This is a genomic window from Stackebrandtia sp., assembly GCF_035643755.1.
Classification (GTDB): domain Bacteria; phylum Actinomycetota; class Actinomycetes; order Mycobacteriales; family Micromonosporaceae; genus Stackebrandtia.
In genome coordinates, this window is record NZ_DASQPW010000198.1 from 1 (window position 1) to 45955 (window position 45955).

The window sequence follows — 45955 nt, forward strand, 5'->3', positions numbered from 1 at the left end:
AAGTCTTGCCCCGCATTGGTTCCTTCCCCGTGACAACAGAACCAATCCACTACCGCCAACGACGCGAACCACTGCCCAAGACACGGCCACGACCAGCAAGAACACCCACAAACCGCACTTTGTTGGCGCTGTGGATGATGCGCAGGCTCTTTGGATCATTCATGTCCGATTTGCGGCAATAATTCCAGCTACCGCACCACCCCGTTGCGGTCCAACAGTCAAAGGATTTGCACGTGCCGGTTATAAAGGTGACAAACGCGCGGATGGTGTGTTGCCTCTCGGCGACTGCTTGCGGAGCGTCATCTAGGCAGATGCTGGGTGACACGGGTGATGTGAAGAGGTAGGGGATTACAGTGGCGCAAGGTTTTAACGAGATCTTCGCTGCCAAGGAGCGGAAGGTCACGAGCCCTGATGGGAAGATCGTGGTCACTCTGGCTGGCGGAGCAATTACTGATGTCGATATCGCGACAGGGGCGTCCTCGCGATATCGGGAATCCGATCTTGAATCTCAGATCGTTTTGTTGATCAAGCTGGTCATCGTTGCTCGCAAAAGGTCGCGGCGCGAGGCCCTCGTGGAAAGCCTGGGTCATGACCCGATTCCTGTCAAAGGGAAAGACTCGAAGTCTTTCGCTTGGAGGAAGAACACATGAAAAACATCGGTCTTGGGTGCTGGTGACCGCAGGATTGGTTCTGATAGCTGGCGGCGCGACCGGATGCTCGGGCGGCGATGCGTCCAAATCCGCCGTCGCGGCGATCGTGCCGTCCGTCGGCTTGGGCTGGAGATCACCGGCGACGGTGCCGTCATTGGCGATGGCGATCGCCGTGACTTTTCCCGAACCGTGGGGCGCCTTCAGAATCTGGAAGTTCCCGTCGGCGTATTTCCACGACGTGTCGCCGTTACTCATGACCTGTCCCGAGTCATTGACGTCGACGTGCGCTACCCGTCGCGCGACCGGGTTGGTGACCGCGGAGAAATGGCCGTGAGGCAGCACCCCGAAGGCGCTGGGAAAGTGCGGCAGCGTGCCAACGATGTAGGAGCCGTCGGGGCTCACCGCGGTGACCTTCAAGGGAGCATCTATCGGGCCCCACCGATCTCGATCCTGATCGCATTCCCATACGACGCGCGGGTGGAACGCGAGGCTCACACCCAGCGTGACGCGTGTGGACGGCGGCACTCTCGCCAGCACCAGCAGGGCAGGGGCGGGTGTGAGGCCGTTGTAAGGATTGGGAGGCCATTTGCCAAGGGCGATAAGGAATCCCCGCCAGGTCATCACTAGATCGGGGAGCGTTCGTCAAGCTTGTCGTCACGGACGTGGAAACGCGCGCCGACGCGGTGCCCACCTTGCTGGTTGCTCTGTCTGGATTGAGCCACGGTCCCGTCATCTTGGGTGCCAGCCAGTGACTCGGCCTCAGCGGTCCACTTAGGTATTGGTTCATGTAGGTGGGTTCCCGCGAGGCCGCAACCATGATCGATTGATCTGGTCGCTGAATCTGCTACCCCAAAAGGTCGTTGACCGAACCCGCGAAACGGACGCACCTGGACCTGCTCACGTGAGCCATGGCGTCGCGCGATCTCGTCTTGTCCGGACGTTGAAGGACGGCGAGGCGACAGCAGCAGGCCCCACGCGATCTTGGAATCCGGGGACAAAGACGCCACGACGTAATCCGGAAAACCCGTTGGGACTGGTCCCCAAGGGCCGGCGCTTCAATGCCCATCCGACCTGACAGTCACACCGGAGAGAACCGTTCCACTATCGAAAGAGAAGCCATGAACAAGATGTTCACCGCTGTGCTCATTGGCCTCGCGGCCGCCGGTCTGGCAGCGACTGGCTCGGTCGCTCTGGCGGACACAGTGACGACCGAATCGCACGGCGATCCGCAGCCTCGGCAGACGCTCGGCGTGGGCGGTGTGGAGACTCCGCCGGACGCGAACCTCGTTAAGGATCAAGATTCCCTGTACACGATCGATTCCGGCGGCACGGCGGACGACCCCGAGGTCTATGACTGCCAGGGCAACACCGTTGTCGGCGGCATAGAGGTCAAGGTCGACAACGTGGTGGTGCAGAACTGTCGGGTCGACGCCCAGCAGCAGTACGGCATCTTCTCGGACAACAGCAACAACGTCACGATCCAGAACAACGACATCAAGGGCGTGATGAACGACGGCGACGGTGACGGCGACCTGAACGCCATCACGTTCTTCGGCAACGGAACCAAGATCCTTTACAACACCGCCATCGACTTCGTGGACGGCGACCCGGGCGACAGCCACACCGACTTCATCCAGACGTGGGTGTCGGACTCGCACCCCATCGCCAGCGACGACGTGGAGGTGCGCAACAACAAGGCCACCGGCCCGAAGAACCCGGACCATGACAACAGCATCCCGAGCATCCACCAGTTCGTGATGGCCGAGGATTACGGCTGCGGCGGCAACTCCGGCGGCGACACCGATGGCATGAAGAACTGGATCGTGGCGGACAACGAGGTCGGCGACAGTTGGAACCAGGCCATCAAGGTGGACGGGCCGGACAACGTGGCGATCACCCGCAACGACTTCGTGGGCTCCTCGGACAAGGTCATGGAGGTCACCGACGAATCGTCCGACGCGAAGTTCTACAGCGACAACAAGGTCGGCTCGGACTACGGGGAGGTCGGTATGGACATCACCCCGGGCGATGGGCCCGCCTGATGGATCACCGTTCGGCCGAGGGCCACCTTGTTCGAGGTGGCCCTCGGCCGGACGGCTGCCGCGTTTCGGCGGGGTGGAGCGTCAGGGGGCGACGGTGCTCAGACGACGTCGAATTCGTTGCCTTCGGGGTCGTGCATGGCAGCGGCGTAGTGCCCCATGTCGGGTTCATCGCTTATCCGCAGCACGGTCGCGCCAGCCTTGACCAGCCGCCCCACCTCGGCCTTGACCCGTGGTGCGCGGACGTCCAGCGGGACGTCGCGGCCCCCGCCGACCTTCAGGTCGAAGTGCCACCGGTTCTTGGCAACCTTCGGCTCCGGAACCTGCTGGAACCACACCCTCGGCCCACGTCCCTCCGGATCGATGATCGATTCCGGAATGTCCCCGGCACCGGCCGGCAGCTCTGCCTCGGGCACCCCCAGCGCCGCCCAGTAAGCACGCCACGTGGGGTGCCCGCCCGGTGGAGGCTCAGGCACGTAGCCCAGGGCCTCGGCCCAGAAAGCCACCATCGCCTGCGGGTCGGAGCAGTCGATCGTCACTGGACTGTCATCTCCATGCCCGCAGCATCCCAAACAGGTCCGACACGCGACCCACCGATCAAGAGTGCCGGCGCGGGTTGGCGGGGCTGGGGGCCGCCCGGGACGGGAGGTCGTCGGTCTGCTTCGGTAGCCGGATCTCGTTGGCGGGCAGGCGTTGCGGGGGCGTGAGCCGGGCATGCAGGAACCAGGCGAGGGCGGCGGCGGCAACGCAGATGGCGGCCGAGATCCACAGCACCGTGGTGTAGCCGTCCGCCGTTGGTTGGTCGTTGTCGGTGACGTGGGCGGCCAGGATGGTGGCGGTGAGGGCGCTGCCCGTGGAGTAGCCGGTGAAGCGGACCACCTGGTAGAAGCCCATGGCGCTGCCCGTCTCGCCTGCGGGGACGGCTTGGGCGATCAAGCCGGGGATCGCGGCGAAGGTGGTGCCCAGTCCCACTCCCAGCAGACCCGTCATGACGAAGGCCTGCCACAGGGCGTCGTGGAAGGCGGCGAAGAATCCGCAGCCCAGGGCGGCCACGAGGCACCCCAGCGTCAGCACCATTCGGACTCCTACGCGTGGCACCAGGGTCGGCAGGGCGCGGGAGCTGCTCAGCATGAAAAAGGACAGTGGAATGAGGACGAGGCCGGCGACGACGGCCGATGCGGAGAATCCGAATCCGCCCGAGCGCGGGGATTGGACGAACTCCGTCACCCCCGACAGCACCATGTACATCGCGGCGCCGAGCACCATGGCGCACACGTCGCCGGAGAGCACGGATGGGTGGCGCAGCAGACGCAGCTGGACCAGCGGGTTGCCGGCGTGCAGTTGCTGGACGGTCCAGGCCGCGAAGAGCACTGCCCCGGCGGCCAACAGGCCGATGATCGCGGGCGTTCCCCAACCCCACTGGGTTCCCTCCGCCACCGCCACCAGTGTGGTGACCAGCGCGAGCGCGAGCAGCACGGTGCCGACCCAGTCGAGCCGGTGGGGGCCGCCGCGCCCTGCGCTCGACGGTACGACCGCGGCGACGCAGATCAGCGCGAAGCCGGACACGATCGCGCCGAACCAGTACGCGCCAGCCAATCCCCATGCCTCGGCGATCAGCCCGCTGATCGGGTAGCCGGCGCCGAGGCCGGCCGCCGACGACACCGACAACAGCGCGATCATCGGCGGCACCGAGGCCCGGGGCAGTTCGTCGCGAGCGATGGCCATCGCCAATGGCGCCAGCCCGAGCCCGACGCCTTGTAGTCCGCGGCCGACGATCAACATCTCCACGTCGCCCGCCAGCGCGGCCGCGACACCGCCCGCCGTGACCACGGCCAAGCCGCCGAGCATCGTCGCCCGCCGCCGCGGGCCGTCGCCGAGCCGTCCCAGGACCGGGGAACTCGCCGCGCCGACGAGCAGCGCCACCGTCAGCGACCACTGTGCCGTGCTCAGCGGCTCGTGAAAATCGCGAGCGACGGTGGGGATCAGCGGAGCACCGAACGAGCTGATGATGCTGGAGACCAGTGTGGCCAGCACCAGCACCGGTCCGATCAGCGCGCTGCGACGGCTCTCGGTCATTGTCGCGCTCCGTCGGGTCGGCCGATGTCCATGACAGCTCCTCGCGTAAGTGCGTGTGGATTGCACGCATCTCGAACGCTACCCGCATTGCGTGCGTTTCGCACGTATCATTGGTGGATGGCGAACGCGGGACTGGCACGCGAACTGGAGCAGGCCCTGGGGCAGCTACTGCTGCGGCGCAACAGGAGCGCGCTCTACGACGCGATCCTCGACTCGGCGCCGCCGGGCGTCGATCGTCAGACCTACTCGGTGCTGAGCGGGTTGGCTCGGCTCGGTCCGCGATCGGCGGCGCGGCTGGCCGACGAGGTCGGTATCGACCGATCAGGCGCGAGCCGCTATGCCGACCGGCTCGAAGCCGCGGGCCTGCTCGAGCGCGGTTCCGACCCCAGCGACGGCCGGGCCACCCTGCTCGCGTTGACGCCCAAGGGCCGCGCCGCGGTCGCCGAGCTCCGCAACGCGCTGACCCGGCACCTCGCGGGCCGGATCGCGGACTGGCCCGATGGGCAGGCGCGGGCGCTGATCGACGGTATTCGCCTGCTCGTCGACCCGCCCCGGGATTGAATCCGCCCGCACCTGGACCCGGTTATCTCGCCCAACGGCTCAGGGACGGCGCGGTGCCGACGAGGATGACCGATCGCCAAGATCGGGATGCGTCAACAGCCGCTCGTCCCGCCCGCTTGCCTCCACATGAGACCGATGGGTCGGGCCAAACCTGCGGCCGGGCGGCTCACCGCTCAAGAAGCGGGCGCCCATCTCGTTCTCGCCGCACCCAACGGGCACCCGTCCGAAGCATGTCGGCGACGGCTATCGCGAGGCCGTCGAGGCGCGTTTGACCAATGTGGGCTGGTAGACGACCTGGCGCGGGGCGAAGCCGGGGTCGCCGTCGGCCTCGGACAGCAGGAGGTCGATGGCGGTCTCGCCGATCAGCCGGGCGGGCTGGCGTATCGAGGTGAGGGGGACGATCGCGGCTTGGACGAAGTCGATGTCGTCGTAGCCCACGAGCATCACGTCTTCGGGGACGCGCAGGTTGCCCGCGAGAATGAGCTCCTGTAGGACGCCGAGGGCGAGCAGGTCGTTGGCGGTGAACACCGCGTCGGGGCGGGCGGACGCGTTGCGGCCGAGGAGGTCCAGGACGGCGTGGCGGCCGGCCGGAACGGACAGCTCCGGGGTGTCGATGACCTCGAAGCGGACTCCATTGTGCTCGGATACGGCCTTTCTGGCGCCCGTGAGGCGGTCGCTCACCTGCCGGATGCTCATCGGACCGCCGACGAAGGCGATGTGGCGGCGGCCCTGCTCGATCAGATGGCGCACGGCGAGTTCGCCGCCCGCGACGTCGTTGACCGACACGCTGGAGACGCTGGTGTCGGGCAGCGCGCGGTCGACGAGGACCACCGGGATGCCGCGGGAGCGCAGGCGCTCCACCGAGGGCCGGGCGTCGACGACCGGGGACAGCAGGACGCCGCGAACCCGCTGTTCCTCGAACAGCGCCACCTGGGTCCGTTCGCGGTCGGTGTTTTCCCGGCTGTCGGTGACCAGGACGGTGATCCCGGCGGTGACCGCCTTGTCCTCGGCGCCGCGGATCAGGTCGCCGAAGAACGGGTTGCCGACGTCCAGCACGACCAGGCCGATGCTGCGGCTCTGCCCGGCGCGCAGTTGCCGCGCGGCTCCATTGCGGACGTAGCCGAGCCGATCGATGGCCCACTGGACGCGCTCGATCGTGGCCCCCGAGACCCGGTCGGGTCTGTTGAGGACGTTGGACACCGTGCCGGGCGAAACGCCCGCCAGGGCGGCGACGTCCTTCACGCTGACTACGCCCACGTCCGGAGCACCTTCCTGCGGGAGGACCCGCGTCGACGGGCAATTGTATCGATTTACTTATGCTGGCCAATGAGCCTCCGCTCCCCGATAGGAAAGTTTTCCGAAGGCATTGACTCGCGAATCGGTCTACCGTAACCTACCCCACAGATTGAATTAAATCGATTTAACGATCTTGTGGAGTCCGCCCATGGCGACCCAGCCCCCGCACGAGCCCTTCCGACCATCCCCCGGCGACCCGCCGCTGTTGGAGCTGCGCAGCGTCGCCAAGTCCTTCGGCTCCGTCGCCGCCCTGAGGTCGATGGACCTGACCGTCGATCGTGGATCGATACACGGGTTGATCGGGGAGAACGGCGCCGGCAAATCGACCCTGGTCAAGATCGTCGCCGGGGTGCACTCCCGGGACCGCGGCACGTTGACGGTCGACGGAGACTCGGTCGACTTCGGCTCCGCCGCGCGAGCCAAGGACGCCGGAATCGCCGTCATCTACCAGGAACCGACGCTCTTCGGCGACCTGAGCGTCATGGAGAACATCTTCATGGGACGGCAACCGGTGACGCGCCTGCGACGCCTTGACCGCGCCGCGATGCGGCGCGACGCGCGGGCCCTGTTCCGGCGGCTCGGGGTCGCGATGGACCCGGACCGGCCCACCCTCGGCCTGTCCATCGCCGACCAGCAGATCCTGGAGATAGCCAAGGCGATCTCCATGGAAGCCAAGCTGCTCGTCATGGACGAACCCACCGCGGCACTCAGCGGGATCGAAGTGGACAGACTGTTCGCCATCGCGCGGGCGCTGCGGGACGAGGGGCGGGGCCTGGTGTTCATCTCGCACCGCTTCGACGAGATCTTCGACCTGTGCGACCGGGTGACGGTGATGCGGGACGGGTCCTATGTGTCCACCCATCGCACCGACGAGGTGACGTCGGCCGAGCTCGTCGCCGAGATGGTGGGGCGCGAGGTGGAGACGATGTTCCCCAGGTCCGAACGCGAGGGCCGCGGGGAGGTCGTCCTGCGGGTGGAGGGCCTGAGCAGGCGGGGCACCTTCGCCGACGTGTCGCTGACCATCCACTCCGGAGAGATCGTCGGGTTGGCGGGGCTGGTGGGGGCGGGGCGCAGCGAGGTCGCCCGCGCGGTGTTCGGCGTCGACGACTACGACACCGGACGGGTCGGCGTCTCCGGTTCGCCGCTGCGGAAGGGAAATCCGCGATCCGCCATCCGCGCCGGGGTCGCCTTCGTGCCCGAGGACCGCCGAGAGCAGGGACTCCTGGTGGACCTGTCGCTGGCCCGCAACATCGCCCTGGTGTTGCGGCGCAAGCTTTCGGCGTGGGGCCTGATTCGCCGGGTCGGCGAGGATTCCCTGGCCGCCGGCTGGGCGCGCACCCTCCAGATCAAGGCGCGGGACCTGGACGTCGAGGCCGGGACGTTGTCGGGCGGCAACCAGCAAAAGGCGGTCATCGCCAAATGGATGGCCACCGAACCGCGGCTCCTGATCATCGACGAACCCACCCGCGGCATCGACGTCGGCACCAAGATCGAGGTCCACCGCCTGCTGGACAAGCTGGCGGGCGAGGGCCTGGCCATATTGATGATCTCCAGCGAACTTCCCGAGGTGTTGGGCATGAGCGACCGGGTCTACGTGATGTGCGAGGGCCGCGTCACCGGCGAGTTCGCCCGCCACGAGGCCACCAGCGAGGCCGTCATGACCGCCGCGACCACACTGGAGGCGGCTCGATGAGCGTCGCCCCCACATTCGCCAAACGCGACTGGCCGCTGATGCTGGTGCGGCGCAGGGAATTCGGTGTCGTCGCGGCGGTCGTCGTCCTGGTCACCGTCACGACCGTGATCAACCCCGGTTTCGCCATCGGCTCCGACGGCTTCCGCAACCTGCTGTTGACGCCGTCGCTGCTGGTGATCCTGGCCGTGGCGCAGGCGATCGTGATCATCACCAAGAACGTCGATCTGTCGGTCAGCGCGGTGCTCGGGTTGACCGCGTACGCCACCGGCCTGCTGTTCACCGACGTTCCCGGCGCCCCGCTGCCGTTGGTGGTCGTCGCGGGCATCGGCCTGGGCGCGGTATTGGGCGCCGTCAACGGTTTCCTGGTGAGCGTGGCCCGCGTGCCGTCGTTGGTGATCACCCTGGGAACCCTCTACATCTACCGCGGGATCGACGTCGCCTGGGCCGGGTCCGACCGGATCAACGCCACGGACCTCCCGTCCCAGTTCACCGCGCTCGGCACCGCCTCCCTTCTGGGCATACCGGTGATGTCCATCGTGGCCGTCGCCGTCGTGGCGATCGCGGCCTACGTGATGAGCCAAACCCGTGCGGGGCGCCAGATGTACGCGATCGGCTCCAACGGCTACGCCGCGCAGCTGTACGGGCTCGCGGTGCGGCGCACGGTATTCATCGGCTTCGTGGCCTCGGGGACGCTGGCCGGGCTGGCCGGTGTGCTGTTCGCCGCCCGGTACGCCACGGTCAGCTCCAACGCCGGCTTCGGCATGGAGCTACAGGCCGTGGCCGCCGCGGTCCTCGGGGGAGTGGCCATTGTGGGCGGAATCGGCACGGTGCTCGGCGCCGCCCTGGGCGCGGTGCTGCTGACGACCATCAGTCGGGCCCTGCCGACGCTGGGAATCGGCGACTTCTGGCAGCAGGCGGTGTTGGGCGCGTTGATCATCGGCGCGATCGTGCTCGATCGGGCCATCGCCGCCAGACAGGCCCGACGTCTGCGTTCCGCGCATGCCCGGGCGGCGGCGGTCGCGCGAAAGGAGCCGGTGTCGTGACAACCACAATGGATGCCAGCCGCCGGACCCCCGCCGCGCGCCCCGTCGCCGCCCGGGCCAGGTCCCTTCTGCTGGGACGCGACGCCGCGGTGATCGTCCTGCTGGTCGCGGTGTGGCTCATCGGGTCGGTGAGCGTGGACAACTTCGCCAAACCCAACACCGTCTACTTTCTGCTCCTGGACGTGCTGCCGATCGTGCTGATCGCGCTGCCGATGACCATGGTCGTGATCGCCGCCGAGATCGATCTGTCGGTGGCCAGCATGCTCGGTCTGTCCAGTGTGATCGTCGGCGTGCTGTTCCAGCACGGCTGGCCGGTGTGGGCCGCCGCCGTCGTCGCCCTGGGGATCGGGGCCGTGGGTGGCGCGCTCAACGGCTTCCTGGTGGCCACCGTCGGGCTGCCGTCCCTGGCGGTCACGGTGGCGACCCTGGCCCTGTTCCGCGGCATCGCCGTCGGCCTCTTGGGCACCAAGGCCGTCACCGGATTCCCCGAGAGCTACAAGGACCTGGCCAGCGACCGGCTGTTCGGCCCCGGCACCGCGATACCGGCGGTGCTGCTCGTGTTCGTGGTCCTGGCGATCGGCTTCGGCGTGCTGCTGCACTTCACCGCCTTCGGCCGCGCCACCTACGCCGTCGGCATGAGCGCCGAGACGTCCCGGTTCTCCGGCGTCAACGTGCGGGCGGTGAAGTTCTGGCTGTTCGTGGCCACCGGCGCGGTCTCGGCCCTGGCCGGAATCTACTGGACGCTTCGCTACGGGTCGGCGCGCGGAGACAACGCCGTGGGCCTCGAGCTGACGGTCGTGGCCGCGGTGCTGGTCGGCGGGGTGTCCATTTTCGGCGGACGCGGCGCCATCCCCGGCGTGATCGCCGGCGCACTGCTGATCGGCGCGCTACGCGCCGTGCTGCGGCTGGCCGACGTGTCCGCCGACGCCATCAACATCGCCACCGGCGTGGTCCTGATCGCCTCGGTGGTGTTTCCCCGAATCCTCTCGGGCGTTCGCGGCCGTCGTCGGCGAAGCCGGCGCCGCGGCCTCGAACCCGAGCCGTCCCTCGAATGACCGTCTCCTCCCCGAAAGGCACGACCATGGCACTTCTCAACGCGCGCGGATGGCGGCTTGCCGCCGTCGCCGGTTTGGCGCTGGCCCTGGCGACCGGCACCGCCGCATGCTCCAACGGATCCAAGGGCGACTACGACATCGCCTTCCTGCCCAAGAACCTCGGCAACCCGTACTTCGAGGCCTCCGACAACGCGGCCAAGAAGGCCGTCAAGGACTTCGGCGGCTCCTTCAAGGAGGTCGGGCCCTCCGAGGCCACCGCCGACGGACAGGTCACCTACATCAACACCCTGACCCAGCAGAGCGTCGGCGCGATCGTGTTGTCCGCCAACGACACCAACGCGCTGTGCGACGCGCTGCACGACGCCCGCGACGCGGGGATCAAGGTGGTCACGTTCGACTCCGATGTGGACGCCAAGTGTCGCGACGTCTACGTCTCGGCGTCCTCGCCCAAGCTCATCGCCCGCAACCAGATCGACCTCATCGCCGAGGCGACCGGCGGCAAGGGCGACATCGCGATCCTGTCGGCCACCGCCAACGCGACCAACCAGAACGCGTGGATCGCCGACATGAAGCCGTACCTGAAGTCGAAATACCCCGACATGCACCTGGTGGACGTGGTGTACGGCAACGACGACGACCAGACCTCGTACGACAAGACCGAGGCGCTGCTGTCCAAACACCCGCACCTGGACGGGATCGTCTCGCCCACCACCGTCGGCGTCGCGGCGGCCGCCCGGTATCTGTCCACATCGCAGTTCAAAGGCAAGGTCGCGTTGACGGGCCTGGGAACCCCCAACGACATGCGCAAGTACGTCAAGGACGGAACCGTCACGTCGTTCGCGCTGTGGAACCCCAAGGATCTCGGCGTCCTGGCGTCGTACGCGGCGAAGGCGTTGCTGGACAAGGACATCACCGGCAAGAACGGCGACGACTTCAAGGCAAAGGGTCTGAGCACCAAGGCCACGAAGTTCACCGTGGGTCCCAAGGGCGTGATCACCCTGGGGAAGCCGTTCGTCTTCGACAAGAAGAACATCGACGATTTTGACTTCTAGATAGGAATCCCCATGGCACAGTTCGCCGACATCGCCGCGTCGCTGGAACGCCAGCGCATCGAGTTGCCGTCGTGGGCGTTCGGGAACTCCGGGACCCGGTTCAAGGTGTTCGGATCGCCCGGCACGCCCCGCGATCCGTTCGAGAAGGTCCGTGACGCCGCCAAGGTCCACGAGCTCACCGGTCTAGCGCCCACGATGGCCATTCACATCCCCTGGGACCGGGTGGACGACTACGCCGAGCTGGGCCGCGTCGCCGCCGATCACGGCATCGCTTTGGGCACGGTCAACTCCAACACGTTCCAGGACGACGAGTACAAGTTGGGCAGCCTCACCCACACCGACCCGGCCGTGCGGCGGCGCGCCATCGATCACCACTTCGAGTGCGTCGACATCCTCGAACAGGTCGGTTCCCGTGATTTGAAGGTGTGGCTGGCCGACGGCACCAACTATCCCGGCCAGGGCGACATTCGGCGCCGTCAGGACCTGTTGGCGGAGTCGCTGTCGGAGATCTACCAGCGCCTCGGCCCCGACAAGCGGCTGATCCTGGAGTACAAGTTCTTCGAGCCGGCCTTCTACCACACCGACGTCCCCGACTGGGGCACCGCCTACGCGCACGTCGCCGCGTTGGGGGAGAAGGCGAAGGTGTGCCTGGACACCGGCCACCACGCGCCGGGCACCAACATCGAGTTCATCGTCGCCCAGCTGCTTCGCCTGGACAAGCTCGGCTCGTTCGACTTCAACTCGCGCTTCTACGCCGACGACGACCTGATGGTGGGCGCCGCCGACCCGTTCCAGCTGTTCCGGATCCTGGTGGAGGTGAGGTGCGGCGGCGGGCTCGACGATGAGGACGTGGCGTTCATGCTCGACCAGTGCCACAACATCGAGCCGAAGATCCCCGGCCAGATCCGCAGCGTCCTCAATGTCCAGGAGATGACCGCGCGGGCGCTGCTGCTGGACCTCGAGGCGCTTCGAGCGGCACAAGACGCCGGGGATGTCCTGGGCGCCAACGCGGTCTACATGGACGCCTTCTACACGGACGTCCGCGCCGACCTGGCCGCGTGGCGCCGGGAGCGCGGCCTGCCCGCCGACCCGATGGCGGCCTTCGCCGCCTCGGGCTACCTCGAAACGGTGGCGGCCGAAAGGGTCGGCGGGCAGGCCGCCGGCTGGGGCGCGTGAACCGCCGCAACCATCCACAACCGACAAACGGAGGACAGGCATGACGCACACCGCCGTCACCGAGTTGCTTCAGCGCAGCAACCGGTTGGGCAGCGACCCCGCCAACACCAATTACGCCGGCGGGAACACCTCCGCCAAGGGCCGCCAGGTGGACCCGGTGACGGGCGAGGACGTCGAACTGTTGTGGGTCAAGGGGTCCGGAGGCGACCTGGGCACCCTCTCGGAGCCGGGGCTCGCCGTGCTGCGGTTGGACCGGCTGCGGCAACTGACCAATGTGTTCCCCGGCGCCGACCGGGAGGACGAGATGGTCGGCGCGTTCGACTACTGCCTGCACGGCAAGGGCGGCGCCGCCCCGTCCATCGACACGGCGATGCACGCGCTGGTGGACGCGCCACACGTCGATCACCTGCATCCCGACGCCGGCATCGCGATCGCCACGGCGGCCGACGGACCCGAGCTGACCGAGAGGATCTTCGGGGACCGGGTCGTGTGGGTGCCGTGGCGCAGGCCGGGTTTCCAACTGGGACTGGACATCGCCGACATCCGGCGGCGCCACCCGCGGGCGATCGGGACCATCCTCGGCGGCCACGGGATCACCGCCTGGGGAGACACCAGCACGGAGTGCGAACGAAATTCACTGTGGATCATCCACACCGCCGCCGAGTTCATCGCGGCACACGGCAAACCGGAACCGTTCGGCCCCGCCGTGGCGGGCCACGAGCCGCTGGAGGCCGGGCCGCGCCGCGCCAGGGCGGCGGCCCTGGCGCCGCTGATCCGCAAGCTGGTCTCCACCGACGCGCGCCGGGTCGGGCACTTCACCGACAGCGACGTGGTGCTGGACTTCCTCTCCCGCGCCGAACATCCGCGCCTGGCGCAGCTGGGAACCAGCTGCCCGGACCACTTCCTGCGCACCAAGGTGCGCCCCCTGGTACTGGACTTGCCCGGCATCGCCGACCTGTCCGACATGAAGCGGCGACTGTCCGAACTGCACGAGCGATACCGAACGGACTACGCGGACTACTACCGGCGATACGCCGAGCCCGACTCCCCGGCGATGCGCGGCGCCGACCCGCTGATCGTCCTGGTGCCGGGCATCGGGATGTTCAGCTACGGCAAGGACGCGCAGACCGCCCGGGTGGCGGGGGAGTTCTATGTCAACGCCATCAACGTGATGCGCGGCGCCGAGGCGCTGTCGCGCTACGAACCCATCGACGAGCGCGAGAAGTTCCGCATCGAGTACTGGGCGCTGGAGGAGGCCAAGCTGCGCCGCCTCCCCCGGCCGCGCTCCCACGCCGGGCGCATCGCCCTGGTCACCGGCGCGGCCTCCGGCATCGGCAAGGCCGTGGCCGCGCGGCTGGCCGCCGAGGGCGCCTGCGTCGTCGTCGCCGACCTGGACGCGGACGCCGCCGCCGCGGCCGCGTCCGCTTGGGGCTCAAGCGACGTGGCGATCGGGGTGCGGACGGACGTCACGGACGCCCACCAGGTGCGAGCCGCCGTGGAGCGCGCCGTGCTGCACTTCGGCGGGCTGGACCTGATCGTCAACAACGCGGGGCTGTCGATATCGAAGCCGCTGCTGGAGACCAGCGAGCACGACTGGGATCTTCAGCACGAGGTGATGGCCAAGGGATCGTTCCTGGTGTCGCGCGAGGCGGCGACCATCCTCATCGAACAGGACCTCGGCGGCGACATCGTCTACGTGGCTTCCAAGAACTCCGTGTTCGCCGGCCCCAACAACATCGCCTACTCCGCCGCCAAGGCCGACCAGGCCCACCAGGTGCGGCTGCTCGCCGCCGAGCTCGGGCCGCACGGGATCCGCGTCAACGGCGTCAATCCCGACGGCGTCGTGCGGGGCTCGGGTATCTTCGCCGGTGGCTGGGGGGCGCAGCGCGCGGCCGTGTACGGGGTCCCCGAGTCCGAGCTGGGCGCCTTCTACGCCAAGCGAACCCTGCTGCGCCGCGAGGTGCTGCCCGAACACGTCGCCGCCGCCGTCGCGGTGCTAACCGGCCCGGAACTCGGCCACACCACGGGCACCCACGTGCCGGTGGACGCCGGGATGGCCCCGGCGTTCCTTCGGTAAGGAGACCAGATGCCGGACGCGTTCGCCGCCGTCGACCTGGGCGCCACCAGCGGGAGGGTGATGATCGGCCACGTCACCCCCGAGGCGGTGCGTCTCGATACCGTCTCGCGGTTCCCCAACGGCCCTATCGACACAGTGGACGGTATCCATTGGAACGTCCTGGAGCTGTACCGCCGGGTCGTGGAGGGGCTGAACCTCGCCGCCGAACGGGAGGAGCCGCGCAGCGTCGCGGTGGACTCCTGGGGCGCCGACTACGGGCTTCTGCGCGGCGGACGTCTGCTCGGTTCGCCGTTCCACTACCGGGACGGGCGCAATCCGCCCGCGGCCGAGCGCGCTCACCGGACCGTCCCGTTCGAGAGGATGTACCGCGCGTCGGGGCTGCAGTTCCTGCCGTTCAACACGGTGTATCAGCTCGTGGCGGAGGAAGACGGCGGACTGCTGGACGTGGCCGACCGGCTGTTGATGATCCCCGACCTGATCGGCTACCTGCTCAGCGGCGAGGTCGTGTCCGAGAGCACCAACGCCTCCACCACCGGCCTCATCGACATCGCCACGGGCGAGTGGAACCGCGGCCTGGCCCGCGAACTGTCCATTCCCGACGACATCTTCGCGCCCTTGACGCCGCCGGGCACCCGGGTCGGCGGACTGCGGGCCTCGGTGGGCCTGTCGCGGGCCGTCGAGCTGGTCACCGTCGGCTCGCACGACACCGCCTCGGCGGTGGTGGCCGTCCCCGCCGAAGGCGACGAGATCGCCTACATCTCCAGTGGCACATGGTCCCTCGTGGGACTGGAACTTCCCGGCCCGGTGGTCACCGAGGCCAGCCGCGCGGCGAACTTCACCAACGAATCCGGGGTGGACGGACGGACCCGCTTCCTGCGCAACGTCTCCGGGCTGTGGCTGCTGGACGAGACGATCCGCACCTGGCGGCGCTCCGGACAGGACGTCGATCACGCCGCGCTGCTGGGCGCCGCCGCGGACGTCGACCCGTCCGCCGCGGTCCTGTTCGACGCCGAGGATCCCCGATTCATCCCGCCCGGCGACCTGCCGGCCCGCATCGCCGACTGGTGCGCCGAACACGACGTGCGACCCCCGGCGGGGCGCGCCGAACTGGTCCGCAGCATCCTGGAGTCGCTGGCCGAGGCGTACGCGCGCGCCATCCGCCAGGCCGAGGACCTCACCGGCCGCCACGTCGAAACCGTCCACATCGTCGGCGGCGGCGCGAACAACCGCCTCATGTGCCAGCTGACCGCCGACCGCACCGGCCTGCCGGTGCTCGCCGGCCCGGTGGAGGCCACCGCCCTGGGCAACGTGCTGGTGCAGGCGCGCGCGCTCGGGGCGATCTCCGGTTCCCTGGAGGCGCTGCGTGCCATCGTTTCCCGATCTTTCACACCTATCGGCTACCTGCCGCGCGGCGGTGGCGGATGATCGTCGACGACGACCAAACGATCAACGACGAAGGAGACGCGTGATGCGACGCCGGATGCCCAGGCCGAAGGACATCATGCCCCTGGTGGGGTTTCGCAAGCCCAGGTTCAGCGCCACCAGGCGTCGGCTCGAGTCGGCGGTGACGATCGACGACCTGCGCGACGCCGCCCGCCGCCGCACCCCCAAGGCGGCGTTCGACTACACCGACGGTGCCGCCGAGGCCGAGATCAGTCTGGCGCGCGCCCGGCAGGCGTTCGAGGACATCGAGTTTCACCCCGCGATCCTGCGCGACGTCGCGGAGGTCGACACCGGCTGGGACGTCCTGGGGCGACCGGCGGCACTGCCGTTCGGCATCGCGCCCACCGGGTTCACGCGCTTGATGCAGACCGAGGGCGAGATCGCCGGTGCCCAGGCCGCCGAGGCGGCGGGAATACCGTTCAGCCTGTCCACGCTGGGAACGACATCCATTGAGGACGTGAAGGCCGCCAGCCCGAACGGCCGCAACTGGTTCCAGCTGTACATGTGGAAGGACCGCGACCGCTCGGCGAACCTGATCGACCGCGCGGCCGCGGCGGGAATCGACACGTTGCTGGTCACCGTGGACGCGCCCGTGGCGGGGGCTCGCCTGCGGGACAAGCGAAACGGTTTCTCGATTCCTCCACAGTTGACTCTCAAGACGATGCTCAACATGGCGCGCCAGCCCGCCTGGTGGTTCAACCTGCTGACCACCGAACCGCTGGCGTTCGCGTCGCTGAGCAGGTGGCCCGGGACCGTCGCCGAGTTGTTGGACACGATGTTCGACCCCACCGTCGACTACGAGGACCTGGCGTGGATCAAGCAGCAATGGCCGGGAAAGCTTGTCGCCAAGGGGGTGCAGAGCCTCGGTGACGCCAAGCGGCTCGCCGACGCCGGCGTCGACGGCGTCGTCCTGTCCAACCACGGTGGACGCCAGCTCGATCGCGCTCCCGTCCCGTTCCACCTGCTGCCCGAGGTGGTGCGCGAGGTGGGCGGCGACCTCGAGGTACATGTGGACACCGGGATCATGTCCGGCGCCGACATCGTCGCGGCCGTCGCGCTGGGCGCCCGCTTCACCCTGATCGGCCGTGCGTACCTCTACGGCCTGATGGCGGGCGGGCGCCGCGGTGTCGACCGCACCATCGCCATCCTCGGCGACCAGATCACCCGCACCATGCGCCTCCTCGGCGTCACCTGCCTGGAAGAACTCGAACCCACCCACGTCACCCAACTGCGCCGAGGTCGGGCTTAAACGCCGATCGGGACGGTCGCGAGGAGTCTGGACAGGTGTCCATGTATAATAGACATCTGTCTAAGAAGCTCGATGAAAGCGAAGACGCCGATGCACACACTCGCGAACATCCTGGTCGGCCTGGTGGCCCTGCTGCACATGTACTTCCTGGTCCTGGAGATGTTCCTGTGGGAGAGCGGGTCCGGCCGCAAGCTGTCGGGGTTCGACGCGGCCCTGGCGCGGGCCACCGTGCCGCTGGCCGCGAACCAGGGCCTGTACAACGGTTTCCTGGCGGCCGGACTCGTCTGGGGCCTGATCGCGGCGAATCCGATCGGCTACTCCGTCCAGGTGTTCTTCCTGATCTGCGTGATCGTCGCCGGGCTGTACGGCACCTTCACCGCCAACCGGCGCATCCTCGTCGCCCAGGCGCTGCCGGGCGCGCTGGCGCTGGCCGCCGTCATACTGGCCGGATGACCGCCGCGCCAGCCGATCCCCGCGCCGCCCGGACCCGGGCGAAGCTGCGCCGGGCCCTGTTGGACGAGTGCGATCAACGGCCGCTGGCGCAGGCCAGCGTCGCGGCCCTGGTGAGGCGGGCGGGCGTCGGCCGCGCCACCTTCTATCTGCACTACACCGACCTGGAGGCGCTGGCCGTCGACGCCTGCGCCGACGTCGTCCGCGATGCCGTGGACGCCCTGCACGCCTGGCGCGGCACGCCCGACCCCGCCGCGCCGCCGCCGGCCCTGCTGGACTTCTTCGACCGGCTCACCCCGCACGCCAACCTGTACCGGGAGCTCCTGAGCCGCGGCGGCGGTGGCCCGCTCGGGCATGTCCTGCACCGGGACCTGCGCGCCCGCAGCCACACCGAACGCACCCTGGCGGGAGCCCCGCAGCCCGAACTCGTCGCCTCGGCGGTGGCGGCCACCTTCACCGGGATCCTCGCCGACTGGCTGCACGGCGACATCGAAGCCACCCCCGCCGAGATCGCCCACCGTGTCTGGCACGTGCTCGTCACCCTGCACCGCACCCCGCCGCCCTGATGACTGAGCCTTGTGGACAATTGCGAAAATTACCGAAAGCCGCCGACAGACAACGCCGAGGGAGACACGCACATGCAACAGGTCAAGGGAGTCATCGCCCGCGCCAAGGGCGAACCGGTCGAGCTCGTCACCGTGAACGTCCCCAGCCCGGGGCCGGGAGAGGCCGTGGTGCGGGTGCGAACCTGCGGGGTGTGCCACACCGACCTGCACTACCGCGAAGGCGGCATCAACGACGAGTTCCCGTTCCTCCTGGGCCACGAGGCCGCGGGCGTCGTCGAGGAGGTCGGCCCGGACGTCACCGAAGTGGCGCCCGGCGACTTCGTGGTGCTGAACTGGCGTGCCGTATGCGGCCGGTGCCGCGCCTGCAGGCGCGGCGACCCGAAGTACTGCTTCAACACCCGCAACGCGACCCAGAAGATGACGCTGGAGGACGGCACCGTTCTTTCTCCCGCACTGGGCATCGGAGCGTTCGCGGACAAGACCCTCGTGGCCTCGGGACAGTGCACGAAGGTGGATCCCGAGGCGCGCGCGGCCGCGGTCGGGCTCCTGGGCTGTGGAGTCATGGCCGGCATCGGCGCGGCGATCAACACCGGCGGCGCGAGCCGCGGCACGTCGGTCGCGGTGATCGGTTGCGGCGGCGTGGGCATGGGCGCGATCGCGGGCGCGGTGCTGGCCGGAGCCAGCCCGATCATCGCCGTCGACATCGACCCGAACAAGCTGGAGGCGGCCACGACGATGGGCGCGACCCACGCCGTCGACTCCTCCACCACCGACCCTGTCGAAGCGATCAAGGAGATAGCCTCCGGCTACTACGAGGGCGCCGAGGGTGCCGATCTGGTCATCGAGGCGGTCGGCCGCCCCGAGACCTGGAAGCAGGGCTTCTACGCCCGGGACCTCGCGGGCACGCTGGTCATGGTCGGGGTTCCCACCCCCGACATGAAGGTTCCCGACCTGCCGCTGATCGACGTCTTCGGGCGTGGCGGCGCCCTGAAGTCGAGTTGGTACGGCGACTGCCTGCCCGAACGCGACTTCCCCATGCTCACCGACCTGTACCGGCAGGGCCGGCTCGACCTCGACGCGTTCGTCACCGAGGAGATCGGTATCAGGGATGTCGAGGCGGCGTTCGAGCGCATGCGCCGCGGAGACGTCCTGCGGTCGGTGGTGGTCCTGTGATGGCGGCCGGCGGGGTCCGCGTCGATCGCGGCGTCACTTCGGGCACCTTCACCCTCGACGGCGAGACCTTCGAGGTGGACAACAACGTCTGGGTGATCGGCGACGACGCCGAGTGTGTCGTCATCGACGCTCCCCACGATGTCGACGGCATCCTGGCCGTCGTGGGCGACCGCGAGATCAAGGCGATCATCTGCACGCACGCCCACGATGATCACGTCCGCGTCGCGCCGCGGCTGCGCGACCGAACCTCGGCCCCGATCCTCCTGCACCCGGACGACCGGCCACTGTGGGAGTTGAACCACGCGAATGCCCGGTGGGACGCCGATCTGGCCGACGGACAGGTCATCGAGGTGGCCGGTACGTCCCTCCACATCCTCCACACCCCGGGCCACGCGCCGGGGGCGGTGTGCGTGTATGTCCCCGACCTGGGCCGCGTCTTCAGCGGTGACACGCTGTTCAACGGCGGCCCCGGGGCCACCGGGCGCTCCTACTCCGACCGTTCCACTCTCGAGGACTCCATCCGCGCCAGGCTCTTCGCCCTGCCCGACGACACGATTGTCCACACCGGTCACGGCGACGACACCACGATCGCCGCGGAGCGCGCCAACCTGGCGGATGCCTCATAGACCATGAAACCGCGGTGGGAGTCAGGTGGCGCTCGCGGAATATCTACTGCGGACGTTCGTACGCCACGACGCGAGCGATGTGGCCTTCTGCCCTCGTCGTGACGTCCATTGTGTATAGCGCGTCATCGGTGGCTCGGGCGCCGACCGGCATCGCGTCGGATTCGGGTTTGGGCTTCGACGGGCATGGCGGAATGCCTTCTTCAGTTGGTTCGCCCGACTCCGCGCCACAGCGCACGAGGCGGCGGTCATAGTCGCCGGGTGTGTCGGGAAGGGACAGCTGCTTGCCCTTCAGCGAAAACCGATGATGTCCCTCGGCTCCGAACACCGTATCGGGGTCGACCGTGATCACCGTGTTCCCGATCGTGACACTCGGCGGGTTTCGCATCTCGTCGACCTGTGGCGTCTTCTTGGTCCACAGCCGCACGACCTCGTCTTCGGAGTCCCATGCGGACAGTTCGTCCGAGCGCCATCGCTCATCCCACGCGCCGTCTGGTTTGGACCCTTTTCCGTGGTGACCGGCGTCCCCGACACCGTTGACCACCACCACGACGACCACCCCGATCAGCGGTTCGGTCGAGTGTCGACGCCCGGGTCGTTCCCGCCGTGGCCGATGACTCGTCTCACGGCCAGCCCGCGCCCGGTACCTCGACCGGGACGGCGAGCACCTGGCCGCTGCCGGGCGTCACCATGTCGGGGTCGGTCATGCCGCGCCACTCGGCGGCCACGATGAACAGGGTGGCGCCGTCGGGACCGCCCATCGCGCAGGCGAAGCCGCCGCGATCCAGCTCGATGGTCTGGAGCACCTCACCGCCGTCCGCGACCCGCGCGCATACCCGATGGGGCACGTCGGCGTACCAGACCGCGCCGCTGGCGTCGGTGCAGATGCCGTCCGGGACGCCGTCGCCCAGGTCGGCGAACACCCGTCGATCGCTCAGGTCGCCGCGCGGGCCGATGGTGAAGGCGAGCAGTTGGTGGCGGTAGGAGTCGGCCACGATCAGCGTGGAGTTGTCGGCGGTGACCGCCATGCCGTTGGGGAAGGCCACATCGTCGGCGACCTGACGCACCGAGCCGTCCATCGTGGCCAGCCATACGGTTCCGGGCGCGACGTCCTCTCCCGCGATCGGATTGAAACCGGCACCGTTGACGTAGGCGTTGCCGCGACCGTCCACCACGATGTCGTTCCAGCCCGGCCTGCCGAGCTCGGCGTGTGTGCTCAGGGTGCCGTCGGCGTCTCTGCGCAGCAGCTTTCCTTCGGCGGACGAGACGATGACCATCTGCCCGTCGGGAAGCCACGCGGTGCACAGCGGAAGGTCGTCCACCCGCGCGTACACCTGGTTGGTGCCGTCGAGGCCGACGGCGATCACCTCGCCGGACGACCAGTCCGAGAAGTACAAACGGTCGCCATGCCAGCGCGGCGACTCCACCAGCCCTCGGCCGCTCAGCAGCGTGCGTGTTTCGTTCATGTCGATCACAATCCCTTCAACTCATCAACTACACGAACGACCTCGTCGCGAATCGACAATCTGCCGCTTCGGCTCGGTCGGGTTTGTTGCCTTAGCATGTGAGCATGAATGACGTCTCCTCCGCGCTGAGGGTCTTTCCGGGGTAGGTGACGGGGCCGCGGTGGAGTTTCGTGTGTTGGGTCCCATGGAGGTGCTCGCCGGCGGCGTGGGGCTGGAGGTAGGGCCGGCGTCACGGCGGGCGGTGTTGGCGGTGCTCGCGGCGGAGGCCGGGCGCGTCGTCTCCATGGGGCAGTTGGTCGATCGGTTGTGGGGTGGTGCGCCGCCCCGGCAGGCGCAGGGGAACGTCCACAGTTATGTGTCGCGGCTGCGGGGTGTGCTGGGGGCCGAGGCGATCGCGCGGCGGTCGGGCGGGTATCGGCTGGACGTCGATCCGTTGCGGGTGGACCTGCATCGGTTTCGGCACCTGGTGTTCAGGGCGCGGCGGGCCGACGAGGGGGAGGCGGCGGGGCTGTGGGACGAGGCACTGGAGCTGTGGCGGGGCGAGGCATTCGAGGGCCTGGACGTGTCGTGGCTGCACGCGTTGGGCGATCAGTTGGCGGTGGAGCGGCTGGGGGCCGAGCTGGATCGCAACGAGACGCGGTTGCGGCGGGGAGAGTTCACGGTGGTGTTGCCGGGCCTGGCGTCCCGGTGTCGTGAGTACCCTTTGGACGAGCGGTTCGGGGGGCAGTACATGCTCGCCCTGCATCAGGCGGGACGGTCGAAGGACGCGCTGGATCACTTCGCGCGGTTGCGTCGGCGGTTGATCGACGAGTTGGGGAACGAGCCGGGCGGGCGGCTGCGGGAACTCCACAAGGGAATCCTGGACGACGACGCCGCGCTTCGGCCGCCCGTGTCGGCGGCCGTCGCGGTGCCCCGGCAGCTGCCCGCCGATCCGGTGCGGTTCACCGGGCGCGATGCGGAGCTGGCGCTCCTGGACGACCTGCACCGTCGCGCGGAGCCCGTCTGGGCGCTGAACGGGCAGGGCGGGGTCGGCAAGACGTGGCTGGCGTTGCGTTGGGGGAACGACAATGCCCGCGAGTTTCCCGATGGGCAGCTGTATCTCAACCTGCGGGGGTTCGACCCGACCGAGGCGCCCGTACCCGCGGGGGACGCGCTGCGGCAGTTGTTGGAATCGCTTGGCGCCGAACCCGATGCGGTGGGCGGCGGGGTCGACGCGCAGGCCGCGACCTATCGGAGCCTGGTGTCGGGCAGGCGCATCCTGATCGTCCTGGACAACGCCAGGGACAGCGAGCAGGTCGCCCCGCTGCTTCCCGGCGGGTCGACGGCCACGACGATCGTGACCAGCCGCAACGCGCTGGCGGGGCTTTCGGTCCATCACGGCGCTATTCGCGTGGGGCTCGATCTGCTGGACGCATCGCGGGCGCGCGAACTGTTGTCGGCGCGGCTGGGCGGGGAGCGGACCGCGGCCGAGCCCGACGCGATCGATACCTTCATCGATCACTGTGGAGGGTTGCCGCTGGCGTTGAGCATCCTGGCCGCGCGCGCGGCCGCCCAGCCGGGCCTGGGCGAACTGGCCGCCGATCTGCGTTGCCGCGCAAGGGATCTGGACACCCTGGACGCCGGTGAGATCTCGGCCAGCCTGCGCGCGGTGCTCGACAGCTCCCGCAAACAGCTGCCGCCGGAGGCCGCGACCTGCCTGGCATTGCTGAGCCTGGCGCCGGGACCCGACTTCGCGGTGAACTGTGTCGCGAGCCTCGCGGGACTACCCGCCGAGAAGTCCCGGCTGGCCCTGACGGAGCTGGAGGCCAACAGCCTGATCCAGCAACACGCCGCGGGACGGTACGTGATTCACGACCTCACGAAGCAGTACGCCCGCGAATGCCTTGAGGCGCAGGGCTTCGACGGCGACCGATCGAGCGCCACGGCACGACTGATCGATTACTACCTGCACAGCGCCCTGGCCGCCGATCGGTGCCTGATGCCGACGCGCGATGCCATCTCGGTGGCCGCGCCGAGCCCGGGGGTCAGCAGCGAGGCGCCGTCGAGTCCCGAGCGGGCCTCCGCATGGTTCGCACGGGAACGCCAAGCGCTGCAACAGGTCGTGCGATGCGCGCTCGACGAGGGCCGCTACGCGTCGTGCTGGCAAATCGGGTGGGCGTTGACCAGTGACTTCCTGCCCCAGGGCCGCTGGATCGAACTGGCCGCGGCGCTGGCGGTCGGACTGGAAGCGGCGCGACGCCTGGGCGATCGGACGGCCGAACTGCGCCTGCGCGTCAATCTGGCGAAGACCCACGTGCTCACCAAGGACCACGAGCGGGCCCAGGCGCAGCTTCACGAGGCGCTTCGCGTCGCCGAGTCCATAGGGGATAAATGGGCCCAGGGCCACCTGTACCTGACGCTCGGACAGGCCGCGGATGCCCGCGAGGAGTACGCCGAAGCGCTCCCACTGGCGCGGAAGGCGCTGGAGAGGTTCCGCGAGATCGGCAGGAAGTCGGGCCAGGCCACCGCCCTCAATCTCATCGGATGGTTGTATTCGAACCTCGACCGCCACCGGGAGGCGCTCGCCCCGTGCCGAGAGGCCATCGAGCTCAGCCGCGAGTCCGAGTCCGTCGGGATGGAGGGGATGTCGTGGGACAGCCTGGGCTACGCCCACCAGCACCTCGGCGACCACGACGAGGCGATCAGGTGCTTCACCCGTGCGCTGGAACGATTCCGGGCGAGCAACGACGCGTTCTACGCCGCGCGGGCGCTCGTCAAACTCGGCGAATCGTATCGGCGGCTCGCCGACGTCGACGCCGCGCGCCGGTGCTGGGGCGAGGCGCTGGAGATCTTCAGCGAGCTCGGCCGACCCGACGCCGACGAGGTCCGCGCCAAGCTCCGCGGGCTCGGCACCGCCTGAACCTGGCTCGCCGATGGCCGTGTCGGCGGCGGATGTGGGCGAGTCGCAGGTGAGACATCGCGCGCGTATTGCTTTGGCGGGCATTGATTGGCACATTGGCGTGGTTCCCTCACTCAAGGGGTTCTCCACTGTGGATATATGGAGGAGTTCCCGCCCCCGAAAGGAATCGCATGAAATTGGACGCCATCGGCGATGGCACCACGTCGAAGAAGAGAAGGCGGAAACGGCACAAGGGTTTGACGCTCGGCATCGCCGGCTGTGTCGCCCTGGCGATCGGTGGGGGAGGAGCGTGGGCGGCTACGTCGTATCTCGGCACCGACGGCGTCGACCCGCAGTCACTGCTTCCCGAATCGACCGCCGCCTTCGCGACGCTGAACCTGGACGTCAGCAAGGAGCAGCAACGGCAGATGCTGGAGCTGGTCGCGAAGTTCCCCTCGGCCGCGACCGGCAGCGACGCGCCGCAGGAGGCCGTCACCCAGTTCCTCGACATGCTCGAAGAACACAATGGAGACATCGCCGACGGCAAGTTCTCCGACTGGGTCGGTCCCAGCGCCTCGGTCGCGATGTGGGAGCACAAGGGCGAGCCCTACGGCCTGGCCACGGTGTCCGTCCTCGATGAGGACGCCGCCGACGAGGGCCTGGCCGCGCTGAAGCAGGACGGCGGCGCCGACCAGGTGGGCTACGACATCGAGGACGGACACGCCACCATCGCCTTCGGCGAGAAGGGCGCGCAGGCGGCGGCGAAATCCGCGGCGGCCGAGGCGGAGAAGTCCCCGCTGTCGGCCTCGAGCCGGTACTCCAAGGCCAAGTCCTTCCTGGGCAAGGACCAGGTCCTGACCGCCTGGGCCGATCTCGACCAGTCGTACGACATCCTCGAGAAGAAGCTGCCCGACGACGCCGACACCAGTGGCCTGCCGGTGGATCTGCTCAAGGCGCTCAAGAACCACATGCACGGTCAGATCGCCCTCGGCGCCAAGGCCCGCGACTACGGCATCGAGGCGGTGTCGTCGACCTTCGGAGCCAAGGACGTCATCGAGGGCAAGACGGGCCTGATGGACAAGCTGTCGCAGATGCCGAAGTCGGACATCGCGGGGGCGCTCGCGCTGCCCGATGACCTCAAGGGAACGATCCTGGAGGAGCTGGCCAAGAGCGGCGTCACCGGTATCGGCGCGGGCCTGGACAACGCGGTCATGGACAAGATCTTCGACCTGGTGTCCGGCGCCAAGGGCGCGTTGAGCCTCAGCGGCGTCACGGGATCGTCGACGCCCTCGGGCAAGGCGATCATCGAGACCACCTCGGCCGACAAGGCGCAGACCCTGAAGGCCCTGGCGGATCTGGTCGGCCAGGGGACCCTGGAGACCAAGGTGGACGGAAAGACCCTCACCGGTAACACCGTGGGGTCCTCCGACAACGGCAAGATCACCGACAACGAGTATTACTCCGACGCCATGGGTGGCGCCACCAAGAAGCTCGATGGTGCCGCGTTCTTCGACGTGCAGAAGCTGTTGCAGACGGCGCCCGCCAATGTGAAACAGGCCCTGGCCGCCGTCAAGGCCGCCGGCGTCAAGATCGGCACCAAGAATGGCGAGTACGTCGGCAACTACCGACTGATCATCGCCTGACGCACATCATCCGATGACGATCGGTGGGGACGGCGGCCGCGTGGGCCGCCGTCCCCGCTTTCGCTTGGCACGCAACGTCAGCGGCCGTAATGATGGCGATAGTTGTTGATGAGCGTGAATGCCTCGATCACTTCCGCTGGGGCGTCCGTCGGCGGACGTTCGTCGGTGGTGATGGGCGCGCCGGCGTCGCCGCGACGGACACGGCCGAACCGGGCCTTGGGATGCAACTGGTACACCGCGATGGGTTGGGGCCCTGCCAGGTGCGAATGATCCACTGTCGCCAGGAGCGTTCCACGTCGATTCGCGTGATGCTGCCCCAGGACAGGTCGTGGCGTTTGAAGGCCGCGATGATGCTGAGGCGGCGCGGCTCGATGACGGTGCCGTTGCGCAGCTGGAAGAGCGCGATGACGATGAGCAGGAACAACGCCAGCGCGGGGCGCAGGAGGTAGAGCGCCGAATGTTTGGCGATCGCCATGGGAGTGGAGATCGCCGTCAGGATGACGACGAAGACGACGCCGCCCAGCACCGCGCGCTTCCAGTACCGCCAGTCGCGAATGTGGTGGCAGTCGGTGGGCGGTTCGGGGGTGAGGGTGTACGACGGCACGAGCGCGGGCGTCGGCATCGACGGCGCGGGTTCGGGGGTGGTTCGGGGTCGGGCAGAGGCATCTGATGCATTTAGAGTCCTGAATGTTGAGCGTCCCGTGTCCCAGCAAGGCTGGGAGATTCAGGTTGGCATCGTGGGCGGCCCCGGCGAATCCCCTATGCGTGCCAAGCGTCCCACCCGGCGTTCGGGTCGGCGCGTAGAGTTGCGTATGGACGAATCGGCTGGGGAGAGCGAACGTGGGATCGGATGACGAAGAACCACCAGTCCACAATGAGGTGTCGGGTTCGGTTGGGGGAGATGTCTTTCAGGGCCAGAATCTGTATTTCCTCGACCGCCGTCCTCCCGTCTCACGGCCGACGAAGCCACAGGGTCTGCCCGCGGCGCCGTTGATCTTCAAGAACCGCGTCGACGAGCTGCGAGGGTTGACGACGTACCTGACTTCGGACGAACCCAGCGCGAAGGTGGCGGTGCTCAGCGGGCGAAGCGGCACGGGCGGAAGTTCCCTGGCGGTGCAATGGGGACACGCCTACGGTGAGGGTCTGTACCCCGACGGCGTCCTGTACACCGACCTTCGAAAGGATCGCGCCAACGGTGGCGCGGCGGTGGCCGACGTTTTGGGCAAGTTCCTCAACGCGTGCGGTTGTGAGGTGCCGAAGGAGACCGAGTCTCGGCGCGAGCGCTACCTGTCGTACCTGGCGGGCAAGCGGATGCTCGTGGTACTCGATCACGTCGAGAACGAAGCCGAGGTGCTGACCCTGCGGCCGTCGTCGGCGGGGAGCGGGTTGATCGTCACGACCCACCAACGGGACACCTACGTCACGGGGCAGCGCGACATCCCGTTGGAGCCCCTGAGCACCGATGCCGCGTTCGACATCGTCTCCGAATTGGTCGAACCCGATCGCCTGGAAAGAGAGCGCACCGAGGTCGGCGGGCTCATCGAGCTGTGCGACCACATGCCCAGACTCCTGTGCCTCGCGGTCGATCGGATGCGGCGCAACAGAAACATGACCGCGGCCAAGGTCACCGCATGGCTGCGCTCCGAGCTGAACCGTCGCGGCACCTCGCGCGATCGGCGATCGGTACTCGACATCGTCGCGGGCGACGCGTACAAGACGCTGTCGGCCGAGGCGGCGCGGGTGTACCGACTCCTGGGACACCACCCAGGCGACGACGTGGCCGAGGAGGCGATCCTCGCGCTGGTGGACACGGCCGACGTCGACGGGTCCGACGTGATCATGGAGCTGGTCGACCGTCATCTGCTGGACCCGCACACCGATGACCGCTATCGGTTGCCCCGATTGATCAGGGCCCACGCCCGATCGATCATCATTGATGGCCAGGACACCGAGGCCGACGCGCTGAAGGTGTGGAGCGACTGGTACATCGGCTGTGCTCAGGCCGCCGACGCCGCGTTCATTCACGACCGAAATCGGGTGTTCCCGCCCGAGGCCTCCGCGCCCAGGACCTTCGCGGACGACGGCCAGGCCAGGGACTGGTTCGCCGACGAGGGCACGAATCTGCTCGCCCTGCAACGCCAGCTGTTCGACTATGGATGGTTCCGCCCCGCCATGCGGCTGGGCGAGGCACTGTGGGTGCACTACATCGGAACCCTGTTCCTCGCGGACTGGCTCGAATCGAGTCAGCTGTCCGTCGACGCGGCCATGGCGGCGAACGATCGCGTCGCCGAGGTGCGCTTTCGCACCTTCCTTTCCCGAGCGCTCATGGAGAACGCGCGCAACGCCCCCGACCCGGGCGCGATGTACGCCAGGGCCGAAGACGAGCTGAACGGGGCCATCGCCGTGCCGTTCGCCGATGGCATCGGAGCCGATGTGCACGCGTCGGCGGTTGAACACAAGGGACGCCTGTACCAGTATCAAGGACGGTTTCTCGAAGCGATCGAGCGCTACACGCACGCCCTGGAGCTGTTCGCTCAGCGCGTCTCCGACGCGAGTGCCCCCGATCGGGAACGACGCGCGAATCGGCGCGGCGTCGGCCTTCAGTACATGTTCATCGGTACGACCTATCTGGACGCGAAGAACTACGCGGCCGCCGCGGAAAACCTGCGCGCCGCCGAGTCACGCCTGATTGAGGTCAGCCACTTCCGTGACGTCGCCAAGGTCCAAACCAATCTCGGCAAGGCGTATCGGCTCATGGGCAAGTGGTATGAGGCCCACGAGGTCGTCACCAAGGCGGTCAACGCCCTGGAGGGCGAGAAGTGGTTCCGCATCGAGGCCGACGCCCTGTGGGAGCTGTCCCTGGTCGCGCGAGGACGTGAACTCGCCTACCTGGAGCGCAGGTGTCTCGAACGGTTGCGGGAGCTGTACTTCGCGAGCCATCATCGACGTCTCGCCGAGGTGGATGAACGGTTGGCCGGCCTGTCAGGCTCCTAGGCGGCCGAATCGCACCGAGGTGCCGTGTCCTGGACACTCCACGGTGGCCTCGCCCTCGATGGGTCTGCCTTCCCGGGTCAGCGCCAGGTACGCCGACGCCACGACGGCGGCCACGTCGGCGTCGGCGGGCCGATCGGCGACCGCGCGAATCTCACTCCCGTCCTGCACCCGCACCGCCACCCCGCCCGACGCCAGTGCCTTCACCGCGACGCGGCACCCAGGAAACCGTCTGAGCAGGTCGGCCAGCTCCAAGCCCTCGTTCACCGCGACCAACGCATTGGCGGTTTGTGCGCGTCGCGGGTCGGAGTCGTCGCTGCGCACCACCAGGTGTCGCCCCTGCCTCGTGGGGGTGATCGCGGCGGGGTACCGCGTCAGCACCACCCGATTGTCGGCGACGGCGGCGTCCACCAGGTACGCCGTGGGTTCCACCCGATCGGGCCGCGGACTGTCCAGCGACAGGAACGCGGGGCTCGCGGGCTCCCCCAGGTCCATGAGCTCGTACATTGTGGATCGAAACGCCGCGGACGCGTCGATATCCCGCTCGATCGAGGCGTCGATGATCGCCGAGACCGTCTCCGGTTGGGGCTTCGCGATCAGCGCCTCCACCTGCGCCCGAATCGATCGCTCCTCATCGATGTGGGGCAGCGCTTCGATGAGCGCGGTCATCGGGCTGTCGGCGGGGCAGTCGTGCGGCTCGTCGGTGGCGATGGCCACGGGAACCAGGTCCGCCGCATAGAACGTCGTCGATCCATGGTCGCCGACAACGGCGTCCGCCGCGATCACGAACGGCTGCCAGCTCGTCTCGGGCGGGATCAGGATCAGGCCCGCGTCAACCGCCGACCTCAGTATCCGCTCCAGCTCCCGATGTCCGTCCCTGACAGTGACGTTGTGGTGGAACGTCGCCGCGACCCGATATTCGTCCACGGGCAGCTCGGCCACCAGCCGTTTGATCAGGTCGAGCGATCGCGCGGCCAACGACCTCGGCCCCCAGGTCGACGAGACCACGACCAGCCGCTGGCCGGGCTTCAGGCCGATGCTGGACCGATAGGTGTCGCGCAGCGGAAGGTGCGCGCGAAGCTGCTGCGCGATCGGGTCCCCCGCGATCACGGCGTTATCGACGGCGGGTTCGCAATGGCGGCGTATCCGATCCATCGAGTCGCGTCCTGGCAGGAGCAATCGGGACGTGATGACAGAACCGTCGCGCAGCAACTGTTCGGGGGTCAGCTCGAATACCCGCTCGCCGTCGGACGCGGCGGGCGGGCGTTTGTGGTGTCCCGCCCCGTGCGGGAACACCACCACGGGCCCGTTCAGCTCGGCCAGGCAAGCGTTGGCGCCGCCCGAAAGAACGAGGTCGAAAGTGGAGTGCTTGGCGGCCTCCCATGGCAGCAGGCGAATCCGCTCGGAGGTGAGGAGCTGCTCGACGCCGTACGCGTAGCGCGAATCGGGGCCGACCGTGACGCGGAGGTTGATCCGAGCGTCGTCGTCGAACAGCTTGATGACTTCCAGGGCCCGAAACGCCGACGCCCCGTTGCGCGCCACCACGAGGACCGACCGCTGGGATCCGAGCGTAACTTTGCCCTCGGGGCTCACCGTCACGCCGACCCTCCACTGGCACGTCGACAGTTCAGCCGTTCACGCCGTTGGCCGTTGGCCGTTGGCCGTTGGCCGTTGGCCGTTGGCCGTTGGCCGTTGGCCGTTGGCCGTTGGCCGTTGGCCGTTGGCCGTTGGCCGTTGGCCCCCCATTCTACCACAGTGGACTCCGGGCGGCGCGGAGGGTGGATGCGCTCACTCGAACCCGTCTGTGGCCTGGACACCCCGACACCCTAACCGGTCATCGGGCAGGTCGATCGGGTTGATCCCGACGGTCGGCGCGGCTGTGCCGTCAGGCGGCCGCGACCCGCAGCAGCACAACGGAATGCGCGCCCACTGTCAATCGCACCGCGTCGCCGTCGAACTTTCGTCGTGACTGTGTGATCGCGACGGCGTCGGTGTCGGCGTCGCTGTTGTAGCTGTCGAACGACCTCCCCGCCACCGCGAACACGTCGGCGGTACCAGCGTGGGACAGCCCCGTCAGCTTCACGGTGGTTTCGATGTCGGTCTTGGCCGAGCGGTTGACGACCATCACGTAACCCGTGCCGTCCTTGGCGACCGTCGCCGTGGCGGCCAGCGCCCGATACGACGACCCCAGATCGGTGTGACGGGTCGTGATCTCGACGTTGTCACTGATGGAATTCCCGACGACCGCGCCCCCACCGTGGACCATGTCGCGAACCTGTTGGCGCGCCACGGCATCCGCCGAGTACACGTAGCCAGGGGTGCCGCCGAACACCGAACGCGACACACCGGGCTTGTCGCTCATCAGGTCGTTGCACACCACCCATGCCAGACCCAGGTTGGCGTAATGGGCCCACTGGGAAGCCATGTAGACCACATGCGACATCGTGTACGCGTAGTGGGGGTACACCTTCTCCTCGTGGTCGCCGAACCACAGGGCGCCGCATTCGGTGACGGCGACGAAGGCGCCCTTCTTGGCGTGCTTGTCGACCTGGGCCTTGAGCTCGGTGACGGCCTGGACCGCGGCCCGCTCGCCGAGCAGGTGAAGGTCGTGGCCCGCCGCCTTGCTGGGGAACTGGTCGATCTTGAGGTCCCTGACGAAGTTGGTGTACGGGTGGATGGACACCCCGTCGTACTTGTGCGCCACGCCGTTGTCGGCCATGAACTGGGGGAACGTCGGCTTGCCCCGCAGCTTGCCGCGCGACACGGGCGTCCAGGTCGCCACCACCTCGATCGACGGATCGACCTTCTTCATTGCGTCGTAGTAGTCGACGAAGCCGTCGTGCGGGCCCGAGTCGTAGTCCGCGGTGATCTTCGATCCCTTGGGCGGGATGGCGCCGTGGTGCCCGTCGCCGAAGGCGATGGTGCCCGTGGCGTGGGTGAGGGCGTAGACGCGGTCGTGGGCTCCCGCCGCCGACAGCTTCGCGACGGCCTTCCACGCGTGGCCGTCGACGTGGATCGTGTGGCTGTGCGGCACGACGGGCGGGTACCACACGGTGAAGGTCTGGTGGGCGCTTCCGTCGCTGAGACAGGCCGAGCGGCGCTGGTCGTACGGCGTGCCGACGGGCTGCGCGTGCTGCCGCTGCTTTCCGCCGAAGACGTACTGGTGCAGCGCGGTGGGGTCGTCGGGGCTGAGCCAGTACCGCTCGCCGCCTAGGTGCAGCTCGTTGCCGATCTCCCAGCGGCGCACGCCGTACGGCTCGGGGTGGCCGTTGGCGGCGCGCAGGTCGCCCCATCTGGTTCCGGTGGGCGCGTTCATGTAGGCGACCCAGTCGGCGATCTCGGACGCCGACGAGCTGGCGAAGTTCGCCATGATCTGGGGCTCGGCGCCGAGCTCGTCCATGACCGTCATGAACTCGTCGGGACCGAAGCGGCTGTCCTGCGGTTCGCGAGTGGACTGCCCGTTCACCTGGCGGCGCCGCTCGTCCCGCGGGCCGATGGCGTGCTTCCAGCGGAACAGGTTCGCCGAGGTGCCCCCGGGGTAGCGGATCAGCCCGATGCCGGTGCGGCGCAGCTTGTCCATCACCGCCGTGTTGGGCGCGTCGTGTTCGGAGTCCCACAGGCCGCGCTCGTCGTCGTACCACTTGTTGGCGTTGACCCCGGTCAATCCCGAGCTGACCGGGGCCAGGCGGTGGCCGGCGTCGACGGTGATCACCGGCTTGGAGTCCGAAGTGGATGCCCCGGCCGCGCTCCAGGCCACGGTGACCCCCGCTCCGCCGGCGGCTGCCAGCAGGCCCGCGCGCAGCAGGGCGCGTCGCCTCATGGGATTGCTTCGCATGAACCTCGCCTCGTCGTCGAATCGGACGGTGGGCCTCCACGGTGGGACAGCGCGGTTCGCCGCCGGTTAGCGTGGTGTTCGGATCGTGTAAGACATCGCGGCGGCGGCCATGGCACCATCGTGGGAACGTATGGAAGGGGAGGACATGGGCGATTCGCCCACCCATCGCGGGCTCGTCCTGGTGGTGGAGGACGAACAGGCCATCGCCGACCTCGTGCGGATGTACCTGCGCCGCGACGGGTTCGGCGTCCAGGTGGAGACCAACGGCGACCGGGCCCTGGAGGCCGTCGCCGCGCTCAAGCCGGTGGCGGTGGTGCTCGACATCGGGATCGCCGGGCGCAACGGCATCGAGGTGTGCCAGTCGATGCGGGCCGCGGGCGACTGGACACCGGTGCTCTTCGTGACCGCCCGCGACGACGAGGTGGATCGCCTGCTGGGCCTGGAGATCGGGGCCGACGACTACATCACCAAGCCCTTCAGCCCCCGTGAGCTGGCGGCCCGGGTGCGCACCGTGGTCCGGCGGGCGATGGGGCCGCGCCCCGAGGGCCGCACGCTCGACATCGGCGGGGTGCGGGTCGATGTGGACAAGCGCCGGGTGTGGGCGGGCGGCGCGGAGGTCACCCTGACCCACACCGAGTTCGACCTGTTGACGCACCTGATGCGCCACCCCGGCCAGGTGCTGGCCCGCGAGCAGCTGCTGTCCGAGGTGTGGGGGTACGCCGCGGCCACGGGCACCCGCACCGTCGACGTCCACATCGCCCAGTTGCGGGGGAAACTGGGCGATGACAGTCCGATTCGGACGATTCGCGGGGTCGGCTACTCGGCGGAGGCGCCGTGAGCGCCCGGCGCCGCACCCGGCTGGTCACCCGGATCACCCTGCTGGGGGTGCTGGTGGCGGTGATGGCGGTGGTGGTGGCCGGGTTCGTCGGGTACCGGCTGGTGACCGAGACGGGAAAGTCCATCACGCGCGAGACGCTGTCCAATCAGGCCGACGTCCTGGCCACGCAGTTGGGTCCCGCCGCGTTCGACAAGCCCATGCTGCATTCCATCAAGGCCGTGAAGGTGTTGCAGGGCCAGGGGATCACCATCGTCGTGCATCGGCCCGGCGGCCGCCACACCAGCCTCGACGACCGCGCGGCCCGCGCCGCCCGAAGCGCCAAGATGGACGCCGCCGTACCCGGGCATCCCGTGTCGCGAACGGTGACCGTCGACGGCGTCGACTACCTGGTCGAGGCGCGCGGCGTGACCTACAAGGTGGGGTTCGCGCTGGTCAAACCGGTCGCGGTCCCCAACTCGATCGGCGGCGACATGCTGCGGGACTTCCTGATCGCCCTGGCTGTCGGCCTCGGGGTGGCCATCGTGGCCGGCGTGCTGCTGGCGCGGGTGCTGTCGCGGCCGCTGCGCGACACCGCCGTCGTGGCGGCGGCCATCGGACGCGGGCGCCGCGACCTGCGCGCCCCGATCGGGGGAGCCGCCGAGGTGGCCGACGTCGCCACCTCGGTGAACGACCTCGCCGAGGCGTTGCGGCACAGCGAATCCCGGCAACGCGACTTCCTGCTGTCGGTGTCGCACGAGCTGCGCACTCCGCTGACGGCGATCAAGGGATTCGCCGAGGCCCTGGACGACGGGGTGGTCGCCCGCGACGACGCCGCCCGGATCGGCGGCATCATCACCGACGAGTCCGTCCGCCTGGAACGCCTCGTCGACGACCTGCTCGACCTGGCCCGCACCGGCGCCGACGAGTTCCATGTGGACTCCGCCGACATCGACCTGGTGTCTTTGGTGAACGACGGCGCCGCCGTGTGGCGCGACCGCTGCGCCCGCCGCGGCCTGGAATTTCGCGCCGCGACCCCGCCGCACCCCGTCGTCGTGCGCGCCGATCCCCGGCGGCTGCGCCAGGTGATCGACATCCTCGCCGACAACGCCGTGCGCGTCTCGCCCGAGGGCGCCGCGGTGGTGCTGAGCCTGTCCGACGACGACGCCGTCGCCCGCCTCGAGGTGCGCGACGGTGGCCCCGGCCTGTCCGACGCCGACTACCCGGTGGCGTTTCAGCGCGGCGTCCTCCACGCCCGTTACGGCGGCGAACGATCGGGCGCCTCGGGCATCGGGCTGGCGCTGGCCCACGCGCTGGTGACCAAGATGGACGGCGGACTGTCGGTGGGCCCCGCCCCGGAAGGCGGGGCCTCCTTCGCCATCACGCTGCGGTCACGAATGCGGTAGGTGCGCGGCGTCCCAACAGGAGGGATGCCCGTGCTTTCCGCACGAGGCCAAGGCGCTCAACGCCTTGTCGAGCCCGGGACCGTGCGGGTCGTCGGGTTGGTTGTTCTCCTCGTGCGGGTCGGAGGCGAGATCGTAATACTCCAGCGTGGATACGCCCCGATAGTGGACGAGGAGCTGATCGGCCGTACGTAGCGCGTCGTAGGTCGGCGGCGTGGCGTTTCCCCGGTCGTTGTCGGGGTCGTCGGCGCGATGCTTCGGATCGGGCTTGTAGTGCTCGACCAGCGCCGCGTCCCTCCAGTCGTCCGGATGTTCGCCGTTGATCAGACCGAGCATGCTGCGGCCGTCCCGGTTGGTCGGCCCGGCGTCGTCCCCATTGGCCATGTCGACCAGGGTGGGGTAGATGTCGACGTTCTGGACGATCTGGTCGACCGACAGCGACTTGTTCCCGCCCGAGGAGGGCCGAGCGACGATGAACGGCACCCGGATGTCGGTGTCGTACGGGGATTCCTTGCCCCGCAACAGCCGGTGCTGTCCGAGGTGGAATCCGTTGTCCGATCCGAACATGATGTAGGTGTTGTCCCGTTCGGAGTCGGAGAGGCTGCCGATCACCTTGTGCACCATCTCGTCCAGGGACTGCGCCATTCTCACCCGGTTGCGGAAGTCGTCGCGCACCGCCTGGACCTCCTGGCCCGTCAGCGGTTCGTCGCGCACCCAACTGGGCTTGTCGCCGGTGTCCTCGTCGAACGCCGGCTGTTTCGCCTCGTCCAGATCCGCGCAGTCGGCCTTCCCGCAGTCGCCGTCGGGATGGCGCTTGCTGGGTCTGTCGCGCGGAGCGGGCGGGAATCGCGGACCCTTCCCCTTCACCTTGCTGTGGGTGGAAAACGGCGCCACCTGAAGGAAGAACGACTTGTCGGAGCCCTGGGATCGCTTGACGAACTTCGCGGCGCGATCCCCCAGAAGGTCCACAAGGTATCTGCCGTTTCCGTCGCCGATCGACTTGGACTTGCCGGCGACGTAATGGCTCAGCTTGTACCTGCTCTCGGTGTATCCGCCGCCGTTGGCGACATCCCACTCGTCCCAGCCCGGCGGCACCTTGTAGTCCTTGGTCATCGGATACTCGTTGAGATACTTGCCGAAGTACCCGGTGCGGTAGTCGCCGGTGTCGTGAATGGCCTTGGCGTAGGTGTCGTCCTCCTGGTCCTTGAAGTACGGATAACCGCCGTGGTCGGCCTTGGTGTTGGACAACACCCCGTCGTTGTGGGGGTACTTGCCGGTGAACATCGACGCCCGCGACGGGCAGCACAGCGAATTGTCCACATAGTAGTCATTGAACGTGGTGCCGCCATCGGCCAACCCGCTGACCGTCTTCATGTACGGCAACAGATCCGCCGACAGGTCGTCGGCGAGGAAATAGATGATGTTCGGTTTCTGGCCGTCGACGGTGCCGTTGGCGCTCGACCACACCACCGCGCCGGTCACCGCCGCCAGCACCACGACCACCGCGGTGACGATCACCGCGATCAGGCTCTTTCCCAGCCGCATCGCATGCCCTTTCGTCCCATTGAAGGTTCGGATGAACCCCACGGTGAACGACACGGGTTCGCGCGCGATGCGCGAAATGTTCGGATCGTGTAAAGATGGCCGCGAGGCTACGGCTCCGATCACACGGCGACGGGAGAGCGGCCATGACGCCACCGAGCATTGTCCTGGTGGGCCTGATGGGCACCGGCAAGACCACCACCGCGCGGCTGCTGTCGCGGACCCTGCGGCTGCCCATGACCGACAGCGACGCCTACCTGCGCGAACACTACGACGCCAGCGCCGCCCACATCGTGGACAGCGAGGGCACGGCCGTGCTGCACGAGCACGAGGTCGACCACGTCATCGGGGCGCTGACCCAGCCCCGGCAGGTGATCGCGGCGGCCGCCAGCGTGGTCGAGAACCCCAGGGCCCGGAAGGCGCTGGCCGCCGCCTTCGTGGTGTGGCTGGACGCCCCCGACGACGTGCTGGACGATCGCGTTCGGTCGGCGCGGCACCGCCCGAAGTTCGACTCGGCGACGCTGCGGCGGCGGCGCGAACCGTACCTCCGCGAGGTGGCGGACCTGCGCGTGGAGGTCGTCGACACCTCACCCGAGGAGGTGGTGCGGCAGATCGTCGACGCGGTGTCGGCTTTGGCGGTAAAGTCGGCCGCGGACGGCGGCGCGGGGCACGGATCGGCCGCCGGGACTGGGCATGAGTCCACCTGATGCGGGAAGGGTCGTCTCTACCATGAACACCACCACTCCGCGCGCCGAAGCGCTCGTCCTATTCGGAATCACGGGCGACCTGGCCAAGAAGATGCTGTTCCCGGCGCTGTATCACCTGGCCAAGCGGGGGCGGCTCGACATCCCGATCATCGGCGTGGCCGCCAACGACTGGGACGCCGACACGCTGCGCGAGCACGCCTACGCCGCCGTCGTCGCGTCGGTGAAACGCGTCAACAAGACGGTGTTCGAGCGGATGGCGTCCCAGCTGCGGTTGATCACCGGGGACTTCAAGGACACCTCCACCTTCGACAGGCTGCGCGACGCCGTGGACGGCCTGGGCTATCTCGCGCACTACATGGCGATCCCGCCGGGGCTGTTCACCACGGTGGCGCGGTCGCTGGCCAATGTGGGCCTGAACAAGAACGCGCGGCTGGTGGTGGAGAAGCCCTTCGGCCACGACCTGGCCTCGGCCCGGAAGCTCGACGGCGAGCTGGCCCAGTACTTCGACGAGGAACACCTGCTGCGGGTCGACCACTTCCTGGGCTCCGAACCCGTTGAGGGACTGAAGGTCTCGCGATTCGCCAACACCCTGTTCGCCGCGACCCTCGACAAATCCTGCGTCGACAATGTACAAATCAGCCTGGCGGAGGACTTCGACGTCGCCGACCGCGGTTCGTTCTACGACGCGGTGGGCGCGGTGCGCGACGTCTTCCAGAACCACCTGCTTCAGGTGCTGACCTTCCTGACCATGGAGCCGCCGAGCACCCCCGACGCCCGCGTCGAGAAGCTGGAGAAGTGGCGCGTCCTGCACGCCACCCGCACCATCGACCCCGCCGACACCGTCCGTGGCCAGTACCAGGGATATCTCGACGTCGAGGGAGTGCGGCCGGACTCCAACACCGAGACCTTCGTGGCCACCCGGCTGTGGATCGACAACTGGCGCTGGTCCGGCGTGCCGTTCTATATCCGCAGCGGCAAGTGCCTGGCGTTGAGCGCCACGGAGATCGTCGTGGAGCTGCGCCGCCCGCCCATCGACCTGTATCCCGCCCGCGACGGCACCACCCCGCCCAACCTGATCCGTTTCCGGCTGGAACCCCAGGCCGGGCTCAGCATCGAGATGATGGTGAAGAAGCCCGACGTCGGCGAGGACGCACAGCCGATCCCGGTCGACGTGGACTTCGCGAAGGTGCTGGGGCGGGAGGAACTGCCGTACGAGAACATTTTGGACGGCATCGTCACCGGCGACCCGGAGTACTTCACGTCCTTTGGGGTGGTGGAGGAGTGCTGGCGGATCTGTTCGCGCATCATCGACACCGACGACTCGCCGGTGCGGTACGTCAAGGGAACGTGGGGACCCGCCGCGGCCGAGCTCATGCCCGGGCCGGGCGGCTGGCACGACATCGGCTCCATGGTGACGACCTCATGAGCCTCACCGGTTCGCAGTTCACGATCGCGGCGGGACGGTATCGGGCGACCGTGACCGAATCGGGGGCGGGGCTGCGGGAGCTCACCCACGGCGGGCGGCCGCTGATCCTGTCGTACGACGCGGACGTGCCCGCCCCGGCGGCGCTGGGGCAGCTGCTGATTCCCTGGCCCAACCGCGTCGACCACGGCCGTTACACGTTCAACGGGGTGGATCACCGGCTCGACATCAACGAACCCGAGCACGACTGCGCCATTCACGGACTGGTCAGGTGGATGACGTGGTCCGCCGCCGAGGTCCTGCCCGAGCGGGTGCGCCTGACGTTGCGGCTCATGGGTTCGCCGGGTTACCCGTACCGGCTGGACCTGGAGGCGGAGTACGCGCTGGAGGCGGACAGCGGCCTGACCGTCCGCGTCACCGCGAGGAATCCGGGGCCGCGCGCGGCCCCGTACGCGCACGGCGCGCACCCGTACATCACGGTCGGCCAACCCATCGACACCTGCACCGTCCACATTCCCGCCGCGTCGTACCTCCCGGTGAACGAGCGCATGATCCCGCCCGGACCGCCCGAGCCCGTCGAGGGCACGGAGTACGACCTGCGCGCCGAGCGGGTGCTCGGGGACCAGCGGATCGACCGGGCCTTCACCGACCTGATTCGTGACGACGACGGCCGCGCGCGGGTGCGGCTGATCGGCGACGCTCGGGCCACCGCGTTCTGGCTCGACGACACCCAGCCCTGGCTCGAGATCTACACCGCCGACAACGTCCCGCCGACCCTGACCCGCCAGGGCCTGGGCGTGGAACCCATGACGTCCCCGCCCAACGCCTTCGCCTCCGGGCTCGACCTGGTGCACCTGGCTCCGGGCGAGGAGATCACCGGAAGCTGGGGAATCACCGCCGAAGGGGTGTGAGCCTCTCCCGCGCGGGTAAGGTCGAAGCCAGTGGGCTCATGACCCTCCACTCAGGAGATTGAATGGCGCGGTACATCGAGGATTACGCCCTGGTCGGTGACCTCCACACCGCGGCCATGGTGAGTCGCGACGGCAGCGTCGACTGGCTGTGCCTGCCGCGCTTCGACTCGCCCGCCTGCTTCGCCGCCCTTGTGGACGACGAGTCCGCCGGGTGCTGGCGCCTGGCGCCGCGGGACGGCCGGGACTCCAGCCGGCGCCGCTACCGCGGCGACAGCCTGATCCTGGAGTCGGAGTGGGACACGCCCTCGGGCTCGGTGCGGATCATCGACTTCATGCCGCCGCGCGGCGAGGCCGCCGACATGGTGCGGATCGTGGAGGGACTCTCGGGGACCGTGGACATGCGGATGACGCTGCGGCTGCGCTTCGACTACGGGCGGATCGTCCCGTGGGTGCGCAGCGAATCCGGCGAGCTCGCCGCGGTCGCCGGGCCCGACGCGGTGTGGCTGGCCACCCCCGTGCCCACCCGCGGAGAGGACCTGGCCACGCTCGCCGAGTTCACGGTCCACGAGGGACAGCGGGTGCCTTTCGTCCTGACATACCAGGTCTCGCACAAACCCCGGCCCCGCCGGGTCGACCCCGAGTCCGCGCTGTCGGACACCGTGAGCTTCTGGTCGCAGTGGCTGCGGGGCTGCCAATATCAGGGGGAGTGGAGCGACGAGGTGCACCGCGCGCTCATGCTGCTCAAGGCGCTGACCTATCGGCCTACCGGCGGGATCCTGGCCGCCGCGACCACCTCGCTGCCCGAGCAGCTGGGCGGAAGCCGCAACTGGGACTACCGCTTCTGCTGGCTGCGGGACGCGTCGTTCACCCTGCAGGCGTTGCTGGGCACCGGATACGAGGGCGAGGCGGCGGCCTGGCGTGATTGGTTCCTGCGGGCGGTCGCCGGCGATCCCGCCCAACTCCAGATCATGTACACGCTGGACGGAACGCGCCGCATTCCCGAGTACACGGTGGACTGGCTGCGTGGATACGAGGGCTCGTCCCCGGTGCGGGTGGGCAATGCCGCCTCCGAGCAGTTTCAGCTCGACGTGTGGGGCGAGGTGCTGGACGGCCTGCACCTGGAGCGCGAGTCGGGGATCGCCCCCACCGAGGTCGCCTGGGACCTCCAGCAGGCGATGCTGGAGTTCCTGGAGGGCAACTGGAAGCGACCCGACGACGGCCTGTGGGAGATCCGCGGGCCGCGGCGGCAGTTCGTGCACTCCAAGGTGATGGCATGGGCGGGTTTCGATCGCGCCGTCACCGCCGTTGAGAAGTTCGGCCTGTCGGGGGACGCGAATCGCTGGCGGAGGCTGCGCGACGAGGTGCACGCGGAGGTGTGCGCCAAAGGTTTCGACGCCGATCGCGGCACGTTCACGCAGTCCTATGGTTCGAGAGGCCTGGACGCCGCGTCGCTGTTGATACCGCGGGTGGGGTTCCTACCCTGGCGGGACCGGAGGGTGGTGGGAACCGTCGAAGCCATCCAGCGCGAGTTGTGTTCCGACGGCTTCGTCCTGCGCTACCTCGACGACGACAGCGACAATGTGGACGGGCTTCCCGGGGCCGAGGGCGCGTTCGTGCCGTGCACCTTCTGGTTGGTGGATGCCTTGCACGGCATGGGAAGAACCGACGAGGCGCGCCGGCTCTACGAGCGGATGCTCGACCTGCGCAACGACGTCGGCATGCTGTCGGAGGAGTACGACACCACCAACCGCCGTCAACTGGGCAACACGCCGCAGGCGTTCAGCCTGGTGGGCCTGGTCAACTCCGCGCGATGGCTCAGCGGCACCTCCACCAACACCTCCACACCGGACTGGTCATGAGCGACGACTCCTGGGCGCCGCTGGCCGACGCGTTCGTGGACGGTGCGTACGCCACCGTGAAGGGGCGGGTGCGCACCTATGTGTTGCACCAGCAGTTGCTGGAGCATCTCCCGCCGCCTCCCGCGACCGTGCTCGACGTGGGCGGGGGAGCGGGGCACCAATCCCTCCCCCTGGCCCGCATGGGATATCGGGTGACCATATTGGACCCGTCGGAGGCCATGCTGGACAGGGCGCGACAGCGGCTGGCCGCCGAGCCGACGGGCGTGAGGGAACGGACCGAGCTGATCAGGGCCGGCGGCGAGGACGCCGCCGCGGCGACCGGTGGGCGGCGCTTCGACGCCGTGCTGTGCCACGGGGTGCTGATGTACGTGGACGACCCGCGACCGCTGGTCGCGGCCCTGGCGGCGTGCGCCGCGCCGGGCGCGGTGGTGTCGGTGATGGCGCTCAACGCCAGGACCCTGGCGGTGCGCCCGGCGCTGGACGGCCGCTGGGACGACGCCCTGGCCGCCTTCGACGCCGACCGCGAGCGCGGCGTGTTGGGTGTGGACACCCGCGCCGACACCGTCGAGGGGCTGTCGGAAATGTTTGCGGCCCAAGGGATCGATCCCGGGCCCTGGTACGGCGTGTGGCTGTTTTGCGACTGGACGGACGCCGCCGACGCCGACGTCGCCCGGGTCGCCGCGGTGGAGCTGCGGGCCAGCCGCCAGGACCCGTACCGCCAGCTCAGCCGGGTCTTCCACCTGGTCGGTCGCCGAGGTTAGGCGTCGGAGGCGGCCCGGCGCAGCGCCGCCAGCACCGCGCGGATCGCCGGGCGGGCCACGCTTCCGGCGCGCAGCGCCGCGACCACGTCGCGTCCGGAGTCGTCGTCGATCGCCTTGGCCGCGATGCCGTCCCAGGCGGCGGTGGCGGCCGAGCGCGGAATCAGGGCCACGCCCTGCCCGGCGGCCACCAGCGAGGCGACCACGTTGAAGTCGTCGCTGCGGTGGACGATGTCGGGGGTGAATCCCGCGCGTCGGCACAGCGACGGCACCAACTGTCCGAAATAGCTCGACGGGGTGCCCGCGATCCAGCCGTGCCTCTCCAGGGCCGCGATCGCGACCGGGCCGTCCGCCGCGGCCAGCTCGTGCGCGGCGGGAAGCAGCAGGTTCACCGGGTCGTGAAACAGCACCTCGGCGCGGATACCCGGCTCCAGCCGCAGCGGTCGGGCGTCGTAGGACTGCACGATCGCGATGTCCAGGTGTCCGGCCGACAGCGACAACAGGCCCTCGTCGGTGGTCATGGTGATGGTCTCCAGCCGCAGGCCGGGATGCCGCCGACGCACCGTGGTCAGCAGCCGGGGCAGCAGGGCGGCGGGGATGGTCTGGATGGCGCCGAGGCGCACCGTCCCGGTGGGTGCGCGGCGCAGCCCCTCCACGGCGGTCTCGGCCTCCTCGAGTTCGCGCAGCACCCGGGCGGCGTGCACGGCCAGCAGCTCGCCGGACTCGGTCAGCCGCAGCCCGCGCCCGACCTTCTCGGTGAGCGGGCTGCCGACCGCGCGCTGCAGCGTCGCGAGCTGGTGGCTGGCGGCCGAGCGCGACAGCCGCAGCTCCTCGGCGGCGGCGGTGAGGGTGCCGCGCAGCCGCAACACGTGCAGCAGCCGCAGCGCGTTGACCGACAACATAGGTGAACCATATCGAACGTTCACGGGCAGAAAGTTGAGCTTGTCGCTACAAGAGATGCGTGGTCGACTGAAGGCGACACCGAGGAGGCACCCGATGACGGCCGATGGACTTCCATACGCGGCGGGCAAGACCCTGTCCAGCACCGCCGACCACGTCCGCAAACTCAACCGCGCCTGGCGGCACATCCAACGGCGCCACGCCGACGGCCTGCCGCTGCACAACGCCAGCGGGCTCAGCCGCGGGCTCCCGCTGCCCGACGACGTCCCCGCCTGGGTCTACGACGACGAATGGGCCGGCGCGCTGTACAGCGGCGAGGTCCGCGAACGCGGCCTGGAGCACCTCGGAGGGGACTCGGACCGCGACGACATCGTGGTCACCAACCGGCTCACCGCGGCGCTGTTCGCCGCGCTCCAGGTCACCGTGCGCCTAGGGTCCACAGTGATCGGTGTCTCGCGTTCCTACAGCCACCCCGCGGTGGCGCGCGGGGTGCGCGACGCCGGGGGCACGCTGGTCGACACCGTCGGCGTCGAGGAATTCGAGAGTCGGCTCGCCGCGCACGACGACGTCTCGGTGGTCGTGCTGACCCGGCTGGCCGTCACGTACCTGGCGCTGGATGAGTCCGACATCCGCCGCATCGTGGACGCGGCGCACCGGCGCGGCGCCCTGGTGGTGGTCGACGACGCCGGGGGAGCCCGGGTCGGCCCGGCGATGCTCGGCCAGCCCCGCACCCTCGAGCTCGGCGCCGACCTGGGCGCCACGGGACTCGACAAGTACGGAGTGGACGGACCGCGGGTGGGTCTGCTGGGTGGTCGCGCCGACCTGATCGACAAGGCGCGCGCCCGGGCCTTCGAGCTGGGCAGCGAGTGCCGCCCCGTGCTGTACCCCGCGGTGGCGCGCACGCTGCGCGACTACCACCCCGAGCGGGTCAGGGCGCTGGTCGCGTCCACCAGGACCGTCGGCGACGCGCTGGCCGCCCGGTTCGGCGCCGACGCGGTGGAGGCGACGCCGTTCATCGCGAAGCTGTCGGGCGAGGTCATCGCCCGCATCCTCGCCGAACGCGCCGACCGGCCCGTGGACCTGGCGCCGGTCGAGGCCACCGCGGCCCTGGCGATGTGCCTCCTGCGCGACCGCGGCATCCTCACCGTCCACTTCGCGGGGTTGCCGCCGGGAACCTCGGCGCTGCTGGTGAAGTTCATGTCGTCGACGCTGATCGCCGAGATCGGCGGGGCCGACGCCTTCGCCGCGGCGGTGGACGACGCGCTCACCGCCGCCGCCCGCGAGGCGACGCCCGAGGCGCTGCCCGTGCTGCTGTTCGGCTGAGCGATCACATGAGCAGGTCGCCCTGTTCGGCGTGCAGCCCGGCGTAGTGCTCGAGCTTGTCGAGACTGGGTCGCACACCGAGCCCGGGGCCGTCGGGCACGGCCAGCGATCCGTCGACGATGGGCAGGGGTTCGTCCAGAATGTCGTCGCCGAACAGGTAGTAGACGGTGTCGATGGGGTAGGAGATCTGCGGGGTGGCCGCGGCGACGTGCAGGTGCGCCGCCGTGGCCGCGCCGAGCTCGCCGCCGCTGTGCAGGTTCATGCCCCACCCGGTCGTGGCGCAGATCCCCGCCAGCCGCCTGGTCGGCGCGATGCCGCCCCACTTGAACACGTCGCCGTGCACCACGTCGACGGCGCCCAGTTCGATCGCGGGCACCACGTCCTCGAACCGCACCACGCACATGTTGGTGCACAAGGGGACCCGCACCCGCTTGCGCACCTGCGCCATGGTCGCGAGGTCGCCGCACGGGTCCTCCAGGTATTCCAGCCGGAGTTCCTCGATGCGACGGGCGTTTTCCAGGGTGCGCGCCAGCGGCCAGTGCCCGTTGGGGTCGACGCGCAGCGCGACGTCGGGGAGCCGCTCGCGGATCGCCTCCAGGTGGCCCAGGTCGACGGCGGGGTCGTGGCTTCCCTTGAGCTTCAACGCCTTGTACCCGCGCCCGACGGCCTCGAGCGCGTCGGCGACGATGGCCTCGGCGGCGTCGCCGCCGTCCTCGGGCGGGGTGACCACATAGGTCAACGGGACGCGGGTGGTGAGACCGCCGCCGATGATGCGGTGCAGGGGTTGGCCCGCGGCGCGCGCCATCAGGTCGTGGCAGGCCATCTCCAGGCCCGCCATCGCGGCGTAGCCCAGGTACCCGTAGAAGAACGGCACCATGGACAGTTCGCGCGCCACGGCCTCGACGTCGTAGGGGCTGCGTCCGCGATACGTCGCGAACAGCTTGGTCGTCAACGCGGTGACGGGATCGCCGTGCATGGTCTCGCCCCACCCGACCAGGCCGTCGTCGGTGCGCAGCCGCACCACCGTGCGGGTGGTGCCGCGCCGCACCTCGAAGGAGCTCACGAACGCCGAGCGGTAGGGCACGTTGACGACCCACACGTCGATGCCGTCAATGATCACGCAGGGCTCCCTCGGGCAGCTCCACCGCGGCGAACGCGTCGAGCACCCGGCCGAGCCGCTTTCCGATGGCCCGCAGGCATTCGCGGCCCGCCTCGGGGTCGGCGGCCGACGGGTCGTCGGTGAAGCCGCCCGACGCCGCCCAGTCGCCCGAGCGCACCAC

At 69.0% G+C, this 45955-nt stretch carries 37 protein-coding genes; 25 read left to right on the forward strand and 12 right to left on the reverse strand.

The genetic code is table 11. From position 1 onward, the window contains the following. Nucleotides 1-299: 299 nt before the first annotated feature. Nucleotides 300-1271: a hypothetical protein gene (locus VE172_RS15040; protein WP_324802740.1), complete on the reverse strand. Its 972-nt coding sequence runs from the start codon at nt 1269-1271 to the stop codon at nt 300-302. A 581-nt stretch (nt 1272-1852) separates the two neighbouring features. On the opposite strand from VE172_RS15040, the gene VE172_RS15045 reads away from it, so the two are divergent. Then, nucleotides 1853-2692, forward strand: a complete 840-nt coding sequence (locus tag VE172_RS15045; protein WP_324802741.1) for a hypothetical protein — start codon at nt 1853-1855, stop codon at nt 2690-2692. A gap of 98 nt (nt 2693-2790) precedes the next feature. On the opposite strand, the gene VE172_RS15050 is transcribed toward VE172_RS15045, so the two are convergent. Beyond that, nucleotides 2791-3198, reverse strand: coding sequence for a VOC family protein (locus VE172_RS15050; RefSeq protein WP_349258396.1), 408 nt, complete (start codon nt 3196-3198; stop codon nt 2791-2793). Nucleotides 3199-3286: 88 nt separating this feature from the next. Beyond that, complete coding sequence (locus tag VE172_RS15055) at nt 3287-4765, reverse strand: MFS transporter (protein ID WP_324802743.1); 1479 nt, start codon at nt 4763-4765, stop codon at nt 3287-3289. A gap of 117 nt (nt 4766-4882) precedes the next feature. Between VE172_RS15055 and VE172_RS15060 the strand changes: the two genes are divergently transcribed. Then, nucleotides 4883-5326: a MarR family winged helix-turn-helix transcriptional regulator gene (locus VE172_RS15060; protein ID WP_324802744.1), complete on the forward strand. Its 444-nt coding sequence runs from the start codon at nt 4883-4885 to the stop codon at nt 5324-5326. A 243-nt stretch (nt 5327-5569) separates the two neighbouring features. Here the strand turns inward: VE172_RS15060 and VE172_RS15065 are convergent, their stop codons facing one another. Continuing rightward, entirely contained in the window at nt 5570-6583 is a 1014-nt protein-coding gene (locus tag VE172_RS15065) for a LacI family DNA-binding transcriptional regulator (protein ID WP_324802745.1), read from the reverse strand. 187 nt (nt 6584-6770) lie between these two features. Here VE172_RS15065 and VE172_RS15070 point away from each other — a divergent pair, with 187 nt between their 5' ends. The 12 genes from VE172_RS15070 to VE172_RS15125 all read left to right on the forward strand — a co-directional run bounded on the left by VE172_RS15070 (nt 6771) and on the right by VE172_RS15125 (nt 20225). Then, nucleotides 6771-8315, forward strand: a complete 1545-nt coding sequence (locus tag VE172_RS15070) for a sugar ABC transporter ATP-binding protein (protein WP_324802746.1) — start codon at nt 6771-6773, stop codon at nt 8313-8315. Then, nucleotides 8312-9358: an ABC transporter permease gene (locus VE172_RS15075; protein ID WP_324802747.1), complete on the forward strand. Its 1047-nt coding sequence runs from the start codon at nt 8312-8314 to the stop codon at nt 9356-9358. Before VE172_RS15070 ends, VE172_RS15075 begins: the two co-directional genes overlap by 4 nt. Beyond that, a complete protein-coding gene (locus tag VE172_RS15080) occupies nt 9355-10413 on the forward strand; it encodes an ABC transporter permease (protein ID WP_324802748.1) in 1059 nt (352 codons plus the stop codon). Before VE172_RS15075 ends, VE172_RS15080 begins: the two co-directional genes overlap by 4 nt. Nucleotides 10414-10439: 26 nt before the next feature. Further along, complete coding sequence (gene rhaS, locus VE172_RS15085) at nt 10440-11465, forward strand: rhamnose ABC transporter substrate-binding protein (protein WP_324802749.1); 1026 nt, start codon at nt 10440-10442, stop codon at nt 11463-11465. 12 nt (nt 11466-11477) lie between these two features. Beyond that, complete coding sequence (gene rhaI, locus VE172_RS15090) at nt 11478-12641, forward strand: L-rhamnose isomerase (RefSeq protein ID WP_324802750.1); 1164 nt, start codon at nt 11478-11480, stop codon at nt 12639-12641. Between the two features lie 40 nt (nt 12642-12681). After that, nucleotides 12682-14718 (forward strand): bifunctional aldolase/short-chain dehydrogenase, encoded by a 2037-nt coding sequence (locus VE172_RS15095; protein WP_324802751.1) that lies wholly within the window; start codon nt 12682-12684, stop codon nt 14716-14718. A gap of 9 nt (nt 14719-14727) precedes the next feature. Next, nucleotides 14728-16143: a rhamnulokinase gene (locus VE172_RS15100; RefSeq protein ID WP_324802752.1), complete on the forward strand. Its 1416-nt coding sequence runs from the start codon at nt 14728-14730 to the stop codon at nt 16141-16143. 43 nt (nt 16144-16186) lie between these two features. Further along, entirely contained in the window at nt 16187-17410 is a 1224-nt protein-coding gene (locus VE172_RS15105; RefSeq protein WP_324802753.1) for an alpha-hydroxy acid oxidase, read from the forward strand. Between the two features lie 90 nt (nt 17411-17500). Continuing rightward, nucleotides 17501-17863 carry a DUF1304 domain-containing protein gene (locus VE172_RS15110; protein WP_324802754.1) on the forward strand — a complete coding sequence of 121 codons (363 nt, stop codon included), beginning with the start codon at nt 17501-17503 and terminating at the stop codon, nt 17861-17863. Then, nucleotides 17860-18426, forward strand: coding sequence for a TetR/AcrR family transcriptional regulator (locus VE172_RS15115; protein WP_324802755.1), 567 nt, complete (start codon nt 17860-17862; stop codon nt 18424-18426). Before VE172_RS15110 ends, VE172_RS15115 begins: the two co-directional genes overlap by 4 nt. Before the next feature lie 72 nt (nt 18427-18498). Continuing rightward, nucleotides 18499-19599, forward strand: a complete 1101-nt coding sequence (locus tag VE172_RS15120; RefSeq protein ID WP_324802756.1) for an S-(hydroxymethyl)mycothiol dehydrogenase — start codon at nt 18499-18501, stop codon at nt 19597-19599. Beyond that, nucleotides 19599-20225, forward strand: coding sequence for an MBL fold metallo-hydrolase (locus VE172_RS15125; RefSeq protein ID WP_324802757.1), 627 nt, complete (start codon nt 19599-19601; stop codon nt 20223-20225). Before VE172_RS15120 ends, VE172_RS15125 begins: the two co-directional genes overlap by 1 nt. 43 nt (nt 20226-20268) lie before the next feature. Here the strand turns inward: VE172_RS15125 and VE172_RS15130 are convergent, their stop codons facing one another. Both VE172_RS15130 and VE172_RS15135 read right to left on the reverse strand, forming a co-directional pair. Beyond that, nucleotides 20269-20772 (reverse strand): hypothetical protein, encoded by a 504-nt coding sequence (locus tag VE172_RS15130; protein WP_324802758.1) that lies wholly within the window; start codon nt 20770-20772, stop codon nt 20269-20271. Nucleotides 20773-20845: 73 nt separating this feature from the next. Beyond that, nucleotides 20846-21688: an SMP-30/gluconolactonase/LRE family protein gene (locus VE172_RS15135; RefSeq protein WP_324802759.1), complete on the reverse strand. Its 843-nt coding sequence runs from the start codon at nt 21686-21688 to the stop codon at nt 20846-20848. 172 nt (nt 21689-21860) lie between these two features. Here VE172_RS15135 and VE172_RS15140 point away from each other — a divergent pair, with 172 nt between their 5' ends. Both VE172_RS15140 and VE172_RS15145 read left to right on the forward strand, forming a co-directional pair. Next, entirely contained in the window at nt 21861-24587 is a 2727-nt protein-coding gene (locus VE172_RS15140) for an AfsR/SARP family transcriptional regulator (RefSeq protein ID WP_324802760.1), read from the forward strand. Between the two features lie 170 nt (nt 24588-24757). Continuing rightward, nucleotides 24758-26209: a hypothetical protein gene (locus VE172_RS15145; RefSeq protein WP_324802761.1), complete on the forward strand. Its 1452-nt coding sequence runs from the start codon at nt 24758-24760 to the stop codon at nt 26207-26209. 127 nt (nt 26210-26336) lie between these two features. Here VE172_RS15145 and VE172_RS15150 read toward each other — a convergent pair whose 3' ends face one another. Next, nucleotides 26337-26813 (reverse strand): hypothetical protein, encoded by a 477-nt coding sequence (locus VE172_RS15150; RefSeq protein ID WP_324802762.1) that lies wholly within the window; start codon nt 26811-26813, stop codon nt 26337-26339. 386 nt (nt 26814-27199) lie between these two features. Between VE172_RS15150 and VE172_RS15155 the strand changes: the two genes are divergently transcribed. After that, entirely contained in the window at nt 27200-29203 is a 2004-nt protein-coding gene (locus VE172_RS15155; protein ID WP_324802763.1) for an NB-ARC domain-containing protein, read from the forward strand. On the opposite strand, the gene VE172_RS15160 is transcribed toward VE172_RS15155, so the two are convergent. Both VE172_RS15160 and VE172_RS15165 read right to left on the reverse strand, forming a co-directional pair. Beyond that, on the reverse strand, nt 29192-30799 hold the full coding sequence (locus VE172_RS15160) for a hypothetical protein (protein ID WP_324802764.1): 1608 nt from the start codon (nt 30797-30799) through the stop codon (nt 29192-29194). The genes VE172_RS15155 and VE172_RS15160 overlap by 12 nt on opposite strands. A gap of 286 nt (nt 30800-31085) precedes the next feature. Then, nucleotides 31086-33035, reverse strand: coding sequence for a hypothetical protein (locus tag VE172_RS15165; protein ID WP_324802765.1), 1950 nt, complete (start codon nt 33033-33035; stop codon nt 31086-31088). Between the two features lie 145 nt (nt 33036-33180). On the opposite strand from VE172_RS15165, the gene VE172_RS15170 reads away from it, so the two are divergent. After that, nucleotides 33181-33873, forward strand: coding sequence for a response regulator transcription factor (locus VE172_RS15170; RefSeq protein WP_324802766.1), 693 nt, complete (start codon nt 33181-33183; stop codon nt 33871-33873). Continuing rightward, nucleotides 33870-35255, forward strand: coding sequence for a sensor histidine kinase (locus tag VE172_RS15175; protein ID WP_324802767.1), 1386 nt, complete (start codon nt 33870-33872; stop codon nt 35253-35255). The genes VE172_RS15170 and VE172_RS15175 overlap by 4 nt, the downstream gene beginning before the upstream one ends. On the opposite strand, the gene VE172_RS15180 is transcribed toward VE172_RS15175, so the two are convergent. Continuing rightward, entirely contained in the window at nt 35241-36797 is a 1557-nt protein-coding gene (locus tag VE172_RS15180; protein WP_324802768.1) for a sulfatase family protein, read from the reverse strand. The two genes, VE172_RS15175 and VE172_RS15180, sit on opposite strands and share 15 nt — an antisense overlap. A gap of 143 nt (nt 36798-36940) precedes the next feature. On the opposite strand from VE172_RS15180, the gene VE172_RS15185 reads away from it, so the two are divergent. The 5 genes from VE172_RS15185 to VE172_RS15205 all read left to right on the forward strand — a co-directional run bounded on the left by VE172_RS15185 (nt 36941) and on the right by VE172_RS15205 (nt 42455). Further along, nucleotides 36941-37501 (forward strand): shikimate kinase, encoded by a 561-nt coding sequence (locus VE172_RS15185; protein ID WP_324802769.1) that lies wholly within the window; start codon nt 36941-36943, stop codon nt 37499-37501. Between the two features lie 22 nt (nt 37502-37523). After that, nucleotides 37524-38927: a glucose-6-phosphate dehydrogenase gene (zwf, locus tag VE172_RS15190; protein ID WP_324802770.1), complete on the forward strand. Its 1404-nt coding sequence runs from the start codon at nt 37524-37526 to the stop codon at nt 38925-38927. Beyond that, entirely contained in the window at nt 38924-39835 is a 912-nt protein-coding gene (locus VE172_RS15195) for an aldose 1-epimerase family protein (protein WP_324802771.1), read from the forward strand. The genes zwf and VE172_RS15195 overlap by 4 nt, the downstream gene beginning before the upstream one ends. Nucleotides 39836-39897: 62 nt before the next feature. Continuing rightward, complete coding sequence (locus VE172_RS15200; RefSeq protein WP_324802772.1) at nt 39898-41694, forward strand: glycoside hydrolase family 15 protein; 1797 nt, start codon at nt 39898-39900, stop codon at nt 41692-41694. After that, the gene (locus tag VE172_RS15205) at nt 41691-42455 is read left to right on the forward strand and encodes a methyltransferase (RefSeq protein WP_324802773.1); all 765 of its coding nucleotides are present in this window, start codon (nt 41691-41693) and stop codon (nt 42453-42455) included. Before VE172_RS15200 ends, VE172_RS15205 begins: the two co-directional genes overlap by 4 nt. Here the strand turns inward: VE172_RS15205 and VE172_RS15210 are convergent. Beyond that, nucleotides 42452-43354, reverse strand: a complete 903-nt coding sequence (locus VE172_RS15210; RefSeq protein ID WP_324802774.1) for a LysR family transcriptional regulator — start codon at nt 43352-43354, stop codon at nt 42452-42454. The genes VE172_RS15205 and VE172_RS15210 overlap by 4 nt on opposite strands. Before the next feature lie 94 nt (nt 43355-43448). Between VE172_RS15210 and VE172_RS15215 the strand changes: the two genes are divergently transcribed. Further along, a complete protein-coding gene (locus tag VE172_RS15215; protein ID WP_324802775.1) occupies nt 43449-44675 on the forward strand; it encodes a PLP-dependent aminotransferase family protein in 1227 nt (408 codons plus the stop codon). A 4-nt stretch (nt 44676-44679) separates the two neighbouring features. Here VE172_RS15215 and VE172_RS15220 read toward each other — a convergent pair whose 3' ends face one another. Then, nucleotides 44680-45795 (reverse strand): mandelate racemase/muconate lactonizing enzyme family protein, encoded by a 1116-nt coding sequence (locus VE172_RS15220; protein WP_324802776.1) that lies wholly within the window; start codon nt 45793-45795, stop codon nt 44680-44682. Between the last annotated feature and the right edge of the window lie 160 nt (nt 45796-45955).

Bases quoted from the DNA above. Each gene is read 5' to 3' on its own strand.
- VE172_RS15195 (WP_324802771.1), top strand. From the start codon at position 38,924: ATGAGCCTCACCGGTTCGCAGTTCACGATCGCGGCGGGACGGTATCGG.
- VE172_RS15200 (WP_324802772.1), top strand. From the start codon at position 39,898: ATGGCGCGGTACATCGAGGATTACGCCCTGGTCGGTGACCTCCACACC.
- VE172_RS15215 (WP_324802775.1), top strand. From the start codon at position 43,449: ATGACGGCCGATGGACTTCCATACGCGGCGGGCAAGACCCTGTCCAGC.
- zwf (WP_324802770.1), top strand. From the start codon at position 37,524: ATGAACACCACCACTCCGCGCGCCGAAGCGCTCGTCCTATTCGGAATC.
- VE172_RS15145 (WP_324802761.1), top strand. From the start codon at position 24,758: ATGAAATTGGACGCCATCGGCGATGGCACCACGTCGAAGAAGAGAAGG.
- VE172_RS15210 (WP_324802774.1), bottom strand. From the start codon at position 43,354: ATGTTGTCGGTCAACGCGCTGCGGCTGCTGCACGTGTTGCGGCTGCGC.
- VE172_RS15110 (WP_324802754.1), top strand. From the start codon at position 17,501: ATGCACACACTCGCGAACATCCTGGTCGGCCTGGTGGCCCTGCTGCAC.
- VE172_RS15120 (WP_324802756.1), top strand. From the start codon at position 18,499: ATGCAACAGGTCAAGGGAGTCATCGCCCGCGCCAAGGGCGAACCGGTC.
- VE172_RS15105 (WP_324802753.1), top strand. From the start codon at position 16,187: ATGCGACGCCGGATGCCCAGGCCGAAGGACATCATGCCCCTGGTGGGG.
- VE172_RS15135 (WP_324802759.1), bottom strand. From the start codon at position 21,688: ATGAACGAAACACGCACGCTGCTGAGCGGCCGAGGGCTGGTGGAGTCG.
- VE172_RS15040 (WP_324802740.1), bottom strand. From the start codon at position 1,271: ATGACCTGGCGGGGATTCCTTATCGCCCTTGGCAAATGGCCTCCCAAT.
- VE172_RS15115 (WP_324802755.1), top strand. From the start codon at position 17,860: ATGACCGCCGCGCCAGCCGATCCCCGCGCCGCCCGGACCCGGGCGAAG.
- VE172_RS15170 (WP_324802766.1), top strand. From the start codon at position 33,181: ATGGGCGATTCGCCCACCCATCGCGGGCTCGTCCTGGTGGTGGAGGAC.
- rhaS (WP_324802749.1), top strand. From the start codon at position 10,440: ATGGCACTTCTCAACGCGCGCGGATGGCGGCTTGCCGCCGTCGCCGGT.
- VE172_RS15055 (WP_324802743.1), bottom strand. From the start codon at position 4,765: ATGACCGAGAGCCGTCGCAGCGCGCTGATCGGACCGGTGCTGGTGCTG.
- VE172_RS15075 (WP_324802747.1), top strand. From the start codon at position 8,312: ATGAGCGTCGCCCCCACATTCGCCAAACGCGACTGGCCGCTGATGCTG.
- VE172_RS15185 (WP_324802769.1), top strand. From the start codon at position 36,941: ATGACGCCACCGAGCATTGTCCTGGTGGGCCTGATGGGCACCGGCAAG.
- VE172_RS15050 (WP_349258396.1), bottom strand. From the start codon at position 3,198: ATGGTGGCTTTCTGGGCCGAGGCCCTGGGCTACGTGCCTGAGCCTCCA.
- VE172_RS15070 (WP_324802746.1), top strand. From the start codon at position 6,771: ATGGCGACCCAGCCCCCGCACGAGCCCTTCCGACCATCCCCCGGCGAC.
- VE172_RS15095 (WP_324802751.1), top strand. From the start codon at position 12,682: ATGACGCACACCGCCGTCACCGAGTTGCTTCAGCGCAGCAACCGGTTG.
- rhaI (WP_324802750.1), top strand. From the start codon at position 11,478: ATGGCACAGTTCGCCGACATCGCCGCGTCGCTGGAACGCCAGCGCATC.
- VE172_RS15100 (WP_324802752.1), top strand. From the start codon at position 14,728: ATGCCGGACGCGTTCGCCGCCGTCGACCTGGGCGCCACCAGCGGGAGG.
- VE172_RS15060 (WP_324802744.1), top strand. From the start codon at position 4,883: ATGGCGAACGCGGGACTGGCACGCGAACTGGAGCAGGCCCTGGGGCAG.
- VE172_RS15180 (WP_324802768.1), bottom strand. From the start codon at position 36,797: ATGCGGCTGGGAAAGAGCCTGATCGCGGTGATCGTCACCGCGGTGGTC.
- VE172_RS15205 (WP_324802773.1), top strand. From the start codon at position 41,691: ATGAGCGACGACTCCTGGGCGCCGCTGGCCGACGCGTTCGTGGACGGT.
- VE172_RS15165 (WP_324802765.1), bottom strand. From the start codon at position 33,035: ATGCGAAGCAATCCCATGAGGCGACGCGCCCTGCTGCGCGCGGGCCTG.
- VE172_RS15125 (WP_324802757.1), top strand. From the start codon at position 19,599: ATGGCGGCCGGCGGGGTCCGCGTCGATCGCGGCGTCACTTCGGGCACC.